This is a genomic window from Serratia sp. TSA_105.2, from assembly GCF_052692115.1.
Genome location: NZ_JBQZFT010000006.1, coordinates 113,684 through 170,737, shown reverse-complemented (window position 1 = coordinate 170,737; position 57,054 = coordinate 113,684). Strand labels below are relative to the sequence as shown.

General features: G+C 61.1%; 51 protein-coding genes, 1 tRNA gene and 1 pseudogene (2 of these 53 only partly in view). 28 read left to right on the top strand and 25 right to left on the bottom strand.

Going from position 1 to position 57,054, the window contains the following annotated elements; genetic code table 11:
• Positions 1 to 622 carry the 5' portion of an alpha-amylase gene (locus tag ACUTSC_RS18395; protein WP_197768348.1) on the bottom strand. Its footprint begins 1,442 nt before the window's first position, so only the first 622 of its 2,064 coding nucleotides appear in the window; its start codon is at positions 620 to 622; its stop codon lies beyond the left edge, outside the window.
• A 195-nt stretch (positions 623 to 817) separates the two neighbouring features.
• Here ACUTSC_RS18395 and ACUTSC_RS18390 point away from each other — a divergent pair, with 195 nt between their 5' ends.
• Positions 818 to 970, top strand: coding sequence for a hypothetical protein (locus ACUTSC_RS18390; protein ID WP_165384406.1), 153 nt, complete (start codon positions 818 to 820; stop codon positions 968 to 970).
• Between the two features lies 1 nt (position 971).
• Here the strand turns inward: ACUTSC_RS18390 and ghrB are convergent, their stop codons facing one another.
• The 8 genes from ghrB to ACUTSC_RS18350 form a co-directional block, all read right to left on the bottom strand.
• Complete coding sequence (gene ghrB, locus ACUTSC_RS18385; protein WP_016929588.1) at positions 972 to 1,949, bottom strand: glyoxylate/hydroxypyruvate reductase GhrB; 978 nt, start codon at positions 1,947 to 1,949, stop codon at positions 972 to 974.
• 73 nt (positions 1,950 to 2,022) lie between these two features.
• Positions 2,023 to 3,291, bottom strand: coding sequence for an MFS transporter (locus ACUTSC_RS18380; RefSeq protein WP_004933942.1), 1,269 nt, complete (start codon positions 3,289 to 3,291; stop codon positions 2,023 to 2,025).
• Between the two features lie 140 nt (positions 3,292 to 3,431).
• The gene (locus ACUTSC_RS18375) at positions 3,432 to 4,397 is read right to left on the bottom strand and encodes a PfkB family carbohydrate kinase (protein WP_197768383.1); all 966 of its coding nucleotides are present in this window, start codon (positions 4,395 to 4,397) and stop codon (positions 3,432 to 3,434) included.
• Between the two features lie 7 nt (positions 4,398 to 4,404).
• Positions 4,405 to 5,157 carry a sugar phosphate isomerase/epimerase gene (locus tag ACUTSC_RS18370; protein ID WP_197768347.1) on the bottom strand — a complete coding sequence of 251 codons (753 nt, stop codon included), beginning with the start codon at positions 5,155 to 5,157 and terminating at the stop codon, positions 4,405 to 4,407.
• 166 nt (positions 5,158 to 5,323) lie between these two features.
• The gene (locus ACUTSC_RS18365; RefSeq protein ID WP_063989159.1) at positions 5,324 to 6,358 is read right to left on the bottom strand and encodes a LacI family DNA-binding transcriptional regulator; all 1,035 of its coding nucleotides are present in this window, start codon (positions 6,356 to 6,358) and stop codon (positions 5,324 to 5,326) included.
• Positions 6,359 to 6,482: 124 nt separating this feature from the next.
• Complete coding sequence (locus tag ACUTSC_RS18360) at positions 6,483 to 7,145, bottom strand: OmpA family lipoprotein (protein ID WP_033631402.1); 663 nt, start codon at positions 7,143 to 7,145, stop codon at positions 6,483 to 6,485.
• A gap of 252 nt (positions 7,146 to 7,397) precedes the next feature.
• On the bottom strand, positions 7,398 to 7,844 hold the full coding sequence (locus tag ACUTSC_RS18355) for an N-acetyltransferase (RefSeq protein WP_197768382.1): 447 nt from the start codon (positions 7,842 to 7,844) through the stop codon (positions 7,398 to 7,400).
• Entirely contained in the window at positions 7,841 to 8,407 is a 567-nt protein-coding gene (locus tag ACUTSC_RS18350; protein WP_033631404.1) for a DNA-3-methyladenine glycosylase I, read from the bottom strand. The genes ACUTSC_RS18355 and ACUTSC_RS18350 overlap by 4 nt, the downstream gene beginning before the upstream one ends.
• A 196-nt stretch (positions 8,408 to 8,603) precedes the next feature.
• On the opposite strand from ACUTSC_RS18350, the gene ACUTSC_RS18345 reads away from it, so the two are divergent.
• Together ACUTSC_RS18345 and ACUTSC_RS18340 are read left to right on the top strand one after the other, a co-directional pair.
• Positions 8,604 to 10,592, top strand: coding sequence for an autotransporter domain-containing protein (locus ACUTSC_RS18345; protein ID WP_197768346.1), 1,989 nt, complete (start codon positions 8,604 to 8,606; stop codon positions 10,590 to 10,592).
• Between the two features lie 594 nt (positions 10,593 to 11,186).
• On the top strand, positions 11,187 to 11,933 hold the full coding sequence (locus ACUTSC_RS18340; protein WP_197768345.1) for an autoinducer binding domain-containing protein: 747 nt from the start codon (positions 11,187 to 11,189) through the stop codon (positions 11,931 to 11,933).
• Here the strand turns inward: ACUTSC_RS18340 and ACUTSC_RS18335 are convergent.
• Positions 11,880 to 12,554 carry an acyl-homoserine-lactone synthase gene (locus tag ACUTSC_RS18335; protein ID WP_197768344.1) on the bottom strand — a complete coding sequence of 225 codons (675 nt, stop codon included), beginning with the start codon at positions 12,552 to 12,554 and terminating at the stop codon, positions 11,880 to 11,882. The genes ACUTSC_RS18340 and ACUTSC_RS18335 overlap by 54 nt on opposite strands.
• Before the next feature lie 487 nt (positions 12,555 to 13,041).
• Between ACUTSC_RS18335 and glyQ the strand changes: the two genes are divergently transcribed.
• From glyQ to ACUTSC_RS18305, 6 genes are all read left to right on the top strand, one after another.
• Positions 13,042 to 13,959 (top strand): glycine--tRNA ligase subunit alpha, encoded by a 918-nt coding sequence (gene glyQ / locus ACUTSC_RS18330; RefSeq protein ID WP_043140757.1) that lies wholly within the window; start codon positions 13,042 to 13,044, stop codon positions 13,957 to 13,959.
• 9 nt (positions 13,960 to 13,968) lie between these two features.
• Complete coding sequence (gene glyS, locus ACUTSC_RS18325) at positions 13,969 to 16,038, top strand: glycine--tRNA ligase subunit beta (RefSeq protein WP_197768343.1); 2,070 nt, start codon at positions 13,969 to 13,971, stop codon at positions 16,036 to 16,038.
• A gap of 308 nt (positions 16,039 to 16,346) precedes the next feature.
• Positions 16,347 to 17,066, top strand: coding sequence for a DUF3053 family protein (locus tag ACUTSC_RS18320; protein WP_197768342.1), 720 nt, complete (start codon positions 16,347 to 16,349; stop codon positions 17,064 to 17,066).
• A gap of 540 nt (positions 17,067 to 17,606) precedes the next feature.
• On the top strand, positions 17,607 to 19,526 hold the full coding sequence (locus ACUTSC_RS18315) for a PTS mannitol transporter subunit IICBA (protein WP_033636552.1): 1,920 nt from the start codon (positions 17,607 to 17,609) through the stop codon (positions 19,524 to 19,526).
• Between the two features lie 58 nt (positions 19,527 to 19,584).
• Positions 19,585 to 20,730 carry a mannitol-1-phosphate 5-dehydrogenase gene (locus tag ACUTSC_RS18310; RefSeq protein WP_197768341.1) on the top strand — a complete coding sequence of 382 codons (1,146 nt, stop codon included), beginning with the start codon at positions 19,585 to 19,587 and terminating at the stop codon, positions 20,728 to 20,730.
• 94 nt (positions 20,731 to 20,824) lie between these two features.
• The gene (locus tag ACUTSC_RS18305) at positions 20,825 to 21,376 is read left to right on the top strand and encodes an MltR family transcriptional regulator (RefSeq protein ID WP_016929575.1); all 552 of its coding nucleotides are present in this window, start codon (positions 20,825 to 20,827) and stop codon (positions 21,374 to 21,376) included.
• Here the strand turns inward: ACUTSC_RS18305 and ACUTSC_RS18300 are convergent.
• Positions 21,373 to 21,981, bottom strand: coding sequence for a LysE family translocator (locus tag ACUTSC_RS18300; protein ID WP_025304783.1), 609 nt, complete (start codon positions 21,979 to 21,981; stop codon positions 21,373 to 21,375). The genes ACUTSC_RS18305 and ACUTSC_RS18300 overlap by 4 nt on opposite strands.
• A 142-nt stretch (positions 21,982 to 22,123) precedes the next feature.
• On the opposite strand from ACUTSC_RS18300, the gene ACUTSC_RS18295 reads away from it, so the two are divergent.
• On the top strand, positions 22,124 to 23,590 hold the full coding sequence (locus tag ACUTSC_RS18295; protein WP_197768340.1) for an aminotransferase class I/II-fold pyridoxal phosphate-dependent enzyme: 1,467 nt from the start codon (positions 22,124 to 22,126) through the stop codon (positions 23,588 to 23,590).
• Between the two features lie 73 nt (positions 23,591 to 23,663).
• Positions 23,664 to 24,026, top strand: coding sequence for a YibL family ribosome-associated protein (locus tag ACUTSC_RS18290; RefSeq protein WP_025304785.1), 363 nt, complete (start codon positions 23,664 to 23,666; stop codon positions 24,024 to 24,026).
• 11 nt (positions 24,027 to 24,037) lie between these two features.
• Here the strand turns inward: ACUTSC_RS18290 and ACUTSC_RS18285 are convergent, their stop codons facing one another.
• The 4 genes from ACUTSC_RS18285 to sodA form a co-directional block, all read right to left on the bottom strand.
• Positions 24,038 to 24,817, bottom strand: a complete 780-nt coding sequence (locus tag ACUTSC_RS18285; protein ID WP_197768339.1) for a methyltransferase domain-containing protein — start codon at positions 24,815 to 24,817, stop codon at positions 24,038 to 24,040.
• A gap of 102 nt (positions 24,818 to 24,919) precedes the next feature.
• The gene (gene yiiM / locus ACUTSC_RS18280) at positions 24,920 to 25,591 is read right to left on the bottom strand and encodes a 6-hydroxyaminopurine reductase (RefSeq protein WP_197768338.1); all 672 of its coding nucleotides are present in this window, start codon (positions 25,589 to 25,591) and stop codon (positions 24,920 to 24,922) included.
• 99 nt (positions 25,592 to 25,690) lie between these two features.
• A complete protein-coding gene (locus tag ACUTSC_RS18275) occupies positions 25,691 to 27,619 on the bottom strand; it encodes a methyl-accepting chemotaxis protein (RefSeq protein WP_197774059.1) in 1,929 nt (642 codons plus the stop codon).
• 125 nt (positions 27,620 to 27,744) lie between these two features.
• Positions 27,745 to 28,365, bottom strand: a complete 621-nt coding sequence (gene sodA, locus ACUTSC_RS18270; protein WP_004934003.1) for a superoxide dismutase [Mn] — start codon at positions 28,363 to 28,365, stop codon at positions 27,745 to 27,747.
• A gap of 416 nt (positions 28,366 to 28,781) precedes the next feature.
• Between sodA and fdnG the strand changes: the two genes are divergently transcribed.
• The 8 genes from fdnG (at position 28,782) to selB (ending at position 39,032) form a co-directional block, all read left to right on the top strand.
• Positions 28,782 to 31,829, top strand: a complete 3,048-nt coding sequence (fdnG, locus tag ACUTSC_RS18265; protein WP_107227524.1) for a formate dehydrogenase-N subunit alpha — start codon at positions 28,782 to 28,784, stop codon at positions 31,827 to 31,829.
• Positions 31,830 to 31,841: 12 nt separating this feature from the next.
• Entirely contained in the window at positions 31,842 to 32,744 is a 903-nt protein-coding gene (gene fdxH, locus ACUTSC_RS18260) for a formate dehydrogenase subunit beta (RefSeq protein ID WP_033649532.1), read from the top strand.
• The gene (gene fdoI, locus ACUTSC_RS18255) at positions 32,741 to 33,376 is read left to right on the top strand and encodes a formate dehydrogenase cytochrome b556 subunit (RefSeq protein ID WP_004934017.1); all 636 of its coding nucleotides are present in this window, start codon (positions 32,741 to 32,743) and stop codon (positions 33,374 to 33,376) included. Before fdxH ends, fdoI begins: the two co-directional genes overlap by 4 nt.
• Positions 33,376 to 34,305: a formate dehydrogenase accessory protein FdhE gene (gene fdhE, locus ACUTSC_RS18250; protein ID WP_033639080.1), complete on the top strand. Its 930-nt coding sequence runs from the start codon at positions 33,376 to 33,378 to the stop codon at positions 34,303 to 34,305. The genes fdoI and fdhE overlap by 1 nt, the downstream gene beginning before the upstream one ends.
• A gap of 114 nt (positions 34,306 to 34,419) precedes the next feature.
• Positions 34,420 to 35,070, top strand: coding sequence for a DcrB-related protein (locus ACUTSC_RS18245; RefSeq protein WP_197768336.1), 651 nt, complete (start codon positions 34,420 to 34,422; stop codon positions 35,068 to 35,070).
• Positions 35,071 to 35,110: 40 nt separating this feature from the next.
• A complete protein-coding gene (locus tag ACUTSC_RS18240; RefSeq protein ID WP_197768335.1) occupies positions 35,111 to 35,716 on the top strand; it encodes a glutathione S-transferase in 606 nt (201 codons plus the stop codon).
• Between the two features lie 68 nt (positions 35,717 to 35,784).
• The gene (gene selA, locus ACUTSC_RS18235; RefSeq protein WP_197768334.1) at positions 35,785 to 37,179 is read left to right on the top strand and encodes an L-seryl-tRNA(Sec) selenium transferase; all 1,395 of its coding nucleotides are present in this window, start codon (positions 35,785 to 35,787) and stop codon (positions 37,177 to 37,179) included.
• On the top strand, positions 37,176 to 39,032 hold the full coding sequence (gene selB, locus ACUTSC_RS18230) for a selenocysteine-specific translation elongation factor (protein WP_197768333.1): 1,857 nt from the start codon (positions 37,176 to 37,178) through the stop codon (positions 39,030 to 39,032). Before selA ends, selB begins: the two co-directional genes overlap by 4 nt.
• Here selB and ACUTSC_RS18225 read toward each other — a convergent pair.
• Complete coding sequence (locus ACUTSC_RS18225; protein ID WP_197768332.1) at positions 39,022 to 39,933, bottom strand: LysR family transcriptional regulator; 912 nt, start codon at positions 39,931 to 39,933, stop codon at positions 39,022 to 39,024. The genes selB and ACUTSC_RS18225 overlap by 11 nt on opposite strands.
• Positions 39,934 to 40,054: 121 nt before the next feature.
• Here ACUTSC_RS18225 and ACUTSC_RS18220 point away from each other — a divergent pair, with 121 nt between their 5' ends.
• Positions 40,055 to 40,681: a LysE family transporter gene (locus ACUTSC_RS18220; RefSeq protein WP_197768331.1), complete on the top strand. Its 627-nt coding sequence runs from the start codon at positions 40,055 to 40,057 to the stop codon at positions 40,679 to 40,681.
• Positions 40,682 to 40,729: 48 nt separating this feature from the next.
• On the opposite strand, the gene ACUTSC_RS18215 is transcribed toward ACUTSC_RS18220, so the two are convergent.
• Positions 40,730 to 41,977, bottom strand: coding sequence for an MFS transporter (locus tag ACUTSC_RS18215; RefSeq protein ID WP_063989204.1), 1,248 nt, complete (start codon positions 41,975 to 41,977; stop codon positions 40,730 to 40,732).
• A 217-nt stretch (positions 41,978 to 42,194) separates the two neighbouring features.
• On the opposite strand from ACUTSC_RS18215, the gene ACUTSC_RS18210 reads away from it, so the two are divergent.
• Positions 42,195 to 43,187 carry an acyltransferase family protein gene (locus ACUTSC_RS18210; RefSeq protein WP_197768330.1) on the top strand — a complete coding sequence of 331 codons (993 nt, stop codon included), beginning with the start codon at positions 42,195 to 42,197 and terminating at the stop codon, positions 43,185 to 43,187.
• Here the strand turns inward: ACUTSC_RS18210 and ACUTSC_RS18205 are convergent.
• The 4 genes from ACUTSC_RS18205 to ACUTSC_RS18190 all read right to left on the bottom strand — a co-directional run bounded on the left by ACUTSC_RS18205 (position 43,182) and on the right by ACUTSC_RS18190 (position 47,131).
• Positions 43,182 to 44,105: a helix-turn-helix domain-containing protein gene (locus tag ACUTSC_RS18205; protein WP_197768329.1), complete on the bottom strand. Its 924-nt coding sequence runs from the start codon at positions 44,103 to 44,105 to the stop codon at positions 43,182 to 43,184. The genes ACUTSC_RS18210 and ACUTSC_RS18205 overlap by 6 nt on opposite strands.
• A 2-nt stretch (positions 44,106 to 44,107) precedes the next feature.
• Positions 44,108 to 44,659, bottom strand: a complete 552-nt coding sequence (locus ACUTSC_RS18200) for an isochorismatase family protein (RefSeq protein WP_060441240.1) — start codon at positions 44,657 to 44,659, stop codon at positions 44,108 to 44,110.
• Between the two features lie 100 nt (positions 44,660 to 44,759).
• Positions 44,760 to 46,148, bottom strand: coding sequence for an amidohydrolase family protein (locus ACUTSC_RS18195; RefSeq protein WP_147840578.1), 1,389 nt, complete (start codon positions 46,146 to 46,148; stop codon positions 44,760 to 44,762).
• A gap of 128 nt (positions 46,149 to 46,276) precedes the next feature.
• Positions 46,277 to 47,131, bottom strand: coding sequence for a LysR family transcriptional regulator (locus ACUTSC_RS18190; RefSeq protein WP_043148293.1), 855 nt, complete (start codon positions 47,129 to 47,131; stop codon positions 46,277 to 46,279).
• Between the two features lie 126 nt (positions 47,132 to 47,257).
• Between ACUTSC_RS18190 and ACUTSC_RS18185 the strand changes: the two genes are divergently transcribed.
• The 4 genes and pseudogenes from ACUTSC_RS18185 to ACUTSC_RS18170 all read left to right on the top strand — a co-directional run.
• Complete coding sequence (locus tag ACUTSC_RS18185; RefSeq protein WP_197768328.1) at positions 47,258 to 48,457, top strand: cyanate transporter; 1,200 nt, start codon at positions 47,258 to 47,260, stop codon at positions 48,455 to 48,457.
• A 75-nt stretch (positions 48,458 to 48,532) separates the two neighbouring features.
• Entirely contained in the window at positions 48,533 to 49,876 is a 1,344-nt protein-coding gene (locus ACUTSC_RS18180; protein ID WP_197768327.1) for an esterase-like activity of phytase family protein, read from the top strand.
• A 98-nt stretch (positions 49,877 to 49,974) separates the two neighbouring features.
• A tRNA-Sec gene (locus tag ACUTSC_RS18175) sits at positions 49,975 to 50,069 on the top strand.
• A gap of 170 nt (positions 50,070 to 50,239) precedes the next feature.
• A pseudogene (locus ACUTSC_RS18170) lies at positions 50,240 to 50,527 on the top strand (hypothetical protein); the annotation flags it as partial.
• Positions 50,528 to 50,686: 159 nt separating this feature from the next.
• Here the strand turns inward: ACUTSC_RS18170 and ACUTSC_RS18165 are convergent.
• Entirely contained in the window at positions 50,687 to 51,013 is a 327-nt protein-coding gene (locus ACUTSC_RS18165; RefSeq protein WP_197768318.1) for a hypothetical protein, read from the bottom strand.
• A 566-nt stretch (positions 51,014 to 51,579) separates the two neighbouring features.
• Here ACUTSC_RS18165 and ACUTSC_RS18160 point away from each other — a divergent pair.
• Positions 51,580 to 53,307: a colicin-like pore-forming protein gene (locus ACUTSC_RS18160; RefSeq protein ID WP_443006816.1), complete on the top strand. Its 1,728-nt coding sequence runs from the start codon at positions 51,580 to 51,582 to the stop codon at positions 53,305 to 53,307.
• A 16-nt stretch (positions 53,308 to 53,323) separates the two neighbouring features.
• On the opposite strand, the gene ACUTSC_RS18155 is transcribed toward ACUTSC_RS18160, so the two are convergent.
• The 3 genes from ACUTSC_RS18155 to ACUTSC_RS18145 form a co-directional block, all read right to left on the bottom strand.
• Complete coding sequence (locus tag ACUTSC_RS18155) at positions 53,324 to 53,662, bottom strand: colicin E1 family microcin immunity protein (protein WP_161726095.1); 339 nt, start codon at positions 53,660 to 53,662, stop codon at positions 53,324 to 53,326.
• Positions 53,663 to 53,729: 67 nt separating this feature from the next.
• On the bottom strand, positions 53,730 to 54,089 hold the full coding sequence (locus ACUTSC_RS18150) for a TonB family protein (protein WP_197768317.1): 360 nt from the start codon (positions 54,087 to 54,089) through the stop codon (positions 53,730 to 53,732).
• Positions 54,090 to 54,398: 309 nt separating this feature from the next.
• Positions 54,399 to 55,301 carry a LysR substrate-binding domain-containing protein gene (locus ACUTSC_RS18145; protein WP_197768316.1) on the bottom strand — a complete coding sequence of 301 codons (903 nt, stop codon included), beginning with the start codon at positions 55,299 to 55,301 and terminating at the stop codon, positions 54,399 to 54,401.
• A 140-nt stretch (positions 55,302 to 55,441) separates the two neighbouring features.
• Between ACUTSC_RS18145 and ACUTSC_RS18140 the strand changes: the two genes are divergently transcribed.
• Together ACUTSC_RS18140 and ACUTSC_RS18135 are read left to right on the top strand one after the other, a co-directional pair.
• Positions 55,442 to 56,977: an MFS transporter gene (locus tag ACUTSC_RS18140; protein ID WP_084826997.1), complete on the top strand. Its 1,536-nt coding sequence runs from the start codon at positions 55,442 to 55,444 to the stop codon at positions 56,975 to 56,977.
• A gap of 41 nt (positions 56,978 to 57,018) precedes the next feature.
• Positions 57,019 to 57,054, top strand: partial view of an HlyD family efflux transporter periplasmic adaptor subunit gene (locus ACUTSC_RS18135; RefSeq protein WP_197768315.1) — the beginning only. Its footprint extends 1,008 nt past the window's final position; the window shows 36 of its 1,044 coding nt (coding positions 1-36); the start codon lies at positions 57,019 to 57,021; its stop codon lies beyond the right edge, outside the window.

The window sequence follows — 57,054 nt, the reverse complement described above, 5'->3', positions numbered from 1 at the left end:
CATTGGCCGGGTTGCCGTTCTCAAAGCGATCGGTCAGCACGAAGTAGACCGTGGCGTTATGCCAGCTGAACGCCGCCGGTTTCGCCGTGGCGGCGGATTCCAGCAGCAACAAACCGCCGCTGGCGGCGGCGGGCTGCAGCGTGATTTTCCCCTGAGTCACCTGCGCCGTTTGGCCGGAATAGAAATCGCGCAGCGTTTCGCCTTCGGCGAAGGTGGAGGCGACGTCGACCGTGACCGGCTTGCCGTCCCAGCGCGGGCAGCTGCGGACGGCAACGGCGGCGCTTTCCGGCGCGCTGTGCAGGCTGAGCTGCAGCGTCGGCGTGCCGCTGCGCGTGTCGATGCGCACCTGATAGTCGCCGGCGCGGAACTGCCGCCAGTTGACCGGCGGATGAGTGCCGCAGGGCTGCAGCGACAGCGTCTGGTTAAGTTTCACCGCCTCGGCCGGCTGCCAGCAGTGATTATCCTGGTACAGCCGCAGCGGCAGTTGGCCTTTGGGCAGCGCGGCCTGGCTGGCGAACAGCCCGGCGGCAGTTTCGTCGAAGGCCGGGAAGCCCGGCAGCGTCCAGCCGGCCAGCGCCGAAGGCGACAGCAGTATCAACAAGGGCAGGGGTAACAGTTTCATGGCTCTCCTTACGCGCGGCAGGAAGCGTTTTTTCGCAGGGTAGCGCCCAGTGTGGCAAACGGTGAAAAAATGGCCTCCTCCCTGCGGAGGTTTTTCGGGGAGGAGAGGAAGGGCGGAGCGTTTTCGGATTGATTCGGCTTGGCTTTGCGCGCGCGCTGCGGCAGATTAAACGATGAACATCAAAGGAGGTTAGCGATGACGGACAAAAACTGGCGAGAAGAGATCGTTCAGGCAATTCAGGATGCCGAATTGCAGCGCTTTGCCGAAGAACATCAGCTGCAGGCGCTGTTCGCGCCGCAGCAGGAAGAGCAACACGGCCGGTTATCCGCAGACCACCGGCCGCGCTGAGTTATTTCCGCAACAGCTGCGGGTTGACGCAGTTTTCTTTCACCGTGCCGGTCAACGCGGCGATCAGGTTATCCACCGCGCAGGCGGCCATGCCGTAGCGCGTTTCATGGGTGGCGGAGCCGATGTGCGGCAACGCCACCACGTTCGGCATGCTGAGCAGCGGTGAGTTGGCCGGCAGCGGCTCTTTCTCGAACACGTCCAACCCGGCGGCGTGGATCACGCCGTTTTGCAGCGCTTCGATCAGCGCCTGCTCATCCACCACCGGCCCGCGGCCGGCGTTGATCAGAATGCCGCTTTTCTTCATCTTCGCCAGCTGATCGCGGCCGATCATGTGGAAGGTTTGTTCGGTCAGCGGCAGCGTGATGCAAACGAAATCCGACTCGGCCAGCAGGGTATCCAGATCGCAGCGGCGCGCGTTAAAGCGCTGCTCCGCTTCTTCGTGCGTGCGGCGGGCGTTGTACAGCACCGGCATGCCGAAGCCGAAATGCGCGCGCTGCGCCAGCGCCAGGCCGATGCGCCCCATGCCGAGGATGCCGATGGTTTTATGGTGCACGTCGACGCCGAACCAGTCCGGCCCGATGCTGCCGCGCCATTCGCCGGCCTTCACCCGCTCCGCCACTTCCACCACCCGGCGCGCGGTCGCCAGCACCAGGCTCATGATGGTGTCGGCGACGGTTTCGGTCAGCACCGTCGGGGTGTGCATCAGCAGCACGTTATGGGCGTTGAGCGCCTCGACGTCGAAGTTGTCGTAGCCGACGGAAACGGTCGAGGCCGCGCGCAGTTTGGGCGCCTGCTGCAGGAAGGCTTCGTCAATTTTACCGCCGGACCCGATGATCCCTTCGGCCTGCTGCAGCGCCTGGCGCAGTTCGTCGCGGTTCTCCGGCTGCAGGCCGTTGAAGGCATGCACGGTGAAGTGCTGTTCCAGACGTTCACGCAGATCGGCAGGCAGGCTTTTGTACAATACGATAGAAGGCTTCATCACGAACTCCAGCTGGGCCAAAGGGGGCATGGCGCCCCCCCGGTTGGGTTAACAGATAAAAAGTATAACCGGATCAAGCCAATTGCGGCTGGATCTCGTTGCGGGCGGGTTTGACGATCAGCGTCAGCACCACCGCCACCACCAGTGCGATGGCCATAAACATGTAAGAGGCCGCCGGGCTGCCGGTGGCGCCATTCAGATAGCCGACGAACCACGAACCGAAGAACGACCCCAGCGCGCCCATGCTGTTGATCAGCGCCATGGCGCCCCCGGCGACGTTTTTCGGCAGCATTTCCGGAATAATGGCGAAGAACGGCCCGTAGGGGGCGTACATCGCGGCACCGGCGACCACCAGCAGGCCGTAGGAGATCCAGAAGTGGTTGGTGCCGACGGCGTAAGAGCCGAAGAACGCCAGCGCGCCGATCAGCAGCAGCGGCCAGACGAACAGCTTGCGGTTTTGCATTTTGTCCGACGCCCAGGAGACCACGATCATGGCGATGGTCGCCGCCAGGTAAGGCACCGCCGACAGCCAGCCGGCTTCCACCATGCCCATCTGCATGCCGCTGCGCAGGATGGAAGGCAGCCACAGCACGAAGCCGTACACGCCGATGCTCCAGGCGAAGTACTGCACGCACAGCAGGATCACGTTGCGCGAACGGAAGGCTTCGCCGTAGTTGCGCACGGCCTTGATGCCTTTCTGCTCTTCGTCCAGCTGCTGCTGCAGCGCCTGTTTCTCATCGGCGCTCAGCCAGCCGGCCTGCGCCGGTTTGTCTTTCGCCAGCACCCACCAACAGAACGCCCAGATAACCGCCGGAATGCCCTCGATGATGAACATTTCACGCCAGCCGAAGGCGTGGATCAGGTAGCCGGACACCACCGACATCCACAACACCGTCACCGGGTTACCGAGGATCAGGAAGGTATTGGCGCGTGAGCGCTCCGATTTGGTGAACCAGTTGCTGATGTAGATCAGCATCGCCGGCATCACCGCCGCTTCCACCACGCCGAGGATAAAGCGGATGGCGGCCAGCATCGGGATATTGCTGACCACGCCGGTCAGCGAGGCGCAGCCGCCCCACAGGATCAGGCACCAGAAGATCAATTTTTTGACGCTGCGGCGTTCGGCGTAGATGGCGCCGGGAATTTGGAAGAAGAAATAACCGAGGAAAAACAGCGCGCCCAGCAGCGAGGCCATGCCTTTGGTGATGCCGAGATCTTCATTGATGCCGGCGGCAGAGGCGAAGCTGAAGTTGGCGCGATCGAGATAGGCCAGGCTGTAGGTGATAAACACGATGGGCATGATGTACCACCAGCGTTTGGCCGCGACAGTCGCTTTGTTCATGTTCAGTATCCTTCAGTGGTGTTGCATCCCCTTCGCCCGGCGCGCTGGGCGTGAAAGACGAAGGGGCAGATGCTCTCCCGACGCGTCCTGGTTGTAGGGCCAGAGGCTGACGCCATGCGGAGAAGTCGTTTTTTTTATTGTTATTCGGCCAGCGCCGTACGGGTTGGCAGGCCTTCGCTGTCGCCGATGGCCTGGATCGCCAGCGAACCGATTTTGTTGCCGCGCTGCACCGCCTGTATCAGCGTTTTACCTTCCAGCAGGGCGCTGAGGGTGCCGACGGCAAAGCCGTCACCGGCGCCGACGGTATCCACCACGTTGTCGACCTTGACCGCGGCTACCGCCGCCTTGTCACCGGCGGCGGTTTTAAACCAGGCGCCGTCCGGGCCGGTTTTGATGATCACCGCCTGCACGCCGCGCTCCAGATAGAAATCGGCGATGCCTTCCGGCGTCGATTGGCCGGTGAGGATCTGGCCCTCTTTCAGCCCCGGCAGCACCCAGTCGGCGGCGAACGCCAGCTGGTTGAGCTGCTCGATCATCACCTCGCGGCTGGGCCACAGCACCGGGCGCAGGTTGGGGTCGAACGAAATGGTTTTGCCCATGGCACGCATCTCGCGCGCCGCATGGTGGCACAGCGCCAGCGACTGGCTGGACAGCGCCGCCGCCACGCCGCTCAGGTGCAGGTGGCGCGCGGAACCGAAATACTCAGGGTTGAAATCGGCGACCGACAGGTGGCTGGCCGCCGAGCCTTTGCGGAAGTATTCCACGTTGGGATCGGTACCATCGGTGGTTTTGGATTTCACCTGAAAGCCGGTGGGATAGTGGCCGTCGACCGTCACCTGCCGGTAGTTGATGCCTTCTTTTTTCAGCTGCTGCAGGGTGAAGCGGCCGAACGAATCGTTGCCGACGCGGCTGACCCAGCCGACGTTCATGCCCAGACGCGCCAGGCCGATCGCCACGTTCAATTCGGCGCCGGCGATGCGTTTGGTGAAGGTTTCCACTTCCGCCAAATCGCCGGTTTGCGCCGCCACGAACATCGCCATGGCTTCGCCCAGCGTGACCACATCCAGGGGCGCCTGCTGCGCCGTCGTTGCCGTTAACGTTGTCATCATGGGGTTACTCCGCACGCAAAATATTGACGTAATGGCGGGTGACGGCTTCCAGATCATCGCCCTGCAACGGGAATTCGATGCCGCGCGGCGCATCGTGCGGCAGGCGGGCCAGCAGATCGCGCCAGCTGCCGTCGGTATCGTCCAGCGCGACGGCGCGCCAGCCGCGCAGGCCTTGGGTGGCGGCTTTGACGTGCACGTAACCGACGTGGCGGGCCAGGCGCTCGGCGGCGGCGAAGGCGTCTTGCCCCACCCACAGCCAGTTGGCCATATCGAAGGTCATGCTGACCGGCAGGTGGCTATCTTCCGCGGCGTGGAAAAAGGCGTTCAGCATCGACAAAATGCCGCAGTCCGGCGTCTGATCGTTTTCGACCACCAGTTTGACCGGGTGCTGCTCCAGCGCCACTTTCAGCTCGGTAAAATCAAAACCGGGGCGGAAATGGCCGAGGGACAGTTTCAGCTGGCGCGCGTTCAGCGCCTGCGCTTCCGCCAGCAGCGTCGGCAGGTTGGGGTTCAGCGTATGTTGCGGGGTGAACAGCGCCTCAGGGGCGGAGTAGACGGCGAACAGCTGTTGGCGCTCAATCTCTTGCGCCAGGGCCGGCAGGCTGTCCAACTCGCCGGCGGCGAACAGTTCGCGGCGGATTTCCACCCCGTCGGCGCCTGCTCCGGCGATGATGGGTAACAGCGCGCGCTGGCCGCCGTGTTGTTTGACGGTATCGGTGCCGTAGGCGCCGGTGACCACGATAATTTCTGTTTTCATTTTGACTCCTGAGGCGGCATAGTCGCCGCCGCTGCTGTTACCGGTACGTTAAATGGAACCGGTTCCAGCGAAAAGCGACAGAGTGTAAAAATATGATCGCAATCACGAAGTTGAGCAAAAAACAGCCGATGAGGGCGGGGCGAGCAACGGCCCCGGAGAAGGTGGGTTAGCGGGTGGTGGAGCCGCGGACGATCAGCTCGCCGGAGAACATCTGCTCGCCGCTGGGGGCGGCCAGGCCCTGAATACGCTGCACCAGCCGCTCCAGCGCCGCGTGCCCCATTTGGTAGGTGGGCTGTTTCAGCGTGGTGATGCCGACGCCCGCCAGCTCCGCCCACTCCAGTTCGTCGAAGCCCAGCAGGCCGATGTCGTTGCCCCACTGGATGCCGAGCCGGCGCATGGCGCGCGCCACCTGCAGCGTCAGAGCGCCGTTGGCGGAGATCACCGCCTTGCGCATGCCGCGATGGCGGCCGCTGAAATCGCTCAGCACCTGCTCCAGCTTCTGCCGATCGTTGAGCGGCGTTTCGGCCTGCTCCGCCAACAGCGTGGGGTGCTGCGCCATGGTATGTCTGAAAGCGTGCAGGCGTTCGAGACGGGTATTGACCGTACCGAGCGGCTCGCTGAGGAACAGGATCGCTTCGAAACCTTGTTGCAGCAGGTGTTCGGTGGCGACGGTGGCGGCTTCGCGGTTGTTCAGGCCCACCACGTCGCAGGCGAAGTCGGGGATTTTGCGGTCGATCAGCACCATCGGCAGCATCGACTGTTGCAGTGTGGATAACGCTTCCTCGCGCATGCCGACCGCGTTGACCACGATGCCTTCCACCCGGTAACTGCTGAGCAGCTGCAGGTAGTGCTGTTCCTGATTGACTTCGTTGTTGGTGTTACACACCAGCAAGGTAAAGCCGTGCTGGCGGCAGGCGGCCTCGATGCCGCGCATCACGTCCACCGAATAGGGGTTGGTGATATCGGCGAGGATCAGGCCGATCAGGCGGGTCTGGCCGCCCTTCAGGCTGCGCGCCATTTGGCTTGGCCGGTAGTCGAGCTGTTGGATCGCCTGTTCGATGCGCTGTTTGAGATCGTCGGAAAGCAGGTGTTGTTCACCATTCAGATAGCGCGACACGCTGGTCTTGCCGGTTTTGGCGATGCTGGCCACATCGCTGATGGTGGCGCGCCCTGAGGCGCGCGTTGCCTTGCCTGTGCTCACAGCCGATCCCTCCTGCGGTTAATTGTCAAGGAGACTACCATACCCGATGTGCGTGCGGGAATGTTGAAGGGTAAGGAGAAAATCGCAGGGAGGCGGCGGGGCGCCGGTGGCGCCCCGCACGAGATTACTGCAGCGGGCTGAGGGTGATCTCGACGCGGCGGTTTTGCGCCTTGCCTTCCGCGGTGCTGTTGGAGGCGATCGGGTTGTCCGGGCCGGCACCGGTGGTGCGGATACGGTTCGCCGCCACGCCTTGGGTGATCAGCGCGCTGGCTACGCCGTCGGCGCGCTGCTGCGACAGGTTCATGTTGAGCGAGCGGGAGCCGGTGCTGTCGGTGTAGCCGACAACGTTGACTGCGGTTTTCGGATACTCTTTCAGCACCATGGCGACGCCGGTCAGGGTGTTGGCGCCCGCCGGTTTCAGCGTGGCGCTGCTGCTGTCGAAGGTCACGTTGTTCGGCATGTTCAACACGATGTTGTCGCCCTGACGGGTGACGCTGACGCCGGTGCCCTTCATCTTGTCGCGCAGTTTGGCTTCCTGCACGTCCATGTAATAGCCTGCGCCGCCGCCGAGGGCTGCACCGGCCGCTGCGCCGATCAGCGCGCCCTTGCCGCGATCTTTCTTGGAAGAGGACAGCACGCCGACACCGGCGCCCAAGGCGGCGCCGAGGCCCGCGCCGATGCCGGATTTGCCGGCTTCGGATTCACCGGTATAAGGGTTGGTGGTACAGGCCGACAGCGCGAGCGTGAGGCTCACGGCGCCGGCAATAATTGCAATGCGTTTTTTCATGTTCTTGTCCTTAATGGCATCAGAATCTGTACGCGCCGGCCCAAAACGGGGACGCAAAAAAGTGGGTGACGCAGGGAGCCTGCGTCGCCGCGCTACCTATGACGCGCGCTTTCGCCGGCAGTTCCGGAGAAAAACGTGACAAATGATGAGCGCGGGAAAAGCTGGGGGAGTTATGCGGCAAAACGCCGGGCGGCGCTATGCAGCGGATTCCGAATTGTGCGCATCCGGGGTGCGGATGCGCCTTTTTTAAGCCTAATGGGTTGAATTTTCGACTGCTGACCAGTTCATGATCAGCGTATAGGCCTGGGTTTCTTCATTGAACAGGCGCTGCGTTATCTGAAAGCCACGCCTGTGGTAGAACGCGCAGGCGCGCAGGTTCTGCTGGTACACCTCCAGGCTGAGCCGGCGGTAGCGCTGCTGCACGTGCGTCATCAGCGCCTGGGCGACGCCGCGGCCGTGAAACGCCCGATCGACAAACAGCGCGCCGATGAACTGCTCATCCAGCACGCTGATAAAGCCGACGATCTCGTCGTGATGCCAGCAGGCCCAGCTTTGCGCGCGCGGCAGGTAGTTTTCCCGCACCAGCGAGGCGCTCTCACGCCAGTACTTTTCCGCCACGAACGGATGGGCGGCGATGGTGCTGGGCAGCCACAGCGCCATCAGCCGTTCGATATCCTCTGGGCCACAGGGGCGGATCACCGTGGCTTTGGGTAGCACATGCACCCCGTCAGATGATCGTTCACCAGCCCGCTGGCCTGCATGAAGGCGTAACAAATGGTGGAGCCGATAAACTTGAAGCCGCGCTTTTTCAGCGCTTTGGACATGGCGTCGGACTGCTCGGTTTTGGCCGGCACCTGGTTCAGCGCCTGCCAGCGGTTGAGTTGCGGTTGGCCGCCGACGAAGTCCCAAATGAAGGTAACGAAATTCTCGCCGGCCGCCTCCATCGCCAGATAGGCTTTGGCGTTGGTGATGATGGCTTCTATCTTGCCGCGGTGGCGGATGATGCCGCTGTCCTGCAGCAGGTTTTCCACGTCCTGTTCGGTCATGGCGGCGACCCGCTGCGGATCGAAACCGTGGAAAGCGCGGCGGTAGTTCTCGCGCTTTTTCAGGACGGTGATCCAGGAAAGGCCCGCCTGCTGTCCCTCGAGGCACAGCATTTCAAACAGCTCGCGCGCGTCGGTGGTGGGCGCGCCCCATTCCTTGTCGTGATACTCGAGATACAACGGATCGGCCGTCACCCAACCGCAACGTTCGTCTGCCATCCTGACTGTCCTTATGCTGTATTTATGAACAGTAATCATCGCTCGAAGCGCCGAACTTGGCAAGCCTCTGATTGTTTTGTCATCGGCCCGCTTGACGTGACGAAAAAGCCGACAATAGTTACTACATGGCCGGTGGAAAACCGGCCAACGATAAAAACGACATTGCCTTCGTTTGCAGGCTCTCAGGAGTCGATTCATGCCTCTAAAAATAACGTGCATGCCCCGCCCGGCGGCGCTTGCAGTGGCGTTGCTTTGCAGTGTGACCCTTCCGGCTCAGGCGTACGATCAACTCTACGTCTTTGGCGACAGCCTGAGCGATACCGGCAACAACGGCCGGTTCACCTATGACGGCAGCCAGCACCTGCTGTACGACGAAGCGTTGGCGCAACGCATCGGGGCGGCGCTGGTGGCTTCGGACAACGGCGGTGAGAACTACGCCGCCGGCGGCGCCGTGGCGGTGCCGGGCCTGAACCCGGCCGACAACACCCAGGATCAGGTGCAGAGTTACCTGAACCGGGTCAACGGCCAGGCCGACGGCGACGGTTTGTATATTCATTGGATCGGCGGCAACGATCTGGCAGCGGCGGCACTGAATGCCGCTACCGCGCCCGGCGTGGCCTATAACAGCGCCGCGGCCGCCGCCGCGCAGGTGCATTCGCTGCTGAACGCCGGCGCTGGCACGGTGATCGTGCCGACGGTGCCGAACATCGGCTCCACGCCGCAGCTGATGGAATTGATCATTCAGCAGGCGCTGTCGTCGGTGCAGGGGGCGGCGATCCAGGCGGCCTATGCCACGCTGAATTCGGTGGCGACGCCGGACAACGCTTCACGCACGCAGGCAATCCACGCGGCGTTGGCCGACGCGGCGAAGCAGGGCAGCGCCATTCCTCAGGTGCAGCAGGCGATCGCCACGCAGCTTATCGCGGCGTATGACAGCCTGAGCGCGCAGGCTGCCCAGTTGACCGATTTCTATAATCAAAGTGAAGACCGTTTGCTGGCGCAGGGCGGCGGCAATATCGTGCGGGTGGACGTGAACAAGCTGTTCGCCGAAGCGATCGCCAATCCGGCGCAGTTCGGCTTTGCCAACACCGCCGGCATGGCTTGCCCGCCGGGCGTTTCCTCGGCGGTCTGCCGCTCCGATATGCCCGGCTTCGACGCCGGCCAGTCCTATCTGTTCTCCGATCACTTCCACCCCAGCCCGCAGGCGCACCTGCTGATTGCGGATTATATCCAGGCGGTGTTGGATGGCCCGGCGCAGGTGGTGGCGCTGAATCAGGCGACGGCGGCGATGGCGCGCGACAGCCGCGCCACGCTCGACAGTCGCTTCCAGCAGCTGCGCCACGGCGACAACCCGCAGGGCTCGCTGGGCGTGTTCGGCGGTTACGCCGGCCAGCACTACGACTATGCCGATAACCGGGTGGCGGGGGACGGCAACGCCACCACCCACAACCTGACCGTCGGCGTGGACTATCAGTTGACCGACGGCTGGCTGATCGGCGCGTTGATCGCCGGTTCCAACGACGATCAGCATCCTTCCAGCCGTTTTGATTACAAGGCGCGCGGGCTGCTGCTGTCGGCTTTCAGTTCACTGGCGATATTCGAGCACGGCTGGGTTAACGCCGATCTGCACTATGCGACGATGGATTATGACGACATCCGCCGCAGCATGCGGCTGGGGCCGCTGACGCGCACCGAAACCGGTTCGACCTCCGGCAAGCAGTGGGGTGCGCGCGTGACCGCCGGCTATGACTTCCCGATCGCCTCTTACCTGACTACCGGGCCGGTGGCGCAGTTCGCCTGGGACTACAGCCGCGTTTCCGGCTACAGCGAAGACGGCGATGACAGCACCGCCATGCGCTTCAACGATCAAACTTACCACTCGCAGATCGGCGCGTTGGGCTGGCGGCTGGATACGCAATTCGGCGTGTTTAACCCTTATGCGGAGGTGAGTTATCAGCACCAGTTCGGCGACGACGTCTACCGCGCCGGCGGCGGCCTGAAATCGACGCAAACCTCGTTCACCCGCGACAGTGCGGGCCAGGACAAAAACTGGGTGGATGTCACGCTGGGGGCCAACATGCCGTTGACGGACAGGGTATCGGCCTTCGCCACCGTCTCGCAAACCGGCGGGCTGAGCAGCGGCGAGCAGTTTATGTATAACGTCGGCGTCAGCGCGCGTTTTTGAACGACTCGGGCAGAGAATGAGGCTAATGGAAGGCGGGGTGGCAAGGCGGTGCCTGTGAGTGAGACTGTACTTTAGTACAACTATCATTTGTCGCTAAAAGCTCTTATCGTTGTCGCATAACGATAAAATATAGCGCCACAAAAAAAAACTGATCCTATAAAGGATCAGGTAGCCACTTGGCCAACACCAGGGAAAATTTTGGTTATTATTGTATATCCAAATCTCCACTGTCAATGGCTTTCTCCTTTCATCCTTGGATGAGGGGCGTTTTCGCCTGCCTGTCTTATCCCCCTCCATCCTCAACTCGACAGAACACTTTTTGTCAGACTCACGTCATGATGCGGAGTTGTTATGGCTTTGTTTTATTTATGTTTATTTGCTGTGCCATGCCTTCTGTCGGCCCTTCTTCAGTGAAGCGCTTATTTTACGATTAAATTAATTTCCCCTCCGAAATTATTTAAATTTACTCTTTAAGGCGTATGGCCATTATTAATGCTTCCTATTATGCCTGCCAGATTAATTTACTTGGCAGCGCAACCGGGTTATACTCTTCTCCGTTTTATAGTATTGTTCTTTCTTGAAGAGGATGGGTGAGTGTCTAACTTTTTTTTCAATAATGAAATCATTAATGCCTCTATAAAAGAAGAGTTAGAACATGGCCTGAATAAATACAATAATATAAAATATGCCTATGCTATAATGAATAAAAGAAATCCAACTAGTTTCTCAATCATTTCCAATAGAACGGAGTGGTTTGAGTTTTATATCAAGAATAACTATCAGTTTATTGATCCCGTTTTGATTACCGCATCACATAGAATTACCCCGTTTACCTGGGATAAAGATTTGGAAATAGGCTCAGGATTAAAATTGCCAAAGATTTTTGATATGGCTAAGAACTACAATATTATTAATGGATATACTTTTGTCTTGCACGATCATCATCATAATCTGGTGGTGTTATCCATTATGCTAGATAAGCATTGCGATGCAGATGTTGAACAGCAGATTGACAATAATAAGGCCGAAATTCAAATGCTGCTGATTACCATGCACGGAAAAATGACGACGCTCTACCAGGAAATGAGCACGCCTGCTGACTTTGAAAAGATGAATCAGCGGGAGTTTTTCTCCAAGCGTGAAAATGAGATTATTTACTGGGCGAGCTTGGGTAAGTCCTACCAAGAAATTGCACTTATCCTGGGAATAAAACTTACCACTGTAAAATATCACATTGGCAACGCCGTCAAAAAGCTTGGCGTCACCAATGCCAAGCATGCCATCAGGTTAGGTGTGGAGCTGCAACTCATCCGGCCGCTTCTCGCTGACACGGAAGGATAATGGCCAGGAATCCAACGGGTTATCCCATTTTGTGGCGTCTTGATTGATGCGCGCCAGCAGTCTGTTTCGGTTGGCATCGTCTATCGGCATGTAGATCAGGTAAATATTTTTATTCTTTTCGGAACATCCGGTTTTTACCACCGAGATATGCCAACCGGAACGTTGGAAGATGATGCGCATCGGGTGACTGATAATGGCGTAAATGCCTTCGTAGCCGCAGTTTCTTGCATAATTTATCATCGACAGAAAAAGCATGGCGCTAATCGGCGCTTGATGGAGTTGAAGTGCTTGAATGCGTGCCTTATCTATAAATAATCTGCTGGCTTCAACGTAATTTCCATCGGGGAGCTTTATATCGTTAAAGTAAGTGTCGAACACGCCCTCGCTGATCATGTTTGGGTATTTCGTTTCAATAAATCGCAAACTGCAAATGACGTGATTTTGGTAGGTGCCGAAAATATAGGTGGCGTGACGATTATCGTATTCGTCAAACTCCATGTTATTTTCACAATTAACGAGCCAGTCTAAACGGTCTTTAAACGTTTTTTTTCTTAAAGAGAACAGTTCCTTCGATCTGTTATCTGGCAGCAAATTATAGTCTACGTCAAAGAGCTCTATCATTTTCAATCTTTTTCCTAAGCGACTTAAATGGTTTTTTAGCTGCGGCTGTCATTTGTTCTCATTATACTACCAGAGTCACTATGGCAAGTAAATTTCAGCCGGTGCGGCATCGGCGAAAACAAAGTAAATATATAACACTGAATTATGTTTTTTTTCATTCCATTCACTTATTTGAAGGTTTTTCAACACGTCTGTTATATGGCGAAGAGGCGTTAAGCCACCGGTAGTTAAAGCAGGCAGGGTATGAAGCGGCATCTCTCTCAAGCAAGCCGATACCCGAGTCTGCCTCGCCCTCTGAGGACGGTGGAGGTGGTGCCGGGGATTTACCGCGCTGATGTCGCCGGCGGTTTCCGTGGCTGAAGGGTGAAAATTCAGCGCTTCTCGCCCCGATTCGCACTTGTTGCCGGATTCTGGCTGTATATCTTACGGTCAAAGGGTATACTGGCGCATTCCATCTAAATCCACTTGTATCGCGTGCGAATTCAACATGCAAAAGTTTGATACCAAGACCTTCCAGGGCCTGATCCTGACACTGCAGGATTATTGGGCGCGCCAGGGCTGCACCATCGTTCAACCATTGGACATGGAAGTCGGCGCGGGAACCTCACACCCGATGACGTGCTTGCGCGCACTGGGGCCGGAGCCGATGGCTACCGCCTATGTGCAGCCATCCCGTCGCCCGACCGACGGCCGCTACGGTGAAAACCCGAACCGTCTGCAGCACTACTACCAGTTCCAGGTGGTGATTAAGCCATCGCCGGACAATATTCAAGAACTCTACCTGGGCTCGTTGAAAGAGCTGGGTCTGGATCCGACCATCCACGACATTCGCTTCGTGGAAGACAACTGGGAAAACCCGACGCTCGGCGCCTGGGGCCTGGGTTGGGAGGTGTGGCTGAACGGCATGGAAGTGACGCAGTTCACCTACTTCCAGCAGGTCGGCGGCCTGGAGTGCAAGCCGGTAACCGGCGAGATCACCTACGGTCTGGAGCGTCTGGCGATGTACATCCAGGGCGTGGACAGCGTATATGATCTGGTGTGGAGCAACGGCCCGCTGGGCGTTACCACCTACGGCGACGTGTTCCACCAGAACGAAGTGGAGCAGTCCACCTACAACTTCGAATACGCCGACGTCGACTTCCTGTTCTCCTGTTTCGAGCAGTACGAGAAAGAAGCCCAATCGCTGCTGGCGCTGGAAAAACCGCTGCCGCTGCCGGCTTACGAACGTATCCTGAAGGCGGGCCATACCTTCAACCTGCTGGATGCGCGCAAGGCGATTTCGGTGACCGAGCGTCAACGCTACATTCTGCGCATCCGCACGCTGACCAAAGCCGTTGCCGAGGCCTACTACGCTTCCCGCGAAGCGCTGGGCTTCCCGATGTGCAACAAGAAGAACGAGAACTAAGAGGCAGCCATGACTCAACAGACTTTCCTGGTGGAAATCGGCACGGAAGAGCTGCCGCCGAAGGCGCTTCGTTCCCTGGCAGAATCTTTCGCCGCCAACTTCACCGCCGAGCTGGACAACGCCGGCCTGGAACACGGTGACGTGAGCTGGTTCGCCGCACCGCGCCGCCTGGCGCTGAAAGTGGCCAACCTGAGCGCGGCGCAGGCCGATCGCGAAATTGAAAAACGCGGCCCGGCGATCGCCCAGGCGTTCGACGCCGAAGGCAAACCGAGCAAAGCGGCCGAAGGCTGGGCGCGCGGCTGCGGCATCACCGTCGATCAGGCCGAACGCCTGGCGACCGACAAGGGCGAGTGGTTGATGTACCGCGCCCATGTCAAAGGCCAGTCGGCGCAGCAACTGCTGGCCGGCATGGTCAGCACCGCGCTGGCTAAACTGCCGATCCCGAAACTGATGCGTTGGGGCGACTCCGACGTGCAGTTCGTGCGTCCGGTGCACACCGTCACGATGCTGCTGGGCACCGATCTGATCCCGGGCACCGTGCTGGGCATCGACTCTACGCGCACCGTGCGCGGCCACCGCTTCATGGGCGAAGCCGAGTTCACCCTCGACAATGCCGACCAATACCCGCAGATCCTGCTGGAGCGCGGCAAAGTAGTCGCCGACTATGAAGCGCGTAAAGCCCTCATCAAACGCGATGCCGAACTGGCGGCTCAGAAGATTGGCGGCAAGGCCGATCTGAGTGAAAGCCTGTTGGAAGAAGTGGCCTCGCTGGTGGAATGGCCGGTGGTGCTGACCGCCAAATTCGAAGAGAAATTCCTGGCGGTGCCGGCGGAAGCGCTGGTGTACACCATGAAGGGTGACCAGAAGTATTTCCCGGTGTACGACGCCGCGGGCAAACTGCTGCCGAACTTTATCTTTGTGGCCAACATCGAGTCGAAAGACCCGCAGCAGATCATCTCCGGTAACGAGAAGGTGGTGCGTCCGCGCCTGGCCGACGCCGAGTTCTTCTTCAACACCGACCGCAAGAAGCGCCTGGAAGACAACCTGCCGCGCCTGGAAACCGTGCTGTTCCAACAGCAACTGGGCACCCTGCGCGACAAGACCGATCGTATTCAGGCGCTGGCGGGCTGGGTTGCCGGCCAGATCGGCGCCGACGTTAACCACGCCACCCGCGCGGGCCTGCTGTCGAAGTGCGACCTGATGACCAACATGGTGTTCGAATTCACCGACACCCAGGGCGTGATGGGCATGCACTACGCGCGCCACGACGGTGAGGCGGAAGACGTCGCCGTTGCGCTGAACGAGCAGTATCAGCCGCGCTACGCCGGCGATGCGCTGCCGCAGTCGCTGGTGGCCTGTTCCCTGGCGATCGCCGACAAGATGGACACCCTGGCCGGCATCTTCGGCATCGGACAGCATCCGAAAGGCGATAAAGACCCGTTCGCGCTGCGCCGCGCCGCGCTGGGCGTGTTGCGCATCATCGTCGAGAAAAACCTGCCGCTGGATCTGCAGACCCTGACCGAAGAGGCCGTGCGCCTGTACGGCAGCAAGCTGACCAACGCCAAGGTGGTCGACGAGGTGGTGGAATTCATGCTGGGCCGCTTCCGCGCCTGGTATCAGGAAGAAGGCCACGCGGTCGATACCATTCAGGCGGTGCTGGCGCGCCGTCCGACCAAGCCGGCCGACTTCGACGCGCGCGTCAAGGCGGTGTCTCACTTCCGCACGCTGGAAGCGGCGGCGGCGCTGGCTGCGGCCAACAAACGCGTCTCCAACATTCTGGCCAAGTCCACCGAAACGCTGAACGACAGCGTGCGTGCCTCGGTGCTGAAGGACGCAGCGGAAATTCAGCTGGCGACTCACCTGGTGGTGCTGCGCGACAAGCTGCAGCCGTACTTCGCGGCGGGCAACTACCAGGAAGCGCTGGTGGAGCTGGCTGCGTTGCGCGAGCCGGTGGATGCGTTCTTCGATAACGTAATGGTGATGGCGGATGATGCGGAAGTGCGCGTGAACCGCCTGACGCTGCTGAGCAAGCTGCGCGAACTGTTCCTGCAGGTGGCGGATATCTCCGTGCTGCAGTAAGCGATTTTCTGCTGTGAAAAGGCGCCTGCGGGCGCCTTTTTTTATTTCCGTTTCCTGGGTGCGAAGGCAAGGTCGCCTGGCGACTTGGGGGGCGACTTGGGGAAATTGAAGCGTCCGGTCGCCGACGGCAATGAACCTCAGTGCGTTTTGCGCACGATTTTCAACCGCATCCGGCCGGGGCAATGCTCATCGCAAACGGAATCGCGTATCGGAACGCCGCCAGTTGATCTATTCTTATAGGCGCACGGAGTGCGGAAAAAGGGGCGGAGTCCAATGAAAAAGCAGGTTTATAACAGGAGTTATGTCACATGGCGGTAGGGATCCAGAGCAGAGGTTTCGCGCGTTGGTTGGCACCGGTATTGGCATTGTTGGTGGTCATGCAATTGACCGCCTGCGGCGATAAAGAGCCGGAACAGCGCAAAGCATTTATCGATTACTTACAGAATACCGTGATGCGCAGCGGGGCGAACATCCCCACGCTGAGCGAAGATCAGAAGCAGAAGTTCGGCAACTATGCCGGCGATTACGCGATTTTGGTCGGCTTTTCGCAGCAGCTGTCCAAGTCGGTCGGCGCCAGCCTGACGCCGGCGCTGGATCAGATTAACCAGATCCGCTCCGCGCAGGATTACCTGAACAAACGCGATGCGCTGCAGCAATCGGTCGGGGCGTTGAACCTGCTGGGCCAGCAGATCCAGTCCGCCAAATCACAGGCGGATACCGCCCGTGCGGCGCTGAAGCAGCCCGACGATCTGAAGGCGGTGTACAACCAAGCCTATGACAAGATCGTTACCGCACCGGCCAACGCCCTGATGCCGGCGATCCCGACCACCGCCAGCTTTGTGCAGGATCTGGTGCAGGTCGGCGATTTCCTGCAGAGCCAGGGCAATCAGGTCAGCTTCAACAACAACGGCGTGCAGTTCCGCACCGCGCAGCAGGTGGCGCAGTACAACACCATGATGTCGAATCTGGTGGCCAAACAGCAGAACCTGATGAATGCGCAGAAAACCATTCAAAGCGTGACGCAATAACGCCTCCACGCACGCAGCAGGCCGGCATTGCCGGCCTGTTTTATTTCCCCTCAGCGTTTCCAATAGCTTGCTGGTTTATTGCTCAGGCTTCTGTACTACACTTCAATTAATCCATTCATTCGGCAATGTAGTTTTCTTTCATTCATCACTTCGCTAGTTCCCGGCGGGATGAATGCTCACAGGGAAGATCAAACAGAGCGCCGCGATCGGGTGCTGCAGCTGAAAATAAATTGTGATGTTTATCACAATTTAAAAACAAACCATCAAGTTAAAAATGTGACAAATATCACGTTATGGCGGGTTTTGAGACGTTTTTTTTCTCACTGTGCTTTTTTTACACGCCATAAATGTGATCTTTGTCACTATAAAGGGTGGTTTGTTGGGGTGTTGTATGTGATTTGTGTCACAAAAAATTCGTGAAGTTCGCGTGACAAAAACAGCGTGATAGAGTCCGTTTCGCATACAGCGGCAACACGGCTGGATCGTCACAACAATAATCACGCGCTCTATTGTCAGCGCGTAACAATAGGGGTGTGTTTTATGTTTTCACCAGACATCAAGGTTAAAGTGCAAAACTTTGGCCGTTTCCTGAGCAACATGGTGATGCCCAACATCGGCGCCTTTATCGCCTGGGGGATTATCACCGCGCTATTCATTCCAACCGGCTGGCTGCCGAATGAAACCTTAGCCAAGCTGGTCGGCCCGATGATCACCTACCTGCTGCCATTGCTGATCGGTTATACCGGCGGGCGGCTGGTGGGCGGCGAGCGCGGCGGCGTGGTCGGCGCCATCACCACCATGGGCGTCATCGTCGGCGCCGACATGCCGATGTTCCTCGGCTCGATGATCGCCGGTCCGCTGGGCGGCTGGGCTATCAAGCATTTCGACCGCTGGGTGGACGGCAAGATCAAAAGCGGCTTTGAAATGCTGGTGAACAACTTCTCCGCCGGCATCATCGGCATGTTGCTGGCGATCCTGGCCTTCCTGGGCATCGGGCCGCTGGTGGAGGTGCTCTCCAAGCTGCTGGCGGCGGGCGTGCACGTGATGGTGAAGAACAACCTGCTGCCACTGGCGTCCATCTTCGTTGAACCGGCGAAAATCCTGTTCCTGAACAACGCCATCAACCACGGCATCTTCTCGCCGCTGGGTATCCAGCAGGCCACGGAAGTCGGCAAGTCGGTATTCTTCCTGATCGAAGCCAACCCAGGCCCGGGCATGGGCGTACTGATGGCCTACATGTTCTTCGGCCGCGGCAGCGCCAAGCAATCCGCCGGCGGTGCGGCAATCATTCACTTCCTGGGTGGCATCCACGAAATCTACTTCCCTTACGTGCTGATGAACCCACGCCTGCTGCTGGCGGTGATCCTGGGGGGTATGACCGGCGTCTTCACCCTGACGATGCTGAACGGCGGCCTGGTTTCTCCGGCTTCTCCGGGTTCGATCCTGGCGGTGTTGGCGATGACGCCGAAAGGCGCCTACTTCGCCAACATTGCGGCGGTGTGCGCAGCCTTTGCCGTCTCCTTCGTGGTGTCCGCTTTCCTGCTGAAAACCTCCAAGGTGAAAGAGGATGACGATCTGGAAGCCGCAACCCGTCGCATGCAAGAGATGAAATCGCAGTCCAAAGGCGGCGCAGCGGCGCCGGCATCGGTCGACGGCGATCTGAGCACCGTGCGCAAAATCATCGTCGCCTGCGATGCGGGCATGGGCTCCAGCGCCATGGGCGCCGGGGTGCTGCGCAAGAAAGTGGCCGACGCGGGGCTGAAGAACATCTCGGTGACCAACAGCGCCATCAACAGCCTGCCGGACGACGTGGATCTGGTGATCACCCACCGCGATCTGACCGAGCGCGCGATGCGCCACGCGCCGCAGGCCCAGCACATCTCGCTGACCAACTTCCTCGACAGCAAGCTGTACAGCGATTTGGTCGACCGTTTGCTGGCGGCCAACAAAACCAGCGACAACCAGCAGAAGGTACTGGGCGCGCTGGACGACAGCTTCGAAGCCGGTGAATCGAACCTGTTCAAGCTGAGCGAGAGCAACGTGTTCCTCAACCTGCAGGCCAGCGACAAAGAGCAGGCGATCCGCTTCGCCGGCGAGCAGTTGGTGAAAGGCGGCTACGTCGAGGCGGAGTACGTGCCGGCGATGCTGGAGCGCGAGAAACTCACCTCCACCTACCTGGGCGAGTCGATCGCCGTGCCGCACGGCACCATCGAGGCCAAAGACCGGGTGCTGCGCACCGGCGTGGTGTTCTGCCAGTACCCGCAGGGCGTGCGCTTCGGCGAGGAAGAGGATGAAGTGGCCCGCCTGGTGATCGGCATCGCCGCGCGCAACAACGAGCATATTCAGGTGATCACCAGCCTGACCAACGCGCTGGATGACGAGAGCGTGATCGAGCGGCTGGCGAATACCACCAGCGTCCAGGAAGTGCTGGACCTGCTCGGCGGCAAAAAAGCCGGATAACGGAATCATTTTAAAGGGTGCAGCTTGCTGCACCCTTCGACATTAAGAAGGTAGAGTTATGAAAGCATTACATTTTGGCGCAGGGAACATCGGCCGCGGTTTTATCGGCAAGCTGCTGGCGGACGCCGGGGTTGAGCTGACCTTCGCCGACGTCAATCAAACGGTGCTGGATCTGTTGAACAGCCGTAAAAGCTACGCGGTGCACGTGGTGGGCGAGCAAGAACGCGTGGAGAGCGTCAACAACGTCAGCGCCGTCAACAGCGGCAGCGAGGCGGCGGTGGCGCTGATCGCCGAGGCGGATCTGGTGACCACCGCCGTTGGCCCGCAAATTCTCGCCAAAATCGCCGGCACGATCGCCAAAGGGCTGGTGCTGCGTCATCAGCAGGGCAATGCGCAGCCGCTGAACATCATCGCCTGCGAGAACATGGTGCGCGGCACCAGCCAGCTGAAACAGCATGTGTTCGCCGCGTTGCCGCAGGACGAGCAGGCATGGGTTGAGCAGCACGTCGGCTTCGTCGATTCGGCGGTCGATCGCATCGTGCCGCCGGCGGACAGCAGCGATCCGCTGGAAGTGACGGTGGAAACCTTCAGCGAATGGATCGTCGATCAGACGCAGTTCAAAGGCCAGCCTCCGGCGATCGCCGGCATGGAGCTGACCGACAATCTGATGGCGTTCGTCGAGCGCAAGCTGTTCACCCTCAATACCGGTCACGCCATCACCGCCTACCTCGGCCAACAGGCCGGGCTGCAAACCATTCGCGACGCCATTCTCGACCCGGCGATCCGCCGCGTGGTGAAAGGGGCGATGGAAGAGAGCGGCGCGGTGTTGATCAAGCGCTACGGCTTCGACGCCGACAAGCACGCCGCCTACATCAACAAAATCCTCGGCCGCTTCGAAAACCCGTATCTGCACGACGACGTCGAGCGCGTGGGGCGCCAGCCGTTGCGCAAACTGAGCGCCGGCGATCGCCTGATCAAACCGCTGCTGGGCACGCTGGAATACGGCCTGCCGCACGCCAACCTGATCCAGGGCATCGCCGCCGCCATGAGCTACCGCAGCGAACAGGATCCGCAGGCGCTGGAGTTGGCGGAATTGCTGAATACCCTCGGGCCGAAAGCCGCGCTGGCGCAAATTTCCGGCCTGCCGGTGGAAAGCGAGGTTGTAGAAGAGGCCGTTGCTGTGTATAACGCCATGCACAAGTAGAATCGTGATGATGAACACCCGAGCGCAGCTTGCTGCGCTCCTGCAACCCGAGTTCGGCATCGACGGCCCTCCCCACGCCTTTCGAAAAGCGACGATGGAAGAAGCACAGGCATTTGAAAACCAGGTTCTGGAAAAGCTGAACGCGGGCAAAACGGTGCGCAGCTTCCTGATCGCGGCGGTAGAGCTGCTGGCGGAAGCGCTCAACGTGCTGGTGGTGCAGGTATTCCGCAAGGACGACTATGCGGTGAAATATGCCGTCGAACCGCTATTGTCCGGCAGCGGCCCGCTGGGGGAGCTGTCGGTGCGTCTGAAGCTGATGTACGGGCTGGGGGTGATCTCCCGCCATGAATATGAAGATGCCGAGCTGCTGATGGCGATGCGCGAAGAGCTGAACCACGACGGCTCGGAATACCGCTTCGTCGACGACGAAATCCTCGGACCGTTCGGCGAGCTGCACTGCGTGGCCGCGCTGCCGCCTGTACCGACCTTCCTGCAGCCGGGCGAAGCGGATGAAGCGCTGATCGCCATGCAGCGCCAGCGCTATCAGCAGATGGTGCGCTCCACCATGGTGCTGTCCATTACCGACCTGATCGCCGGCATCGGCGCCAAACAACCTTCCCGACTCTCTCCTCTCGGCCGCGGCTAAGCAAAGGCCGCGCGCCACTCGTCGAACAACAGCCACAGCGCGGTGGCGGCCATCAGGCCGGACATCACGCCGTTGAAGGCGCGCAGCTTCCAGGTGACCCGCAGCGCGTTGCGCAACCGGTCGCCCAGCACCGCCCACAGCAGCACGCACGGCAGGTTCAGCAGCGCGAAGCCGGCGATGACCGACAGCGTATGGACAAAGGTGGCGCCTTCGCGCGGGGTGAACAGGATCGCCACGTTGATCACCATCAGCCAGGCCTTGGGGTTGACCGCCTGAAACAGCGCGCCGTTGAGCAGGCTCATCGGCTGCGCCTGCTCTTTGGCGTCCGGCGAGGCCGCCTGGAACAGTTTCCATGACAGCCACAGCAGATAGGCGCAGCCGATCACCGCCAGCGGGAGGCGGATAACGCCGGCCCAGCTCAGCGCCAGCGCCAGCAGCGGAATAATGATCGCCAGCTGCACCGCACAACCGACGCAGATGCCAAACAGCATCGGCAGGGTGCGGCGCAGGCCGAAGTTGACGCCCGACGAGGCCAGCAGCAGGTTGTTGGGGCCGGGGGTAATCGACATGACGGTGACGTAGCTGACAAAGGCGGAGTCCAGCATGGCAGGTTCCTTGAAAATGACGGTAATCACGAGAGGATCAGCTTAATCGCTGCGATGGGATGGTGACAGAACCACAAATCGGATATTGTCATGGTTACAGTTGTGCGAAATGTAAACTGTACCCATTGCCTGGAGAGAAACTGTGACCCTGCTCGATGAAACCCCGGATATCCGTTACCTGCAGCTGGCGGATACGCTGGCCGAGGCCATTCGCCGCGGCACGCTGCGGCCCGGTGACCGCTTGCCATCGGTACGGCGCTGTGCGCAAACCCATCGCGTCAGCATCAATACCGTGGTGTCGGCTTACCGCACGCTGGAGGACCGCGGGCTGATCGAAGCGCGGCCGCAGTCGGGGTTTTACGTTCGCAGCACGCTGCCGGCGCTGAAGATGGCCTCGGCGCCCAGCGGGCGCATCGAACCGCCGGCGGACGACGTGCTGGCGCTGATCGACACCGTGTTTGCCGCCCAGCAAAACCCGGCTTTCACCAACATTGCGCTGGCCTGCCCGCAGACCAGCGATTTTTATCCCGGCGGCAAGCTGGGGCGCATGCTGTCCTCTCAGCTGCGCCGCCAGCCGGATCTGATCGGGCAGTATCCGTTGCCGCCCGGCAGCCTAAGGCTGCGTCAGCAGATCGCCCGCCGCTCGATGACGCTGGGCATGCTGCTGGAGCCGGGCGACGTGGTGCTGACCCACGGCTGTATGGAAGCGCTGCAGCTGGCGCTGCGCGTCACCACCAAACCGGGCGACTGCGTCGGGCTGGAGTCGCCGACCTACTTCTACCTGCTGCCGCTGCTGGCCAGCCTGGGGCTGAAAGCGCTGGAAATCCCCACCGACCCGCAGCTGGGGCTGTCGCTGGACGCACTCGAGTTGCTATTGAACGAGAAACGGCTGAACGCGGTGATCGCCATGCCGACGGTGCAAAACCCGTTGGGCTGCACCATGCCACTGGCGGCAAAAAAGCGGCTGGCGCGGCTGATGAACGATCATCAGGTGCCATTGATTGAAGACGGGCTGTATGCCGAGATCCAGTTCGGCGGCGCGTTGTCGCCGGCGGTGAAGGCGTTCGATCGCGACGGCTGGGTGCTGTTTTGCTCCAGCTTTACCAAAACGCTGGCGCCGGATTTTCGCGTCGGCTGGATCTGCGGCGGCCGCTTTCACGAGGCGTTGCGCAAGCTGAAAGCGGTGTCGTCGATGTCTGAGTCGCAACTGTTGTCGGAAACGCTGGCGACTTTCCTGGAGAGCGGCGGCTACGATCACCATTTGCGCAACCTGCGCAAGCGCTATGCGGCGCAGGTGGACGAGGCGCGGGCGCTGATCGCCCGGCATTTTCCGCGCGGCACGCTGGCCACGCAGCCGGCAGGCGGGTTCGTGTTTTGGGTCGAATTCCCCGCCGGCGTGGACAGCGTGGCGCTGTTCCATCAGCTGCTGGAGGAGCAGATCTGTTTGACGCCGGGCACCCTGTATTCTCCCAGCGGGCGTTACCGCAATGCGCTGCGGCTCTCCTGCTGCTATCCGTTCAACGCGCGCTACACCCAGGCGTTGGCCCGGCTCGGCGCCAAGGCCTGCGAGATGAGCGGCCTGCCGCCCGGTATTGCGCAGGACGGGTAACGGCGCGCGCCTTTTGCTACAATGCCGGTATCATTGATTAGCGTGCCATTTTGGGCACAACGGGCCAGAGACCATGAAAGAGAAAGAAAAGGCAGAGATCAAGCGCCTGAGCGACCTGCTGGACGCCTTGAACCACAAAGACGCCACCGTGATCCAACAGGGCAATCCTGAGTTGATCGCGCAGCACACCAAAGAAAAAGAGAAACTGGCGACGGAGATCGAGCGCCTGAAAGACGTGCGCGGCGAGAAGCTGAGCGCCGAAGCGCAGAAGCTGAGCAAACTGCCGTTCAGCCGCGAGATCACCAAGAAAGAGCAGGCTGATATGGGTGCGCTGAAGAAAAGCGCGCGCGGGCTGATCGTGGTGCACCCGATGACCGCGCTGGGCCGCGAGATGGGCCTGAAAGCGGTCACCGGTTACGCCAAGAAAGCGTTCTGAACCCCCGGGCGTCAGACCTTGGTGGTGAAATACGCCTTGGTCTGATAGGGCACGGTGACCGTGTCCTGGCCCCGCAGTTCCTCTTCTTCCGCCACCAGCTGGCGCAACCGCTCGATAACCTGCTCCTGTTGCGGCTGCGGCAGCGCGGCGATAAAGCTGGTTGAACGCACCCGGTTGTAGATCACGTCCTCCACCGCGCCGCGGTGACCCAGCATAAACACCTGCTCCTGCAGCGGTTCAAAGCCTTTGAACGGGAAGAATTTGCGCCATTCGCCGGTATAGAAACGCGGCGCATCGCCTTCGTGGCTATCGACGATCTGATTCAGTTTACGCACCCAACCGACGCGCGCATCGCGCATGTTCCACACCAGACCGAGTTTGCCGCCGGGCTTGAGGATGCGCTGGATCTCCGCCAGCGCCTGCGGCGTGGCGAACCAGTGGAAGGATTGGGCGCACACCACCGCATCGACCGACTCGTCCGGTAGCGGGATCGCCTCGGCGGTGCCCGCCAGCGTTTTCACCTGCGACAGCGCCGCCGACAGCTTTTCCAGCATTTGCGGCACCGGTTCGACGGCGATCACCTGTGCGCCGGTTTCCAGCAGGCGCGGGGTGAACTTGCCGGTGCCGGCGCCGAGATCGATGACCGTCATGCCGGCGTGCAGGCCGATAGTCTCACGCAGCCAGGTGGCGATTTCCGGCGGGTAATCCGGCCGGCCCTTCACATAGCGATCGGCATTGGCCTGATAGCCTTCGGCGGCGGCGTGATGAATCGAATGGGTCGGGGTGGTCATATACCTGGCTCCTGGCTGAAAAAACGTGCGGCTACAGTATAGGCGGAAGAATAGGGTTAACGCGGCATTCGGCGCACGTTTTTCATTTTTCCGCCCGCGATTTCAACGGCCGAGCAGGCGGCGGTTGAAGTCCTCGAGGCGCCCTTCGGCAAGCCGCGTGAGCATGGTCTTGCTCCAGCTGGCGGAGAGGCCGGCCACCGCCAACAGGCGGCGATACTGTTCCGCGTCGAACGGCATGTGCCAGGCGATGGCGATGGCTTCGGCGACCGACACGTCGCTGTTGCGCGCCGCCAGCTCCAGCGGACGATCGCCGCTGACCGCGCCGGGTGACACTACCCGATACAGCCAGCCGCAGCGGCCGCTTTGCTGCATCAGCACCGAAATATCCTCGATGGCGAAGTGATAATTGAGCTTGAAGCACGGTGAGCGCGGCTGAGTGACCTGGATCAGCGCTTCGCCCCAGCGGAAGATGTCGCCCATAAACACATTGTGTTCGGTCAGCCCTTCGGTGGAGATATTCTCGCCGAAGGCCGGGGCGCAAAACTGCTCTGCCTGCGCCGGAAACTGCTCGCGCCAGTGGGCGTGATGCTCGCGCGGGTAGTGGCACAGCGCGCGATCCGGCCCGCCGTGGTAGCTTTTTTCCGCCTGTTCGTCGCCCTCCAGGCCGAGCGGCGTGAGCCGGATGGCGCCATCCACCTGGCGTTTGGCGATGGCGCTGGGGCGCCCGCCTTCGTAGGGTTGAATATTGCCGATGTAAACGTCTGGGTGATGCATGTGCGCCTCCGTGTCTCGCGTCGAAGGCTCAGCATAGCCTGAGTTGTGCCGGGGGGACATAACAACCCGCCCGAAAATCCTCGGGCGGGCGGCGGGGCGTCAGAAGGTGGTCCAGTTCTCTTCCGCTGCGGCGTTGGCGGGCGCGGGTTTTACCGCCGGCGCTTTCGGCGCGGCGGCTTTCACGGCGGCGGGTTCGGTCTGCTCCGCCAAACGGAACACCGAGACGCTCTGCAGCAGCATGTCGGCCTGTTCTTCCAGCGAATCGGCGGCGGCGGCGGACTCTTCCACCAGCGCGGCGTTCTGCTGGGTGGTGTGGTCCATCTCGACGATCGCCTGGCCAATCTGGGCGATGCCGCGCGTCTGTTCATCGGAGGCGGCGGCGATCTCGGCCATGATGTCGCGCACGTGGGTGACCGAACGGACGATCTGTTCCATGGTGTTGCCGGTGCTTTCCACCAGTTCGGTGCCGGTTTTCACCCGGCTGACCGATTCGGCGATCAGCCCTTCGATCTCCTTGGCCGCCTGGGCGCTGCGGCTCGCCAGGCTGCGCACTTCGCTGGCGACCACCGAGAAGCCGCGGCCCTGTTCGCCGGCGCGCGCCGCCTCTACCGCGGCGTTGAGCGCCAGGATATTGGTCTGGAAGGCAATGCCGTTGATCAGGGTGGTAATTTCGGCGATACGCTGCGAGCTGCTGGAGATATCGCGCATAGTGCTGACCACGTTCTCCACCAGCTTGCCGCCCTGTTGCGCGGTCTGCGAGGCGTCGGTGGCCAGCTGATTGGCGTGATGGGCGTTGTCGGCGTTCTGTTTCACCGTGGCGGTCAGCTGTTCCATGCTGGCAGCGGTTTCCTCGACCGCCGCCGCCTGCTGCTCGGTGCGGGAAGAGAGATCGGTGTTGCCGGCGGCGATTTCCGCAGAGGCGGTAGAAACCTGGCTGACCCCCATCTGGATCTTCTCAATCATGGTGCGCAGGTTTTGGCTCATCGCCGCCACCGCGTTCAGCAACTGCCCCAGCTCGTCGCGGCGGGTGCTGGTCTGCGCCTGGCGCAGGTCGCCGCCGGCGATGCGCTCCGCCATGGCCAGCGTGCTGTGCAGCGGACGGGTGATCTGCAGCGTGATGCGCCAGGCGATAAGCACCCCGGCGATGATGGCGATCAGGGTGGTGATGCCCATTTGCAGCTGCGCCAGATTGATGTTGTTGTGCGTCTGCACCAGCTCGTCCTGCATAAAGGCGTTGACCAGCATGCCGATCGCTTGCGCGCGTTCGCCGAGCTGCCGGCTGATCTGCTGCTCGTGCTCATAGGCCGGCAGGTAAGCCGCGATGCGGTTTTTGTAATCGTCCAGGGCGGCCAGCAGCGGCTGCAGCTGCGGGCGCTGCGCGTCGCTGACCCGGCGGCTCAGCGCGTTGGCCGCGTCGCGCGCGTCGTCGATGGCCGCCATCAGCGGGGCTTCGGTTTCCTTGTTCAGGCTCAGCAGCAGGCCGCGCGCGCCGTAGCGCACCTGGGTCAGCTTCTGGTTCAGCTGGATGAAGGCCAGCTGCAGATCGCCGTTGGTCAACTGGCGTTCCACCTGGCTCAGGCTGGCCTGCACTTCCGACATGTTCCAGCTCTGGCGCACTGCGTCTTTCGCCGTGACCGCCTGCTCAAAGACTTTTTGCTGCTGCTGATATTCCCCGATCAGCGTCACCAGACGCTGCAGATCCTTGCGGCTTTGGGCGTCCCAGTCCAGCGCCTGCCCCTGGTCTATCAGTTTGACGGCGTTCTCAATATTGGCGCGGTTGTTCTGAATGTACTCCGGCCGATAGGTCTGGCCGTACATGGCGCGGTTGTATTTGGCCTGGTTGATCTCCTCGTTCAGCCGGTTGCTGAAGTCGATGCGATCGGCGCGGGATTCGATGATGTGCAGATATTGCGCCCCGGTGCCGGCGATGACGACCGCCAACAGCAGCAACAGCGCGAAGCCGAGACCGAGCTTTTTACCTACGGTGAGATGAGTGAACTTTCCTGCCAATGTTTGCAATGCCGCCATAGCGTTTTTCCTTCTCCGGGCGAACGTCAATTGAACAAACCATCGGCAAGAAGTGGTCAAACTTTAGCGGATTTCAGGCAAAAAAATACCCGCCGGTGGCGGGCATCTTCATCAACGGGGACGAATTACTTCTTCGCGGCGAAGCGTGCGGCGGCTTCGTCCCAGTTGACCACGTTCCAGAACGCCTTGATGTAGTCAGGACGTTTGTTCTGATATTTCAGGTAGTAAGCGTGTTCCCACACGTCCAGGCCGATGATTGGGAAACCGGAAGCGCCGGCGACGGCTTCGCCCATCAGCGGGCTGTCCTGGTTAGCGGTAGACACCACGGCCAGTTTGCCGTCTTTCAGCACCAGCCAGGCCCAACCGGAACCGAAGCGGGTGGCTGCGGCTTTCTCGAACTCTTCCTGGAATTTCTCAACGCTGCCGAAATCGCGCTCGATGGCCGCTTTCAGATCGCCGCCCAGCGTGGTGCCGGTTTTCAGGTTTTTCCAGAAGAAGCTGTGGTTGGCGTGGCCGCCGGCGTTGTTGCGCATGAAGGTGCGTTTGTCGGCAGGCACTTTATCCAGATCCTGGATCAGCTCTTCAACGCTGTATTTGGCCAGCTCAGGGTAGGCTTCCAGCACGGTGTTGGCGTTGTTGACGTAGGTCTGGTGGTGTTTGGTGTGATGGATTTCCATCGTCTGCTTGTCGAAATGCGGTTCCAGTGCGTCGTAAGCGTACGGCAGGGATGGCAGTGAATAACTCATAATCATCATCTCCAGTGGTGTATGGGCGGCGCAAAGGGCGAGCACCGCGTAAGCAGTCGGATCATTATAGTTAATTAAATGATATTGAAAATGATTATCAATGCCCTGTTAACTGTGTGGTTAATGAGCGGGTCGCTGCGCTAACTTACTGATAGAAGAGGGCGGCGGATGGCCGCATCAAGCCGTCGATCCGGCGCGTGGGTTACTCTCTATACTGTAGGGAGCGCCAACGCCGAAATGTATCGAAATGTGCCAATGCGTTCACTGAATGAGCACGAGTGTGTAACAACCACAAGCACGCTGTGGTAATATGGCCGGCGTTCGTAGCAAGCATAACAACAGTGACATTCGCGTTTGTCGCGCTAGCGGGCAGGCGCATTTGAACAATGTGACAATCGAGAGTAAAGGAGACCCCCATGCAGGTCAGCAGAAGGCAGTTCTTTAAGATCTGCGCTGGCGGTATGGCAGGAACGACGGTGGCCGCGCTGGGCTTTGCCCCCGACGTGGCGTTGGCGGAAACCCGGCAGTACAAACTGCTGCGCGCCCGCGAGACCCGTAATACCTGTACGTATTGTTCCGTCGGCTGTGGGCTGTTGATGTACAGCCTTGGTGATGGCGCCAAAAACGCCAAAGAAAGCATTTTCCATATCGAAGGGGATCCGGATCATCCGGTAAACCGCGGCGCGCTTTGCCCGAAAGGCGCCGGCCTGGTTGATTTCATCCACAGCGAAAGCCGCCTCAAGTACCCGGAATACCGGGCGCCAGGGTCGGACAAATGGCAGCGCATCAGCTGGGACGACGCCTTCACCCGCATCGCCAAGCTGGTGAAAGAAGACCGCGACGCCAACTTCATCAAAACCAACGATCAGGGCGTTACCGTCAACCGTTGGCTGACCACCGGCATGCTGTGCGCCTCGGCCGCCAGCAACGAAACCGGTTTTCTGTCGCAAAAATTTAGTCGCGCTCTCGGCATGCTTGCCGTAGACAACCAGGCGCGTGTCTGACACGGACCAACGGTAGCAAGTCTTGCTCCAACATTTGGTCGCGGTGCGATGACCAACCACTGGGTTGATATCAAGAACGCGAATTTGATTATCGTCATGGGCGGTAATGCGGCGGAAGCGCATCCGGTGGGGTTCCGCTGGGCGATGGAAGCCAAAATACACAACAATGCCAAGCTGATCGTAATCGATCCGCGCTTTACCCGAACCGCATCGGTGGCGGACTTCTACACGCCGATCCGCTCCGGGACCGACATCGCTTTCCTGTCGGGCGTATTGCTGTATCTGATGACCAACAACAAGTTCAACCGCGAATACGTCGAGGCCTACACCAACGCCAGCCTGCTGGTGCGGGAAGACTTTGCCTTCGAAGACGGCTTGTTCAGCGGCTACGACGCGGAAAACCGCAAGTACGACAAAACCACCTGGAACTACCAGTTCGACGAGAACGGCTTCGCCAAGCGCGACGTCACGCTGCAGGATCCGCGCTGCGTGTGGAACATGCTGAAACAGCACGTGAGCCGCTACACGCCTGACGTGGTGACCAACATCTGCGGCACGCCGAAGGACGATTTCCTCAAGGTGTGCGAATACATCGCCGAAACCTGCGTCGCGGATAAAACCGCTTCGTTCCTGTACGCCCTGGGCTGGACTCAGCACTCGGTCGGCGCGCAGAACATCCGCACCATGGCGATGATCCAGCTGCTGCTCGGCAACATGGGCATGGCGGGCGGCGGCGTCAACGCGCTGCGCGGCCACTCCAACATCCAGGGGCTGACCGATCTCGGCCTGCTGTCGCAGAGCCTGCCGGGCTACATGACGCTGCCGTCGGAGAAACAGACCGATCTCGAGACCTACCTGAAGGCCAACACGCCGAAGGCGCTGCTGCCGGGCCAGGTGAACTACTGGGGCAACTACCCGAAATTCTTCGTCAGCATGATGAAGACCTTCTACGGCGACAAGGCGCAGAAGGACAACAGCTGGGGCTTTGACTGGTTGCCGAAGTGGGACAAAGGCTACGACGTGCTGCAGTACTTCGAGATGATGGCGCAGGGCAAGGTCAACGGCTACTTCTGCCAGGGCTTTAACCCGGTGGCGTCGTTCCCGAATAAAAACAAGGTAGTGGCTTCGCTGTCCAAGCTGAAGTTCCTGGTGACCATCGATCCGTTGAACACCGAGACCTCCAACTTCTGGCAGAACCACGGCGAGTTCAACGAGGTGGACCCTTCGCAGATCCAGACCGAAGTGTTCCGCCTGCCGTCCACCTGCTTCGCCGAAGAGAACGGCTCGATCGTCAACTCCGGCCGCTGGCTGCAGTGGCACTGGAAAGGCGCGGACGCCCCGGGCGAAGCGCTGAACGACGGCGAGATCCTGGCGGGCATCTTCAGCCGCCTGCGCGAGATGTATGCGCGCGACGGCGGTGCGGTGCCGGAACAGGTGCTGAACATGACCTGGGACTACCTGACGCCGGACAACCCGGCGCCGGAAGAGGTGGCGCAGGAAAACAACGGCAAGGCGCTGGCGGATCTGCTGGATGCCGACGGCAAAGTGCTGGTGAAAAAAGGCGAGCTGCTCAGCTCGTTCGCGCAGCTGCGCGACGACGGCACCACCGCCAGCGGTTGCTGGATCTTCGCCGGCAGCTGGACGCCGGCCGGCAACCAGATGGCACGGCGCGACAACGCCGATCCGTCCGGCCTCGGCAATACGCTGGGCTGGGCCTGGGCATGGCCGCTCAACCGCCGCATTCTGTACAACCGCGCCTCGGCGGATCCGCAGGGGAAACCGTGGGATCCGAAACGCCAACTGCTGGAGTGGGACGGCGCCAAGTGGGTCGGGGCCGATATCCCGGACTACAGCACCGCCGCGCCGGGCAGCGACGTTGGGCCGTTCATCATGCAGCCGGAAGGCATGGGCCGCCTGTTCGCCACCGACAAGATGGCGGAAGGGCCGTTCCCTGAACACTACGAGCCGTTCGAAACGCCGCTCGGCACCAACCCGCTGCACCCGAACGTGGTGTCCAACCCGGCGGCGCGCGTGTTCAAGGACGATCTGGCGGCGATGGGCAAATCCGACAAATTCCCGTATGTCGGCACCACCTATCGTCTGACCGAGCACTTCCACTACTGGACCAAGCACGCGCGGCTGAACGCCATCGCGCAGCCGGAGCAGTTCGTGGAGATCGGCGAGAAGCTGGCGGAGAAGAAAGGCATCAAGCAGGGCGACACCGTGAAGGTCAGCTCCAACCGCGGCTACATCAAGGCCAAGGCGGTGGTGACCAAGCGTATTCGCACGCTGCAGGTGCACGGCCAGGAAGTCGACACCATCGGCATCCCGATCCACTGGGGTTACGAAGGGGTGGCGAAGAAAGGCTTTATCGCCAACACACTGACGCCATTCGTCGGCGACGCCAATACGCAAACGCCGGAGTTCAAGGCGTTTCTGGTCAACGTGGAAAAGGTGTAACGGAGACGAATTATGGCCATGCAATCTCAAGACATCATTCGTAAATCCGCCACCAATGGTTTCACGCCGGCGCCGCGCGCCCGTGACCACCAGGAAGAAGTGGCCAAGCTGATCGATGTCACCACCTGTATCGGCTGCAAGGCCTGTCAGGTGGCCTGTTCCGAATGGAACGACATCCGCGACGAGGTGGGGCACAACGTCGGGGTGTACGATAACCCCGCCGATCTGACCGCCAAGTCGTGGACGGTGATGCGCTTCTCCGAGGTGGAGGAAAACGGCAAGCTGGAATGGCTGATCCGCAAGGATGGCTGCATGCACTGCGCCGATCCGGGCTGCCTGAAGGCCTGCCCGTCGGAAGGCGCGATCATTCAGTACGCCAACGGCATCGTCGACTTCCAGTCCGAGCACTGCATCGGCTGCGGCTACTGCATCGCCGGCTGCCCGTTCGACGTACCGCGCATGAACAAGGACGACAACCGGGTGTACAAGTGCACCCTGTGCGTCGACCGCGTGGACGTCGGCCAGGAACCGGCCTGCGTGAAAACCTGCCCGACCGGCGCCATTCACTTCGGCACCAAGGAAGCGATGAAGCAGGTGGCGGCGGATCGCGTCAGCGAGCTGAACACCCGCGGCTACCAGAACGCCGGTCTGTACGATCCGGCGGGGGTGGGCGGCACGCACGTGATGTACGTGCTGCACCACGCCGACAAACCGCAGCTGTATCACGGTTTGCCGGACAACCCGAGCATCAGCCCGGCGGTGACCTTCTGGAAGGGCGTGTGGAAACCCCTGGCGGCCATCGGCTTTGCCGCCACCTTCGCGGCCAGCGTGTTCCACTATGTCGGCGTCGGGCCTAACCGCGTCGACGATGAGGACGAGCACGACGAGTCGCATGACGAGGAGACGCGCAAATGAGAAAGGAAAAGCCCATTCAGCGTTACAGCGCACCGGAGCGCATCAACCACTGGATCGTGGCGTTCTGCTTCGTGTTCGCCGCCATCAGCGGGTTGGGGTTCTTCTTCCCCTCCTTCAACTGGCTGATGAACATCTTCGGGACGCCGCAGCTGGCGCGCATTCTGCACCCGTTTGTCGGGGTGATCATGTTTGCCGCGTTCCTGCTGATGTTCCTTCGCTACTGGAAGCATAACCTGATCAACCGGGAAGATATCGTCTGGGCCAAGAACATCCACAAAATCGCCATGAACGAGGAAGTGGGTGACACCGGGCGCTATAATTTCGGCCAGAAGTGCGTGTTCTGGGCAGCGATTATCAGCCTGGTGCTGCTGCTGGCCAGCGGCGTGGTGATCTGGCGGCCGTATTTTGCGCCGTCGTTCTCCATTCCGCTGATCCGCATCGCGCTGCTGGTGCATTCGCTGGCCGCGGTCGGCCTGATTATCGTGATTATGGTGCACATTTACGCCGCATTGTGGGTAAAAGGCACCATTACCGCGATGGTGGAAGGCTGGGTGCCGGCGGCCTGGGCCAAGAAACATCATCCGCGCTGGTACCGTGAGGTCCGCGAGAAACGACAGGAAGATAAACCCTGATGAGTATCCGCATCGTTCCTAAAGAGCAGTTAGGGGCACAGCGTGAGAAGTCCACAACGGCGGAGAACATCCCGCCGTTACTTTTCGCCAACCTGAAAAGCCTGTACAGCCGCCGCGCCGATCGTCTGCGTCAGCTGGCGGTCGACAATCCGCTGGGCGACTATCTGAACTTCGCCGCCGAGCTGGCGCAGGCGCAGCAGCATGCGCTGCACGATAACCCGCTGCAGCTCGATCTGAGTGAAGCGCTGGCGCAGGGTGCCGCCAGCGGCAAACCGCCGCTCGATCTGAGCGTGTTCCCGCGCAGCGAGCACTGGCGCAAGCTGCTGACGTCGCTGATCGCCGAGCTGCGCCCGCAGGCGCCGGAACACATTCTGGCGGTGCTGGACAACCTGGAGAAAGCCTCGGCGCATGAGCTGGAGCTGATGGCCGACGCCTTGCTCAACCGCGAGTTCGGCAAGGTAGGCAGTGAGAAGGCGCCGTTCCTCTGGGCCGCGCTGTCGCTCTATTGGGCGCAGATGGCCAGCCTGATCCCCGGCAAGGCGCGCGCCGAATACGGCGAGCAGCGCCAATTCTGCCCGGTGTGCGGTAGCATCCCGGTTTCCAGCATGGTGCACATCGGCACCGTCAACGGCCTGCGCTACCTGCACTGCAACCTGTGCGAAAGCGAATGGCACGTGGTGCGGGTGAAGTGCAGCAACTGTGAGCAGACCCGCGATCTCAACTACTGGTCGCTGGACAGCGAGCAGGCGGCGGTGAAGGCGGAGAGCTGCGGCGACTGTGGCACTTACCTGAAGATCCTCTATCAGGAAAAAGACCCGCAGGTCGAAGCGGTGGCCGACGATCTGGCTTCGCTGGTGCTGGATGCCCGCATGGAAGAGGAAGGCTTCGGCCGCAGCAGCATCAATCCGTTCCTGTTCCCGGCGGAGTAACCGCCCGGCCCCGTTCGCGCGGGGCCGGACCAGCAATTTCAGCACGGGCTTCTGGCATTCGCCCGGGCGAGTTGCTACGTTTAGGCCATAACGCGCCAAGCGAAAGGAACCACGATGTTAAACACCCTGGCAAAACTGACCGCGGTCGCCGTGTTGGCGGTTGGACTGGCGGCCTGCGACAACAAGGACGACACCAAACCGGCGGTGCCGCCACCGGACACCAAGCCGACCGTGACGCAGCCCGCGCCACCGCCGCCGCCTGCGCCGGTAGAAACCCCGCCCGCGCCACCGGGGCTGAGCGTGTCGCTGCAGAAGGGCAAAATCACCTTCGAACTGCCGCCGGGCTTTAGCGATCAGACGCTGAACAGCGGCATCATCAACGACAGCACCTCCACCATTCAGCGCTTTCTCGACGGCAAGTCGCGCCAGAGCGCGGTCTCGTCCGAAGTGATCCCGCCGGACGGCATGAAGCTCAACACCAGCGACAAAATGCTGAAAGAGCTGGCGCAGAGCGCCATCACGGTGCTGGCCGAACGCTATCAGAATATCCAGACCACCAAAGAAGAGAACTTCAGCGTCGGCAAACAGAAGTTTCGCCGGGTGGATACCGAGCAGACCGTCAACGGGCAAAAGGTGGTCTCCACCCTGGTGTTGACGGTGTTCAACAAGCGGGTGGTGACGCTGCAAATGCTGTCGCCGGCCAAAACGCCGGAAGTGCATCAGGCGCTGGTGCAGCGGATTATCGATACCCTGGCAGTGAAGTAAGCGCATTGCGCCACGGCCAGGACGAAGCGGAGGAGATCGGATGAAGCTTATCGGCAGTTACACCAGTCCCTTTGTGCGCAAGATTTCCGTGATGTTGCTGGAGAAGGGGATCGCGTTCGAATTCGTCAACGATCCGCCGTATGAGCCCGGCAGCCGGGTGAAGGACCTTAACCCGCTCGCCAAGGTGCCGGTGCTGATCGCCGATGACGGTGAGGTGTTTTACGACTCGCCGGTGGTGGCCGAATACCTTGAGCTGCTGGCGGTGGAACCGGCGTTTTTGCCGGCCGATCGCGCCGCCGCGTTGCGCGTTCGCCAGGTGGCGGCGCTGGCGGACGGCGTGACCGAAGCGGCGGCGACCCTGTTTCGCGAAAGCCGGCGCGCGCCGGAAAAACAGGACGAAAACTGGATGCTGCGCCAGCGTGACAAGCTGACGCAGGGGTTGGATGCGCTGGAGGCGCTGGCGCGGGAAAAAACGTGGCTCAATGCCGAGCGGCTGACGCTGGCGGATATCGCCACCGGCTGCGCGCTGGGCTACCTCAATTTCCGCCGCATCCTGCCCAACTGGTGCGTCGAGCGCCCGGCGCTGGTCAAGTTGGCCGAACGTCTGTTCGCCCGCGAAAGCTTCGCCCGCACCTCGCCTCCCTGAGCTTTTTTCTCCCCCGCCGCGGCGGGGTTTTGCTATGCCGATACGTCTAAACTGAAAACCGAGCGACCATGAGCACTGAATCCCACCTTCTTTACAGCCAACTGCCCGCCATTGACCGCCTGCTGCGAGAACCCGCGATTGAACCGCTGGTGGCGCGGTATGGCCAGACGCTGATCGGCGAACTGCTGCGCCGGCTGCAGGCCGAGGCGCGCGCCGCTATCAAGCAACAGCAACGTTTACCCGCCTGGTGCGACGACTGGCCGCAGGCGCTGCGGGCGAAGCTGGCCCGGCAGCAACGCCCGGCTTTGCTGCCGGTGTTCAACCTCAGCGGCACCGTATTGCACACCAACCTCGGGCGCGCCCTGCTGGCGCAGCCGGTGAAGGAGGCGGTGAGCGCGGTGATGGGAGAGGCGGTGACGCTGGAGTACGATCTGGACGGCGCCGGGCGCGGCCATCGCGATCGGGCGGTGGCAGATCTGCTGTGCCGGCTGACCGGCGCGGAAGACGCCTGCATCGTCAATAACAACGCGGCGGCGGTGCTGCTGATGCTGGCGGCGATCGCCCCCGGCAAAGAGGTGGTGGTGTCGCGCGGCGAGCTGGTGGAAATCGGCGGTGCGTTCCGCATTCCCGACGTGATGCGCCAGGCGGGCTGCCAACTGGTGGAGGTCGGCACCACCAACCGCACCCATCTGAAAGATTACCGCCAGGCCATCAACGAGCAGACCGGCCTGTTGATGAAGGTGCACACCAGCAACTACAGCATTCAGGGCTTTACCGCGGCGGTCGATGAGGCCGAGCTGGCGCAGCTCGGGGCCGAGCAGGGCGTGCCGACCGCCACCGATCTGGGCAGCGGCTCGCTGATCGACATGGCGCAGTACGGCCTGCCTGCCGAACCGATGCCGCAGCGGCTGCTGGCCGCCGGTGTCGATCTGGTGACGTTCTCCGGCGATAAGCTGCTGGGCGGCCCGCAGGCCGGCATCATCGTCGGCAAAAAGGCGCTGATCGCTCGTCTGCAGCAGCATCCGCTCAAACGCGCGCTGCGCGTCGGCAAGCTGACGCTGGCGGCGCTGGAGGCCACGCTGCGGCTCTATCTGCAGCCGGAAAAACTGGCTGAGCAGCTGCCGACGCTGCGGCTGCTGACCCGCCCGCAGCAGGAGATGCAACAGGCGGCCGAACGGCTGCTGGCGGCGCTGGCGCCACGGTTCATCGCTGATTTCGACCTGCGCGCCGAACCGTGCTGGTCGCAGATTGGCAGCGGTTCGCTGCCGGTGGATCGCCTGCCCAGCTATGCGCTGACCTTCACGCCACGCGACGGCCGCGGCGCCACGCTGGAAGCGTTGGCTGAGCGCTGGCGCCGCCTGCCGCAGCCGGTGATCGGCCGCCTCGGTGATGGCCGGCTGTGGCTGGATCTGCGCTGTCTGGAACAGGAAGGGGCGCTGATCGACGCGCTGAGCGCCTCATGATCATCGCCACCGCCGGCCATGTCGATCATGGCAAAACCACCCTGCTGCAGGCGATCTCCGGGATCAATGCGGATCGCCTGCCGGAAGAGAAGCGCCGCGGCATGACCATCGATCTGGGCTACGCCTATTGGCCGCAGCCGGACGGCCGGGTGCTGGGCTTTATCGACGTGCCCGGCCACGAGAAATTCCTCGCCAATATGCTGGCGGGCGTCGGCGGTATCGACCATGCGTTGCTGGTGGTGGCCTGCGACGACGGCGTGATGGCGCAGACCCGCGAGCATTTGGCGATCCTGCGCCTGAGCGGTCGCCCGGCGCTGACGGTGGCGCTGACCAAGGCCGACCGGGTGGAGGCGGCGCGTGTCGACGAGGTACGCCGCCAGGTGCGCGACGAGCTGGCGCGCCAGGGCTGGCCCGATGCGCCGCTGTTTGTTACCGCGGCGGCGGCGGGAGCGGGCATCGAGGCGCTGCGCGCGCATTTGCTGGCGCTGCCCTCCGGCGAGCACGCGCTGACGCGCCGTTTTCGTCTGGCGGTAGACCGTGCGTTCAGCGTCAAAGGGGCGGGGCTGGTGGTGACCGGCACCGCGCTCGGCGGGCGGGTGCAGGTAGGAGATACGCTGTGGCTGACCGGCGCCGACGCGCCGGTGCGGGTGCGTGGCCTGCATGCCCAAAATCAGACCGTGGAGCAGGCGCAGGCCGGGCAACGCATCGCGCTTAACATCAGCGGCGATGTCGATAAAGACCGGATCGCGCGCGGCGACTGGCTGCTGGCGCAGCGTCCGCCTGAGGCGGCGGAACGCATTCTGGTGGCGCTGGAAGCGGATCGGCCGATCCGCCATTGGCAGCCGCTGCATCTGCACCATGCCGCCAGCCACATCACCGGGCGCATTTCGCTGCTGAACGACGGGCTGGCGGAACTGATCCTCGATCGCCCGCTGTGGCTGGCGGAAAACGATCGGCTGGTGCTGCGCGACATCGGCGCACGGCAAACGCTGGGCGCGGCCCGGGTGCTCAGGCTGAGCGCGCCCAAGCGCGGCAAGCGCCGGCCGGACTACCTGGCATGGCTGCAGGCTCTGGCGCAGGCGCAGGACGACGCGCAGGTGATGGCGCTTGAGCTGCCGCAGGGCGCGCTGTCGCTGGCGGCGTTCGCCTGGGCGCGTCAGTTGACCGACGACGGCCTGGCGGCACTGCTGGCGGACCGCGATCTGCTGATCGTCGGTGACCGGGCGCTCGCGCAGGATCAGGTGCAACAGGCGGAGAGCCGGCTGCTGCAGGTGCTGGCGGAGTACCACCAACAGCACGCCGACCAGCTGGGGTTAGGGCGCGCCCGCCTGCGGCGCATGGCGCTGCCTCAGCAGCCGGAAGCGTTGGTGTTTATGATGATCGATAGGCTGCTGAAAGCCGGTGCGCTGCGCAACACGCGCGGCTGGCTGCATCTGCCGGAACACGGTCTGGCATTCAGCGCCGAAGAGGCGCCGCTGTGGGCACGCATCGAACCGCTGTTCGGCGACGAGCCGTGGTGGGTGCGCGATCTGGCGAGCGAGTTGGGCGAGGAAGAGAGCCGGGTACGGGCGCTGCTGCGCAAGGCGGCTCAGCTGGGCCATGTGACGGCGGTGGTGGTGGATCGCTACTACCTCAGCCGACGCATCGAACAGTTCGCGGCGCTGATCCGCGAGCTGGATGCGGAGCGGGGCGGCGCCAACGCCGCCGACTTCCGCGATCGGCTCGGCGTCGGGCGCAAGCTGGCGATCCAGGTGCTGGAGTTCTTCGATCGCAGCGGCTTTACCCGCCGCAAGGGTAACGAGCATCCGCTGCGCGACGGTGGGTTGTTCGGCAGCGAGTCCCCTAGCCGATAAACCTGACGGCGGCCTGGCTGACGTCGGGCGTTTGGGCGGTGAGAAACGCCTGTAAGCGTTCGATCAGCGGCCGTTTCGCCGACTCCGCCGGCCAAACCAGATAGTAACCGTCGCCGGTGCGCACGGCGGCGTCACAAGGCAGCGCCAATAACCCCTCCTCAATGGTTCGCAGGCTCAGCGCCAGATCGCCGATCGAGACACCGTGCCCGGCGATGGCCGCCGCGTTGCCCTGTTCCAGCGAGTCGAACACCTGGCCGCGCATGAGATCGATCGGGGCCGCGATGCCGCTTTTTTGCAGCCAGCGGCGCCAGTCGCGCCGATCGGGCGAAGGGTGGATCAGCGGGCAAGCGGCGAGATCGCGCTGCCCGTCGGCGAGCAGCGCGGGGGCGCAAATCGGGATTAGCCATTCGTCGAACAGCTTGGCGGCGGCGGTGTTGGCGCCGAAATGGCCGTTGCCGAGCAGGATGGCGCAGTCGTAGGGTTCGCTGAAGAAATCCACGCTGTCGATGTCCATCCAGACGCTGGCTGCTTGCACCTCGAACGCCTGCGCCGTTTGCCGGAACCGGCTCAGACAGTCCAGCAGCCAGCGCAGGGTCAGGGTGGAGGGCGCCTTCAGCCGCAGCAGATCGCGGTGGCTCCTGAACAGCTCGCAGGCTTGCTCGATGCGGCCAAACCCTTGCTGCAACTCGGCGGCGAAGATTTTCCCCTGCGGCGTGACCTCGATACGCGGGCCGTTGCGCTGGAACAGCCGGCAGCCGAAGTGCTGCTCCAGCGTTTTGATGTGCTTGCTGACCGCGCTCGGGGTGAGATGCAGCTCCTCGGCGGCCAGCGTGAACGAGCCGGTGCGGGCGGCGCTTTCGAAGGCGCGCAGGGCGTAAAGCGGCGGAAGGGAACTGGCCATCGCGGCGTCTCTAATAATGAGTCTGATTCACAGTAAACGACAGGATTACTCCTTTTTCAAGGCGGGGGCGGCGGCATGATAATAGCGCGACGCCAACTGACTGAATGTGAGTGAAATAAAGATGAACCTGTCGTTGCTGGCGGCGTATTTCGCCGCCATTTTGTTGCTGATCGCCACGCCGGGGCCGGTGGTGGCGATGGTGGCCAACACCGCGGCGCGCTTTGGCGCCCGGCGTGCGCTGTTGACCGCGCTGGGCAGCAACGGGGCCTCCTTGTTGCTGATCGGCATCGCCGCGCTGATTATCACCGGGCTGTTCGCCGTGGATATGCGCATGCTGCAGTGGGTAGGCCTGCTGGGCTGCCTGTTTATCGGCCGTATGGCGATCGTCTCGCTGTATGAGGATTTATCCGCGCGAACCCCCGATGCGCAGCCCGTTGCGCCGCCGCAAAAACGCTCGGCGATCCTGAGCGGTTTTCTGGTGGGCATCGCCAACCCCAAAGACATTGTCTTCTTCGTCGCCTTTTTCCCGCAGTTCATCGCCGTCACCCCCTCGATCGGCGCCAGCCTGACGCTGCTGACCGCGCTGTGGGTGCTGGCGGACTTCGCCATCTTGCTGGTCTATATCACCCTGCTATCGGGAATGGCGCTGCAGCACGCGCGGCGGGCGATCTCTGTTCTGTCGGCGTCGCTGCTGTTGGGGGTGGCGGTGATAGGGGCAGGATATGCGTTGTGGGCACTGTTTGGCTGAAACCGCATAAAAAACGCCGGTCGGGAGACCGGCGTTTTATCGTCGCGTTTAAGCCGCGCCGGTCGGCTGCGGCGTGGGGTCGCCGTTGCGGCGTTTGCCGATAAACAGCGCCACCAGCGTCAGCCAGCACAGGCCGCTGATGAGGTTGAACAGGTTGAACAGCCCGCTGCCGCCCCAGACGTAGGCGACCTTGGCCAGCTCGATGCCGACGGTGAACACCATCATGCTCAGCATGCCCATAGTGGCTGACACCGTGCCCTTGCTGACGTTGCTGGAGAACAGCGTCAGGCGGTACAGCCCGGCGTTGGCGAGGCCAATGCCGAAGGCGTACAGGCTCAGGCCGGCGGTCATCCACAGGTAGGCGTGGCTGGAGAACTGGGTTGCCAGCGCGGCGATCAGCAACCCCAGCAGCATCGGGCCTGCGCCCAGCTTGATCAGGCGCTCCACGCTGTTTTTGCCGGTCAGGCGCGCCAGCGTCAGGTTGCCGAGGATCAGTGCGCCGAACACCGGGATTTGCAGCAGGCCGTAGTCCAGCGTCGACAGCGACTCACCGCTGATCAGGATCACCGGCGACTGGGCGATCCAGGCCAGCAGCGGCAGGCTGGCGAAACCGATCGCCAGCGCGCCGCACAGGAAGCGGCGGTTGCCCAGCACCTGGCGGTAGTCGCGCCACAGGTTGGCGGCGGAAAACGCCTCGCCCTGCAGCGTGGCGGTTTCCGGCATCGCTTTCCACAGGCCGTAGAAGGCGATGGCCGCCAGCGCGGCGAACAGCACGAACATGCTCTGCCACGGCGCGACGTGGATCAGCGCCGCGCCGGCCAGCGGCCCGAGCAGCGGGGCGATCAGCGCCACGTTGGCCATCAGTGCGGTGATTTTGATGCACACCGATTCTTCAAACGACTCCTGAATGGTGGCGTAGCCGACGGCGCCGATAAAGCACAGGCCGATGCCCTGCAGGAAACGCATGGCGATGAACTGTTCGATGGTGGTGACCAGCAGGATCGCCAGGCAGGCGACGATAAAGAACGCCACCCCGGCCAGCATCACCGGGCGACGGCCGCGGCGATCCGACAGCGGCCCGAGCAGCCACTGCAGGAAGATGCCGCCGGCCAGATAGGCGGTCATCGAGGTGGGTACCCACTCTTCGCCGGCGTTGAAATCCGCCACGACGGCCAGCATGCCCGGCTGAATCATATCGTTGCCGATATAGGTGGCGAACTCGAACAGCACCAGACAAAGAGGGAATAAAAGCGCCTGTCGGCCCAAACGTGCCGCAGGTGGTAATGTCGTTTTCATATTATTGTACTGATAGTAAAAGAGAAAAAGGAACTGCCAGGGCGGGAAGCGCAAACTGAGCGAGTTGTGGCGGCTATTTTGCCGCCAATTGTTCACCTTCGCAATAATAAGGTGTTGTTTAAGTGCATTCTGATATTTCGCTTTTGGGTTGTCGCCGAACGCCGTGCCCGATAACCTCTTCTTAACATATCAATATGACACAAGATCGGGCGAGCGTTTGAGCGAGAAAATCGGCTGGATAGACAACCTGCGGGCGATGGCGTGCATGATGGTGGTGATGATCCACGCCACCACCTATTACGTCACCAACGGCGCGGCGATAGGGCTGCACAACTGGGATATCGCCAACGTGCTGAACTCGCTGTCGCGCGTGTCGGTGCCGCTGTTTTTCATGATTTCCGGCTACCTGTTCTTCGGCGACAAGAGCGCCGGCCGGCGGCATTTCACCCGTATCGCCTGCTGCATTCTGTTCTACAGCGCCATCGCGCTGATCTATATCGCGGCCTTTACCAAGATCGGCTTCTGGCCGTCGCTGCGCGCCATCCTGCAAAAGCCGGTGTTCTATCATCTGTGGTTTTTCTATGCCATTGCGGTGATTTACCTGCTGTCGCCGCTGATCAGCGTCAAGCCGGTGTCGCGCCGTTACCTGGCCGCCGCGCTGGTGGTGTTGGCGGCGATCGCCAACCCGAATACCGACAAGCTGACCTTCGGCAACGTGCACCTGCTGCCGGTTAACCTGTATATCTACGGCGATACCTTCTACTACCTGCTGTATGCGCTGGCCGGGCGGGCGATTGGCATGATGGAGGCGCGCGGGCGCGCCGTGGGCTGGCTGGCGGCGCTGGGATTTGCGCTGTGCGTGGCGCTGATCGCGCGCGGCACCAAGCACCTGCTGTTCATCAACGGCAACTTCGCCGATACCTACTACATCTACAGCGGCCCGCTGGTGTTTATGGCGGCGGTGGCGCTGCTGGTGTGGGTGAAACACTGTTTGCCGCAGCCGATCGGCTGGCTGAGCGCGTTCTCCCGCCATTCGCTGGCGATCTACGGTTTTCACGCCCTGATCGTCAACGTGATGCGCAGCCGGCACCTGGATTTCACCGGCCACCCGCTGCTGGATATCTTCTGGGTGTTCGGCGTGGCGCTGGGGCTCAGCCTGCTGCTGTCTGTCGGCCTGCAGCGGCTGGATACCCGCCGGCTGGTATCATAGCGGCGAGCGCTGGCGCTGCTGGGCGCGGCGCAGCTGCCGCCCGGAAGAAAAGCCGGCCGCCAGCGCGGCCTTCTCCAACCCATATCCTTGCTGCAGGCGCTGTTGCGCCACCGCCAACCGCAGCTGCTCATGATATTCCCGCACGCTGATGCCGACGTGGCTGCGAAACAGCCGCGCCAGGTGGCGGCTGCTGACGTGCGCTTTTTCCGCTACCTGCGGTACCGACCAGTCGGCCTCCGGCTCGGCGGCCATCACGTCCTGCGCGCGGTGCACCGCCGGGTGCAGGTGGTTGCGGTAGCGCAGCCAGGGCGACAGCTGTGGATCGTCCCCCGCGCGGCGGAAATAGACCACCATATCGCGGGCGACGTCGCGCGCCCGGCCGGAGCCGCAGTGGCGGTGGACCAGGTGCAGCGCCAAATCAATGCCGGTGGTGATGCCCGCGCTGGTGTAGACGCCGCGATCTTCGACGAAGATACGGTTCTCTTTCACCTGCGCCGCCGGCGCCTGCAGGCGGATACGCTCGATAACGTCGTGGTGGGTGGTGCACTGATAGCCGTCGAGCAGCCCGGCCTGCGCCGCCAGCAGCGCGCCGGAACAGATACACACCAGGGTGATGCGCTGCCGTTGCAGATCGGGCCGCAGCGTCGCCAGCCAGTGGCGTGCCTGCTCGGCCTCTTCTCCGGCGAAATAGCGCTGCGAATCGCCGACGCCCGGCAGCACCAGAATGGCGCCGTCTTCCAGGCGTTCGGGCAACGGCTGCAGGCCGCTCAGCGTCATGCCGATGGAGCAGACGATCTGTGGCGCCGGGCTGAGATAACGCAGGCTGAACTGCCCCGCGAGGCGCAGGGTTTCCGCCGGGCCGCTGACGTCCAGCGACAGCACATTGGGCAACAGCAGAAAATAGACGGCCTGCGGCATGGTTACTCCTGTGCGAGTTGCGCCAGCGCTTCATCCACGCTGGCGATGCGGGCGAAACGATCGACCAGTACGGTTTCAGTATGCCGCTTCAGCTGCGCGGGGGTAAAGACTTCGCCGTCGGGATGGCGCATCGGGAAGGTCAGCGTCGCCTCGGTGACGAAAGTTACCCGATAACCGAGATCGGACGCCACCCGGGTGGTGGTTTCGCAGCACTGCTCGGTACGGATGCCGGAGACGATCAGGTGGTTGATATCCCGCTCGCGCAGCCAGGCGTCGAGGCCGGATTCGGTCAGCGCATTGTGCACATGCTTATGCACGGTGATATCCGCCTGGTGGGTGAGGAACGGCAGGCGCTGCACGTGGCCTGATGCCAGCGAGAACGGCCCCTGCGGCGAAACGTGCAGCACGTCGACCAGCGCCGCGCCGCGTTGTTGGCAGCCTGCGATCAGGCGGGTCAGCGCCTGCTGAAACGCCGGCAGATCGTCCTCCTGCCAGAATGGACGGTGCTGGAAAGATTGCTGAACATCGATGATCAATAACGCGCTTTGTGACATTTTCGGCCCTCCGCCAGTGTGTGTAGCGACCATCTTGCGCCGCGCCTTACTCTGGCAGAAGGCCAAAAACGGCCATCATGATGACAACAGCGGACCGACCTTAGGCTTTGCTCACCTGGCCGGCCACCAGACGCCCCTGATGGAAGGTGGCGCTGCGCGCCGGCAGGCGGGCGACCGCCTCGGCGGAGCAGCTGGCGTTGACCAGCACGAACTCGGCGGCGTCGCCGGCTTTCGGCCAGGCGCGCTGCCCCTTATCGTCCAGCGGCAGCACGCCGCCGGTGGAGATGGCCATGGCGCGCGACAGGTGATACTCGTCGGAGCCGCGGTACAGCTGGGCATACAGGTTAGCCTTCTCCAGAATGTCGCCGGTGCCGAACGGCGACCAGTGGTCGATCACGCTGTCGGTGCCGGTCATCACGAACACCCCTTTCTCGCTGAGCTGCGGCAGCGGCATCATCAGGCCGCCGATCGGCACCGTAGAGGCGATGGTGATCTGCTGCGCCGCCAGCCGGGTGGCAGTTTCCGCCAGTTCGCCCGGCGTCAGCGTGGTCAGGGCGAAAGCGTGGCTGATGGTGACCTTGCCGCGCAGCGCCGGGTTTTGCTCCACGGTGGCGATCATGTAGTTAATGGCGGCGACCCCGGCCGGGCTGGTCTCATGCAGGTGGATATCCACGCCTTTGCCGGTATCGAGGGCGATCTGGAACATGGCGTCCAGCGATTTCTCCATCGCGCCGTCGACGTTGGTCGGATCGAGCCCGCCGACGTACTGCACGCCCATCTGCATCGCTTCGCGCATCAGCGCATCGACCCTGGAGTGCAGCAGGCCGTGCTGCGGGAAGGCAACGATTTCACAGCTGAAATCCGCCCGGTGGTTTTCCAGCGCGCGCTGCAGGTGCTCCAGGCTTTTCAGGCCGCTGACCGGATCGATATTGCAGTGGCTGCGCGCCACGGTGCTGCCTTTGGACTGCAGCAGGGCGATCAGGTTTTCCGCCCGCTGCTGCGAGGTGGGCAGCAGTTTCGGGATCAGCGTCTGCTCCAGCGCGATCATGTCCATGATGGTCTTGCCCTGGCGCGGGCGCGGCGCCTGCCACGGGCCGCTGTAGAAGGTTTTGTCCAGGTGGATGTGCATGTCGCGGAACGCCGGCAGCAGCAGCTGGCCCTGCGCCTGATAGCGGGGCACGCCGGCGGGCAGGGAGGCGTTGGCGGCGTGAATGGCGGCGATCTTGCCGTCTTTGATCTCCAGTGTGTACAGCGCGGTGCGGGTGCCGATCACCGTTTCGCCGTCGTATTCAAAGCCGTCTTCCAGCCGCACCTCACTCAGGCAGTAGTGGCGATCGGTCAGGGTCATCGGTGCCGGTGCGCACTGCCCGTCGCCCGGTGACGCGGCCTGCGCCATGCCGCCCGTCAGGCCGATCACCGCGCAGGCGGTGGTGAGTTTGCCGGTTTGGCTGAGGAAGGCTCTGCGGCCCGGTTGTTGAGGGTTTTCCACGTTCGGTTCCTTAATCCAGAGGTGAGGGGTGAAAACATCCCCCAATTTAGGAGAGGAACCGGCCGGTTGGCAGCGACATTTGCCACTGGTGACTATTCGATTTGGTAATGATCGGCGTCTGCCGGCGTTTATTTCAACCCGCAAAACACCGCCAGCCGCTGGGCCAGCGCCAGCGTGGCGGCGGGAGCGCCGTCGCGGTAGTAGAGCGCCAGTTCGAAGCTGTCTATCGGCGGTAATCCCTCGGCCTCGCCCAGCACCCGATGCGTGGGCAGACGGCAGCCGGCCGGCAGCAGGGTGACGCCCAGCCCGGTGGCGGAAGCGGCGGTTAGCGCCGCCAGACTGGCGCTGCTGTAGCCGATGCGCCAGCGTTTGCCGAGGTTGTCCAGCGCCTGGCACAGCTCGTCGCGGTACAGGCCGTTGAGCGGAAATACCGCCAGCGGCACCGGCGATTGCTCGATGGCCGGGAAGGCCAGGCTGTCCAGCCACAGCAGCGGTTCCGGCCGCGCGGCGCGCGGCGGTTGCCGGCGGCGCTGCTTCACCAGGATCAGATCCAGCTCTTCACGCGCGTAGGCGCTGTGCAGATCGGCGCTCAGGCCGCTGGCGACGTCCAGCCGCAGGTGCGGGTGTTCGCGGCTGAAGTCGGCCAGCAGTTCGGTGGTGGGCACGGCGAAATCCTCCGGCATGCCGATCCGCAGCACGCCGTCGCGCCAGATGCCGGTCAGCGCGTCGTGGGCTTCTTCATTCAGCGCGATGATGCGGCGCGCGTAGCTCAACAGCTTCACGCCTTCTTCGGTCAGCAGCACCTGATGCGAGGAACGCTCAAACAGCGGCTTGCCCAGCATCTCTTCCAGCCGGCGCACCTGCTGGCTAACGGTGGACTGCGACAAAAACACCCGCTCTGCGGCGCGGGTGAAGCTGTTGCTGTCGCATACGGCGACGAAGCTGAGCAGCAGCTGCGGATTGAACATCGGGTAGCGATTCATTTTCCCACTGTTGGCTATTTTATTATTTAATTTCCCAATACTAGCGGCGTTGCCTACAGTAACGCAACGCTGCGGCGATCGCGCTGTGACACCGCACTCTTCATTTCGCAGTACCAGGAATATACCGTGTTAAATCATTCTGTTAATTCATCCTCTCCGCGCCGCTGGTTCAACCCTCTGCTGCTGGCGCTGGTGTTGATCGGCCTGAACATGCGGCCGCTGTTGACCTCGATCGGCCCGTTGCTGCCGACGCTGCGCCAGGCCACCGGGCTGAGCTTTGGCGGCGCGGCGCTGCTGACCACGCTGCCGGTGCTGATGATGGGCCTGATAGCGTTGGCGGGTGGCGCCATCAACCGGCTGTTCAACGAACGCAGCGCCGTGGCGTTAAGTTTATTGGCGATCGGGCTGGGCGCGCTTTGGCGCGAACTCGCCCCCGGCAGCGTGCAGCTGCTGATGAGCGCGGTGCTGGGCGGGCTCGGCATCGGGGTGATCCAGGCGGTCATGCCCGGCATCATCAAGCATCATTTCCTCAAAAGTATGGCGCTGGTGGCCGGGCTGTGGTCGGCGGCGCTGATGGGTGGCGGCGGGCTGGGTGCGGCGATCACCCCGTGGCTGATGAGTGCGGGGCACGACTGGCACAGCGCGCTGGCCTGGTGGGCATTGCCGGCGCTGGTGGCGCTGCTGGCCTGGTGGCCGGTCAGCCGCGGGTTGTCTCGCCTGAGCGCGGCGGGTGAAAACCGCGGGCCAAGCCTGCTGCGCAACCGGCGCGCCTGGCTGCTCGGTGCCTATTTCGGCCTGATCAACGGCGGCTATACCAGCCTGATCGCCTGGCTGCCGCCGTATTACATGCAGCTCGGTTGGCAGCCGCAGGCCAGCGGTTCGCTGCTGGCGCTGATGACCTTTGGCCAGGTCGTGGGCGCGCTGCTGCTGCCGGCGCTGGCGCGCAATCATGACCGGCGGCCGCTGCTGCTGCTGGCGCTGATGATGCAACTGATCGGCTTTATCGGCCTGATTTACCTGCCGCAGACGCTGCCGTGGCTGTGGGTGCTGCTCTCCGGGCTGGGGCTGGGCGGCGCGTTCCCGCTGTGCCTGGTGCTGGCGCTCGATCACCTGCATCAGCCGGCGGCGGCCGGGCGACTGGTGGCCTTTATGCAGGGCGTCGGCTTCCTGTTGGCGGGCGTGACGCCCTACCTTTCCGGCCTGCTGCGCGACTACAGCGGCGGCTTCGTACTGGACTGGCAGATCCATGCGCTGCTGGTGGTGGTGCTGATCGTCATCACCTGGCGCTTCCACCCGCACAGCTACCGGCGGGCGTTCGCCGAATAATATTTCTGTCATTGCCGCTCCCTATAGTGACGTTGCTTTTACTTCTGGGCGATAACAACGAAAAGGGACAATGACATGCACAACACCAAAACCCGGCTGGCGCTGCTGGTCGGCTGCATGGCGCTGAGCGCCAACCTGTGGGCCGACGCGCAGCCGGTGCAAGCGACGTTGGCTGGGCATGCGCTGCTGCCGGTGAAATCCGCCGTTTCCACACCGAAGGACGCGCCGAGCGATCTGCAGCAGAGCGGCAAGTACACCAGCGGCAAACGCGTCACCGAGCTGGGCAGCGTGGCGGGCAAATCCGCCGATCGCCTGACCGGCCTCGGCCTGCCGATCGACGGTCAGCCGCTGCAGGGCCACTCCGGCATCAAACACATGCCCGACGGCACCTACTGGGTGCTGACCGACAACGGCTTCGGCAATAAGGCCAATTCGCCGGACGCCATGCTGTACCTCAATCACTACAAGATCGATTTTAAAGACGGCACGGTCGCGCCGCTGAAGACGGTGTTCCTGCACGATCCGGATAAAAAGGTGCCGTTCCACATCATCAACGAGAGCACCGAGAAGCGTTATCTGACCGGCAGCGATTTCGATCCGGAAAGCTTCCAGTTTGCCGACGATGCCTTGTGGATCGGCGAAGAGTTCGGCCCTTACCTGATCAAGGCCGACCTGAACGGCAAAGTGCTGGCGGTGTTCGACACCCTGGTGGACGGCAAGGTGGTGAAATCGCCGGACAACCCGACGCTGACCCTGCCGGGCGCGCCGGACGGCAAGCAGAACTTCCAGGTGGCACGCTCCAAAGGCTTTGAAGGCATGGCCGCCTCGCCGGACGGCAGCAAGCTGTACCCGCTGCTGGAAGGGGCGCTGTGGGACGGCGAGCAGTTCGAGAACGTCGGCGGCAAACGCTACCTGCGGGTGCTGGAGTTCGACGTGAAACAGCAGGCCTGGACCGGCCGCAGCTGGCAGTACGTGCTGGAAGACAACCAGAACGCCATCGGCGACTTCAACATGATCGACGCCACCCACGGGTTGGTGATCGAGCGCGACAACGGCGAAGGCACGCCGGATAAAGCCTGCGCCGCCGGTGCGCCGACCGACAACTGCTTCAGCCAGGTGGCCAAGTTCAAGCGGGTGTATAAAATCGCTTTCTCGGACGCCAACGTCGGCAAACCGGTCGAGAAACTGGGCTATATCGACCTGATGAACATTCAGGATCCGAACAAGCTGGCGCGCAAGCCGCTGAACGACGGCGTGCTGACCTTCCCGTTCTTCACCATCGAGAACGTGGACGTGGTGGACGCCAACCACATCATCGTCGGCAACGACAACAACTTCCCGTTTTCCTCCAGCCGCCAGCCCAATATGGCGGATGACAACGAGTTCATCCTGCTGGACGTGAAGGATTTCCTGAAGTAGCGCTCCTCGGCCGCCGAATCGCCGGCGGCCGCCATTTCCCGCTTAGCGCAGCGAACAAACTGCGCTATAATCAGCGCCTTGCTTCTTCTCTTCTCCAAGGAAGATCCTCGTCCCCGGTGGGGCGGCCGGACTTCAAATCCGGTTGGGGCCGCCAGCGGTCCTGGGCAGGTTCGACTCCTGTGATCTTCCGCCAAATTACTGTTTCCCTCACTTTCTTAAATTCAACAAAATCCTATCCAAGCGAGTCAGCTTGCAGACATTTTTTTGGGAAAATAACCGTTGTTCGAGTAATGAGCTTTGATGTGGTTCTCTGGCATACTGAGCGAATTACAGCGTTGTAAGTCAGATTAAAGCGGAGGCGATATGTCAGACAAGCACTTAACCCAATCACCGACAGGTGAGTTTGTTATGTTTGCCAGCGATGACGGCGAAGTACGCGTTGAATGTCGTTTTGAGCAAGAAACGCTGTGGTTGCCCCAGGCGACCATCGCGAATCTTTATCAAGTGACTCCCCAGGCGATTACGCAGCACATCAAAGCGATCTACGAAGAAGCGGAACTTGAACAAAACGCAACCTGTAAGTCTTACTTACAGGTTCAGCAGGAAGGGGCCCGTCAGGTAAGTCGCAATATCCTGCATCAAGTTTGCCCTTAATTGGCCCCCAGATTACAGAACGGCTTCAAAGTTCATGCTGCCGCTGATATGCCCCCGGCCCATTGCACTAGGGCCAGAGGTATCAGTTCTGGTTCGTTAAGTGGAATGCTTATAAACAGCCTGAACCGCGGGGGGAGGCAATTAAGTATATACAGGCTAGGGCTGATAAATAGTGCCTTCATGCATCTGCGACAGATGGTTGCTCGCCTGTTCACTAAGTTCCGACAGAGCGGGAAGCAGATGCGCAGAGGCTTTGAGCCAGGCGCTGATTTGCACCCTGCTGTTTGTTGAGATTGATGTCCCGTTCTCCAGTGATTCAGCCAGATACGCTAACCCATGACATAACCCTTCTGCGGATTCCTGAGCTACGGCGCTGAGATCGCACAATTGGATATCGCTGAGTTTGTAGAATTGCAGGTCGGCAATGAGGTTGCGGAAGATAGAGATGGAGCTGTCGGTAAGTGTTTGATTCATATCAGTCATGATGATGTACCCTTGAAGGATGGTTATCACCACTGCCAAAGAGTTCCAAGCTTTGGTGGTGGCCCAGACAGGTTTGGAACTCCGGCCCTTCAATCACCGGCCAACCTTGCGGTTGTCCTGCCTGAGCCACCGAACTGAGTGTGCACGTAGGCACTGAAAAAACACAAGTCTTTTCAGAGTTGAAGGGGACGGGGTTCCAATCCCGGTCGCGGATTTTGCCGCAGCAAGAAGACTATATTCCGGGGATAACGCACAGAAAATAGTCTGGACGAATTTACAGGCGTTTGTTGCGGGGATTGGAATCGGGCTCGCAAAAAGCGTAGCAGTGTTAAACTCTGACCAACCCGTCTCTTAAACGTTACCAGCATATCTATCGCTTAGGTGCGCACACCTGCACCAGCCATTACCCGTCATGTTTTGATCCAGTAGCTTGTTCATTCTAACTGCTTGTTGTGCCAGATACCTCACAAATGAGAGTGAATGTCATTTGATTGTTCTTGGTGGATGCAGCCTATACAGTCGATTTTACTGTGCATTTGTACAGCATCAATCAGCGGAGATAGCCCATGCTTTTTAATGCAAATACCAAGTTTAAATATCATTCACCGGATGATGGCGACAGCATGACGGTGACTGGCGATCGTCCCAGTCGACCTGGTCCCAGCGGCCCCACGGGTAATGGTGGCGATAGCGGCGGTGGCAGTGGTGGTACTGTCAGCTGGCAGGTTATGCAGCCTGGCGATGTGCTTGTCTCCCGATATGGCAAGGTCATTATCAATGCTCAGGGGCAGCCAACGATGAACGGGGTCATCATGAACTATGAGAATTCATCGTTAGTGGATGATGGTGCGGGCGGTGCAACCCGCGTACTGAATTCCATCATCGATGCTGCCAAACCGCCGGCCGGCCAGAATTTTGGCAATAATGCCAGCATTTCGGATGGGCGCTATGCCGGCAAAAACCCGGCGGCAGACTATACCCTTCCGCTGGCTATCTTTACGGCGGTCCGTCGCGGCCAAATCCCTCCTGGTTTCTGGCTTGACAACAACAAGGTTATGACCGAGATCACGCAAAAATACGAGATCAACGGCGGCGGCAAAGGGAGTGATCGAACTGGATACAGAAAATCCAATGTGGCGGTGCCCGGCCTGACCAATGCCTATCAGCAGTGGCAAAAAGAACAGCAGGACATTGCGCAACAGGAAGCCAAGCGCAAGGCGGAAGAAGAAGCTCGGCATAAAGCGGCCGAAGAGGCGAAACGTAAAGCTGAAGAAGACGCCAAACGCAAAGCGGCAGAGGCGGAAGCCAAGCGACGCGCCGAGGAAGAGGCGAAACGCAGGCAGGCTGAATGGGATGCTCAGAATAATGAAAAGGCTCTGCAGCAAAAGATCAAGGATACACAGTCAAAAATCGATGCGACTCAGAAAAACATTGATCAGGGCGTTCAGCAGCGTTCCCAACTCGAGAGCCAACTCCCTGCGTTGGTCAGTGAGCGTGACAGGCTGATTAAATTATCAAAACAAGGCAGCAAATCAGCCCAGGCGGAGGCCAGAAATGATCTGGAGGATGCGGCAAATCGGGTTAACCAATTGAACGCCAACATTGAAAAAGCCAACGCAGCGGTGCTGCAGGCACAACAGCAACTGGCACAATATCATAAGGAAAAAGCTGATGCCGAGGCGCGTTTGAATCAAGCTCAGGCAGAAAGGAAAGTCCGAGAAGAAGCCGAAGCCAGGAAGAAAGAAGAGGAGGCGATGAAAGATGCCATCAAGACGACGGCGGACTTTTACAAGGAACTGACGGAAAAATTTGGCGAGCAGTCTGCCAAGGTGGCCAAAGAGCTGGCCGATGCGGCCAAGGGGAAAACGCTCAAAAATGCGGAGGAGGCGCTGAAGGCGTTTGAGAAGTACAAGGACGTGCTGAACAAGAAATTCAGCGTCGCCGATCGCGAAGCGGTGGCCAAAGCGCTGGCGTCGGTGCGCCGAGAGCATATCGCCCAGAACCTTGCCAAGTTCAGCAAGGCGTTCTACTACACAGGCAAGGCCATCGATGCCTACGATGTCTTCGTTGTCGAGTTGCCTAAAGCGATCCAGACGCAGAACTTCAGACCCCTTTTCGTGAAGATTGAGACCATCGGGGCGGGCATGGCCGCCACGGCGCTGACGGCGTTTGCCTACAGCGTGATACTGGGTACGCCGCTGGGCATTTTTGGCTTTGCCATCATCATGACCTTGGTCAGCGTGCTGGTTAATGAAAAGCTTGTGGAGAAGGTCAACAAAGCCGCCGGGATTTAACGTAAAGCAAGGCCGCTTACGCGGCCTTTTTATTTCTGAGGAACAGGGCAAGCAGATACAGGGCGCCCAGCGGCAGGGCCATGACAAAACAGAAGGCATAATACAGGATCAGCACCCCACCTTTGCCGATGGTATCGGCGAACAACCCACGGTGCCAGAATGCTTCACTGGTGAACTGCAGGGCGGCCGTTTCAATGGCTTTTTTGGCGAAGGGATACAGCAACAGACTCAGGATGGCGGCGACCAGAGAGAGCGGGACATTCACGCTGGGCTGGAAGAGATGGATATAATAGAGCGCGATAAAAAAGTACGTCACGCCCCACACCTGACTTTTCCAATAATATGCTTTGGTCATTCTCGCCTCCCTGGGTCCCGGTCCCTTTCATCTTTCTCGCTTGCCATCGTACCGGCTTTGCGGGCGATCAGCGAAACGGAACCCCGTTGCCATAGACCGAGTTGGTCGGTTTGGTGGTGAAGTTAAAGGTAAATTCGCGATCCTTCACCGGCTGATCGCGTTCAAAGCGCCAGCTTTTCATGGCGGTCAGCACCGCCTCGTCAAAGACACCGGCAGGCTTCGCCTGCACAATACGCACATGCCTGACCGTGCCGTCGCGCTCGATATCGTATTTCACTTTGACGACGCCACTGGTGCTTTTCGACAGGGCCTGTTCGGGGTAAACGGGGGCAGTTTTGATGACAGCTTTAGGGGATGGTGCGGCACCGAGCGCCAGTGCAGGTGTCAAGCAAAGTAACAGCAGAGCGGCAAACGTAGATTTTCTCATGTCATGATCCATTGGTTAAAAAATAGCAAGTATAGTGTAAGGCTGAGAATTCATTCCTAAATATAGAGCAGATCTCAAAATGCTGATTTGGTAACCCAGTGAATAACTGATGTTTTTACCCAAGACGTCTGAGTATGCGCAGGGCTTCGGCAAAATGCCATATTACCGGCTTATCTGGCAGGCGTATTTGGGTTCTGCCGCGAGCGTCTCTTCTCCCCAACCCCCAACCCCCAACCCCTAACCCCTAACCCCTAACCCCTAACCCCTAACCCCTAACCCCTAACCCCCAACCCCCAACCCCTAACCCCTTCACTCCCTTTGCAAAAAGAACTGCTTTATGGTCTGCCGCAGCCAGCGGTGCGCCGGGTCGCGATCGAGGCGCGGATGCCAGGCCTGCACGATAAACACCGATTCCAGCTCGAGCGGCAACTCGATCTCCGCCAACGGCAGGTGGATGTTGCTTACTCCCAGCAGCACGTGGCGCGGCAGCGGCAGGATAAAGTCTGATTTCATGGTTAGCATCATCGCCGAATGGAAGCCCGGCAGGGTCAGGGCGACGTTGCGCTGCAGGCCAAGATCGCGCAGCGCGTCGTCGATCGGCCCCTGCGTACGTCCGCGGCGAGAAACGCTGATATGCGGGTAATGGGTCAGGGTTTCGGGCGTTACCTGGCCGATGATCGGGTGACCAGGGCGCACCAGCGCCTGAAAGGTACTGGTGAACAGGCTCTGCGTCTTAATTTCCGGGTGCCAGTCGCGTGAGGAACCGATCACCAGATCCACCTTGCCGCTGCGCAGCGCGTCATCTTCGCCGTCGCTTTCGGCGATAAACTTCAGGCCGCTTAACGGCGCCATGTCCCGCAGCGTCTCCAGCAAGCCGCCCGCCAGCGCGCCGATAAAAATGTCGTTGGCGCGAATGGTGAAGGTTCGGGTCAGCTTGCCGGGCTCGAAGGATTCACTCGGCGCGATCAGCGCGGCGGCCTGTTCGATGATATCGCCGAGCTGGCGTTTCAACTCCAGCGCGCGCGGCGTCGGCACCAGATGCTTGCCGGCCCTGACCATGATCGGATCGTCGAACTGCCGGCGGATGCGCCCCAGAATGCGGCTCATCGCCGGGGCGCTCAGATTCATCTTCTCGGCGGCGCCGCTCACGCTGCCTTCTTCCAGCAGCAGATTCAGCGCATAGATCAGGTTGAAATCAATTTTTTGCGGCATGGCCTCTCCGGTGGTGGTGCGCTCAATGGATTGCGTTTTGTGCAACTAGTTAATTACATCATTTCATTTTAAACAATCGAAATAAGCCCGGATACTGCCCACGACAACAAAGATTGAGGCTGAAACAGCAGGAGTGGGGAATGGTTGAGGTGTCTGTTACGCCGCACCACAAAAATCGATGGCTCGCCAGCGCCGGCGAAATCAACGGCCGCACCTGGCTGGGGCTGTTCGGCGTGTTTTTGGCGGTGATGGCCAGCGGCGTGGGGGAAAACGCCAGCAAGTTCGCGCTGGCGGATATACAGGGCGGCATGCTGCTGAGCTTCGATGCCGGCAGTTGGCTGACCACCTGTTACGTCACCGGCTTTGTGATCGGTTCCGGGTTCACGCCCTGTTTTTGGCCGACCTTTTCGCTGCGCCGGGTGGCGTTGACGATGTGCGGCATTTACCTGGCCGGTGGGCTGCTGACGCCCTGGCTGGGAGAACAGTATGGCGTGCTGCTGGCGGTGCGCAGCCTGCAGGGCTTCGCCGGCGGCGCGTTGCCGCCGATGCTGATGACGGTGGTGCTGCGTTTTATGCCGCCGCTGATCAAGGTGCTGGGGCTGGGTGCCTACGGCTGGGTCTCCGCCTGGAGCGCCACGCTGGGCGCCACCGCCGCCGCCTTCGCCTTTCACTGGGGTTGGAGCGGGTACTTCTACTGGAACCTGCCGCTGATGGCGATCGCTGCGGTGTGTATCGGCTACGGTCTGCCGCAGGATCCGCTGCGGCTGGAGCGCCTGCGGCAGTTCAACTGGCGCGGCCTGCTGCTCGGCGGCGTGGCGCTCGGCATGCTGACGGTGGGCATTTCACAGGGGGAGCGCCTCGACTGGCTGAACTCGCCGCTGATCTACGTTTTATTATTGGGTGGCGGCGGATTATTGGCGTTATTTCTGATTAACGAATGGTATCACCCGCTGCCTTTTTTCAATTTGCAGCTATTAAGCAAAAGGAATTTGTCCTTCTCCTTAATTACGCTGGGTGGCGTGCTGTTAATTATGGTGTCGCTGGTCAATATCACGTCGGGATATTTATCCGCGATTCAGGGCTATCGTCAGGAACAAACTTCCGACTTAATGCTGTGGGTGGCGTTGCCGCAATTAATTACGCTGCCGATTGTTGCCATGATATGCAATACGCCGCGGGTGGATTGCCGCTGGGTGCTGGCGATCAGCCTGCTGTTGATGGCCACCGCCTGCGTGCTGGCTGCCCAGCTGACGCCGGAATGGAACGGCGACACGTTTCGCGTTATCGCGCTGTTGCAGGCGGTCGCTCAACCGATGGCGATCATCCCGTTGCTGATGCAGGCGACCGGTGGGCTGTTGCCGACCGACGGGCCGTTTGCGGCGGCCTGGTTCAACGCGGTGAAGGGTTTCGCCGCCACCGCAGCCGGCGGCGCCATCGCGCTGCTCAGCCGACAGCGTGGGGACTATCACGCCGGCACGATCGCCGACGGTTTTGGCTCGGCCTACAGCCGCGCATCGGGGTCAGCGGAGCAGTTGGCGCAGCTTGCCGCTCGGCAGGGCCACGTGCTGGCCAGCGCCGATCTTTATCTGTTGGTTGCCGGCCTGGCGTTATTACTGACCGCGCTGATTTTATTTATGCCGACCCGTATTTATCCGCCGCGTTCGGTCGCCGCCTGACATTTTATCATCAGAAATAAATATTAAGTGGAGTCACTTTTATGGCTAACAAGAAAGTCGCCGTCGCCGTATTGGCG

Coding starts and splice junctions, on each gene's coding strand:
- ACUTSC_RS18205 (WP_197768329.1), bottom strand. CDS start 44,105: ATGCCGCAGGCCGTCTATTTTCTGCTGTTGCCCAATGTGCTGTCGCTG.
- ACUTSC_RS18150 (WP_197768317.1), bottom strand. CDS start 54,089: ATGAGAAAATCTACGTTTGCCGCTCTGCTGTTACTTTGCTTGACACCT.
- selB (WP_197768333.1), top strand. CDS start 37,176: ATGATCATCGCCACCGCCGGCCATGTCGATCATGGCAAAACCACCCTG.
- ACUTSC_RS18240 (WP_197768335.1), top strand. CDS start 35,111: ATGAAGCTTATCGGCAGTTACACCAGTCCCTTTGTGCGCAAGATTTCC.
- ACUTSC_RS18310 (WP_197768341.1), top strand. CDS start 19,585: ATGAAAGCATTACATTTTGGCGCAGGGAACATCGGCCGCGGTTTTATC.
- selA (WP_197768334.1), top strand. CDS start 35,785: ATGAGCACTGAATCCCACCTTCTTTACAGCCAACTGCCCGCCATTGAC.
- sodA (WP_004934003.1), bottom strand. CDS start 28,365: ATGAGTTATTCACTGCCATCCCTGCCGTACGCTTACGACGCACTGGAA.
- ACUTSC_RS18380 (WP_004933942.1), bottom strand. CDS start 3,291: ATGAACAAAGCGACTGTCGCGGCCAAACGCTGGTGGTACATCATGCCC.
- ACUTSC_RS18345 (WP_197768346.1), top strand. CDS start 8,604: ATGCCTCTAAAAATAACGTGCATGCCCCGCCCGGCGGCGCTTGCAGTG.
- ACUTSC_RS18370 (WP_197768347.1), bottom strand. CDS start 5,157: ATGAAAACAGAAATTATCGTGGTCACCGGCGCCTACGGCACCGATACC.
- ACUTSC_RS18390 (WP_165384406.1), top strand. CDS start 818: ATGACGGACAAAAACTGGCGAGAAGAGATCGTTCAGGCAATTCAGGAT.
- ACUTSC_RS18305 (WP_016929575.1), top strand. CDS start 20,825: ATGGAAGAAGCACAGGCATTTGAAAACCAGGTTCTGGAAAAGCTGAAC.
- glyQ (WP_043140757.1), top strand. CDS start 13,042: ATGCAAAAGTTTGATACCAAGACCTTCCAGGGCCTGATCCTGACACTG.
- ACUTSC_RS18320 (WP_197768342.1), top strand. CDS start 16,347: ATGGCGGTAGGGATCCAGAGCAGAGGTTTCGCGCGTTGGTTGGCACCG.
- ACUTSC_RS18315 (WP_033636552.1), top strand. CDS start 17,607: ATGTTTTCACCAGACATCAAGGTTAAAGTGCAAAACTTTGGCCGTTTC.
- ACUTSC_RS18160 (WP_443006816.1), top strand. CDS start 51,580: ATGCTTTTTAATGCAAATACCAAGTTTAAATATCATTCACCGGATGAT.
- ACUTSC_RS18245 (WP_197768336.1), top strand. CDS start 34,420: ATGTTAAACACCCTGGCAAAACTGACCGCGGTCGCCGTGTTGGCGGTT.
- ACUTSC_RS18220 (WP_197768331.1), top strand. CDS start 40,055: ATGAACCTGTCGTTGCTGGCGGCGTATTTCGCCGCCATTTTGTTGCTG.
- ACUTSC_RS18375 (WP_197768383.1), bottom strand. CDS start 4,397: ATGACAACGTTAACGGCAACGACGGCGCAGCAGGCGCCCCTGGATGTG.
- fdoI (WP_004934017.1), top strand. CDS start 32,741: ATGAGAAAGGAAAAGCCCATTCAGCGTTACAGCGCACCGGAGCGCATC.
- ACUTSC_RS18145 (WP_197768316.1), bottom strand. CDS start 55,301: ATGCCGCAAAAAATTGATTTCAACCTGATCTATGCGCTGAATCTGCTG.
- ACUTSC_RS18300 (WP_025304783.1), bottom strand. CDS start 21,981: ATGCTGGACTCCGCCTTTGTCAGCTACGTCACCGTCATGTCGATTACC.
- ACUTSC_RS18165 (WP_197768318.1), bottom strand. CDS start 51,013: ATGACTGATATGAATCAAACACTTACCGACAGCTCCATCTCTATCTTC.
- ACUTSC_RS18155 (WP_161726095.1), bottom strand. CDS start 53,662: ATGACCAAAGCATATTATTGGAAAAGTCAGGTGTGGGGCGTGACGTAC.
- ACUTSC_RS18350 (WP_033631404.1), bottom strand. CDS start 8,407: ATGGCAGACGAACGTTGCGGTTGGGTGACGGCCGATCCGTTGTATCTC.
- ACUTSC_RS18140 (WP_084826997.1), top strand. CDS start 55,442: ATGGTTGAGGTGTCTGTTACGCCGCACCACAAAAATCGATGGCTCGCC.
- ACUTSC_RS18290 (WP_025304785.1), top strand. CDS start 23,664: ATGAAAGAGAAAGAAAAGGCAGAGATCAAGCGCCTGAGCGACCTGCTG.
- fdxH (WP_033649532.1), top strand. CDS start 31,842: ATGGCCATGCAATCTCAAGACATCATTCGTAAATCCGCCACCAATGGT.
- ACUTSC_RS18200 (WP_060441240.1), bottom strand. CDS start 44,659: ATGTCACAAAGCGCGTTATTGATCATCGATGTTCAGCAATCTTTCCAG.
- fdhE (WP_033639080.1), top strand. CDS start 33,376: ATGAGTATCCGCATCGTTCCTAAAGAGCAGTTAGGGGCACAGCGTGAG.
- ACUTSC_RS18285 (WP_197768339.1), bottom strand. CDS start 24,817: ATGACCACCCCGACCCATTCGATTCATCACGCCGCCGCCGAAGGCTAT.
- ACUTSC_RS18275 (WP_197774059.1), bottom strand. CDS start 27,619: ATGGCGGCATTGCAAACATTGGCAGGAAAGTTCACTCATCTCACCGTA.
- ACUTSC_RS18335 (WP_197768344.1), bottom strand. CDS start 12,554: ATGATAGAGCTCTTTGACGTAGACTATAATTTGCTGCCAGATAACAGA.
- glyS (WP_197768343.1), top strand. CDS start 13,969: ATGACTCAACAGACTTTCCTGGTGGAAATCGGCACGGAAGAGCTGCCG.
- yiiM (WP_197768338.1), bottom strand. CDS start 25,591: ATGCATCACCCAGACGTTTACATCGGCAATATTCAACCCTACGAAGGC.
- ACUTSC_RS18225 (WP_197768332.1), bottom strand. CDS start 39,933: ATGGCCAGTTCCCTTCCGCCGCTTTACGCCCTGCGCGCCTTCGAAAGC.
- ACUTSC_RS18360 (WP_033631402.1), bottom strand. CDS start 7,145: ATGAAAAAACGCATTGCAATTATTGCCGGCGCCGTGAGCCTCACGCTC.
- ACUTSC_RS18180 (WP_197768327.1), top strand. CDS start 48,533: ATGCACAACACCAAAACCCGGCTGGCGCTGCTGGTCGGCTGCATGGCG.
- ghrB (WP_016929588.1), bottom strand. CDS start 1,949: ATGAAGCCTTCTATCGTATTGTACAAAAGCCTGCCTGCCGATCTGCGT.
- ACUTSC_RS18190 (WP_043148293.1), bottom strand. CDS start 47,131: ATGAATCGCTACCCGATGTTCAATCCGCAGCTGCTGCTCAGCTTCGTC.
- ACUTSC_RS18215 (WP_063989204.1), bottom strand. CDS start 41,977: ATGAAAACGACATTACCACCTGCGGCACGTTTGGGCCGACAGGCGCTT.